The 57,671-nt window shown below is 33.9% G+C and carries 48 protein-coding genes (2 of these 48 cut by a window edge); 13 read left to right on the forward strand and 35 right to left on the reverse strand.

The annotated features are described in order from the left end of the window. The 5 genes from addB to CD041_RS04850 form a co-directional block, all read right to left on the reverse strand. Positions 1-3,206: the 5' portion of a helicase-exonuclease AddAB subunit AddB gene (gene addB, locus CD041_RS04830; RefSeq protein WP_080606609.1), read on the reverse strand. Its footprint begins 262 nt before the window's first position; 3,206 of the gene's 3,468 nt are visible here — the first part of the coding sequence; the start codon lies at positions 3,204-3,206; its stop codon lies beyond the left edge, outside the window. Positions 3,207-3,365: 159 nt separating this feature from the next. After that, positions 3,366-3,935, reverse strand: coding sequence for a signal peptidase I (gene lepB / locus CD041_RS04835; protein ID WP_002478435.1), 570 nt, complete (start codon positions 3,933-3,935; stop codon positions 3,366-3,368). A 13-nt stretch (positions 3,936-3,948) separates the two neighbouring features. Next, a complete protein-coding gene (gene lepB, locus CD041_RS04840) occupies positions 3,949-4,470 on the reverse strand; it encodes a signal peptidase I (protein ID WP_002459537.1) in 522 nt (173 codons plus the stop codon). A gap of 4 nt (positions 4,471-4,474) precedes the next feature. Then, positions 4,475-5,050 (reverse strand): TVP38/TMEM64 family protein, encoded by a 576-nt coding sequence (locus CD041_RS04845; protein WP_070647926.1) that lies wholly within the window; start codon positions 5,048-5,050, stop codon positions 4,475-4,477. A 159-nt stretch (positions 5,051-5,209) separates the two neighbouring features. Beyond that, positions 5,210-6,541, reverse strand: a complete 1,332-nt coding sequence (locus CD041_RS04850) for a glucose-6-phosphate isomerase (RefSeq protein WP_002478438.1) — start codon at positions 6,539-6,541, stop codon at positions 5,210-5,212. A gap of 330 nt (positions 6,542-6,871) precedes the next feature. Between CD041_RS04850 and CD041_RS04855 the strand changes: the two genes are divergently transcribed. Both CD041_RS04855 and argH read left to right on the forward strand, forming a co-directional pair. Then, positions 6,872-8,077 (forward strand): argininosuccinate synthase, encoded by a 1,206-nt coding sequence (locus tag CD041_RS04855; RefSeq protein WP_002459540.1) that lies wholly within the window; start codon positions 6,872-6,874, stop codon positions 8,075-8,077. Continuing rightward, on the forward strand, positions 8,067-9,449 hold the full coding sequence (gene argH / locus CD041_RS04860; RefSeq protein ID WP_002478439.1) for an argininosuccinate lyase: 1,383 nt from the start codon (positions 8,067-8,069) through the stop codon (positions 9,447-9,449). The genes CD041_RS04855 and argH overlap by 11 nt, the downstream gene beginning before the upstream one ends. A 215-nt stretch (positions 9,450-9,664) precedes the next feature. On the opposite strand, the gene CD041_RS04865 is transcribed toward argH, so the two are convergent. The 7 genes from CD041_RS04865 to CD041_RS04895 all read right to left on the reverse strand — a co-directional run bounded on the left by CD041_RS04865 (position 9,665) and on the right by CD041_RS04895 (position 17,001). Continuing rightward, positions 9,665-10,030, reverse strand: a complete 366-nt coding sequence (locus CD041_RS04865) for a hypothetical protein (protein ID WP_002478440.1) — start codon at positions 10,028-10,030, stop codon at positions 9,665-9,667. A gap of 296 nt (positions 10,031-10,326) precedes the next feature. Further along, positions 10,327-10,608: a hypothetical protein gene (locus CD041_RS04870; protein ID WP_037544616.1), complete on the reverse strand. Its 282-nt coding sequence runs from the start codon at positions 10,606-10,608 to the stop codon at positions 10,327-10,329. Between the two features lie 27 nt (positions 10,609-10,635). Further along, positions 10,636-12,258 carry a poly(glycerol-phosphate) alpha-glucosyltransferase gene (locus CD041_RS04875; protein WP_070647925.1) on the reverse strand — a complete coding sequence of 541 codons (1,623 nt, stop codon included), beginning with the start codon at positions 12,256-12,258 and terminating at the stop codon, positions 10,636-10,638. A 370-nt stretch (positions 12,259-12,628) separates the two neighbouring features. Beyond that, positions 12,629-13,873: a Glu/Leu/Phe/Val family dehydrogenase gene (locus CD041_RS04880; RefSeq protein ID WP_070647924.1), complete on the reverse strand. Its 1,245-nt coding sequence runs from the start codon at positions 13,871-13,873 to the stop codon at positions 12,629-12,631. Positions 13,874-14,412: 539 nt separating this feature from the next. Continuing rightward, entirely contained in the window at positions 14,413-15,543 is a 1,131-nt protein-coding gene (locus CD041_RS04885; RefSeq protein WP_070647923.1) for an NADH-dependent flavin oxidoreductase, read from the reverse strand. A 197-nt stretch (positions 15,544-15,740) separates the two neighbouring features. Continuing rightward, positions 15,741-16,121, reverse strand: a complete 381-nt coding sequence (ygs, locus tag CD041_RS04890) for a S1 domain-containing post-transcriptional regulator Ygs (protein ID WP_070647922.1) — start codon at positions 16,119-16,121, stop codon at positions 15,741-15,743. Positions 16,122-16,407: 286 nt separating this feature from the next. Beyond that, positions 16,408-17,001, reverse strand: a complete 594-nt coding sequence (locus tag CD041_RS04895) for a peptidylprolyl isomerase (protein WP_070647921.1) — start codon at positions 16,999-17,001, stop codon at positions 16,408-16,410. Positions 17,002-17,069: 68 nt separating this feature from the next. Between CD041_RS04895 and kapB the strand changes: the two genes are divergently transcribed. The 9 genes from kapB (at position 17,070) to CD041_RS04940 (ending at position 24,636) form a co-directional block, all read left to right on the forward strand. After that, complete coding sequence (gene kapB / locus CD041_RS04900; RefSeq protein ID WP_002478445.1) at positions 17,070-17,450, forward strand: sporulation phosphorelay system protein KapB; 381 nt, start codon at positions 17,070-17,072, stop codon at positions 17,448-17,450. A gap of 129 nt (positions 17,451-17,579) precedes the next feature. Beyond that, on the forward strand, positions 17,580-19,997 hold the full coding sequence (locus CD041_RS04905; RefSeq protein WP_002478446.1) for a Na+/H+ antiporter subunit A: 2,418 nt from the start codon (positions 17,580-17,582) through the stop codon (positions 19,995-19,997). Continuing rightward, positions 19,978-20,406 (forward strand): Na(+)/H(+) antiporter subunit B, encoded by a 429-nt coding sequence (locus CD041_RS04910; RefSeq protein ID WP_002459551.1) that lies wholly within the window; start codon positions 19,978-19,980, stop codon positions 20,404-20,406. Before CD041_RS04905 ends, CD041_RS04910 begins: the two co-directional genes overlap by 20 nt. Then, entirely contained in the window at positions 20,406-20,753 is a 348-nt protein-coding gene (gene mnhC1, locus CD041_RS04915) for a Na+/H+ antiporter Mnh1 subunit C (RefSeq protein WP_002459552.1), read from the forward strand. Before CD041_RS04910 ends, mnhC1 begins: the two co-directional genes overlap by 1 nt. Then, complete coding sequence (locus CD041_RS04920; protein ID WP_037544624.1) at positions 20,740-22,236, forward strand: Na+/H+ antiporter subunit D; 1,497 nt, start codon at positions 20,740-20,742, stop codon at positions 22,234-22,236. The genes mnhC1 and CD041_RS04920 overlap by 14 nt, the downstream gene beginning before the upstream one ends. Before the next feature lie 2 nt (positions 22,237-22,238). After that, the gene (locus CD041_RS04925; RefSeq protein WP_037543131.1) at positions 22,239-22,718 is read left to right on the forward strand and encodes a Na+/H+ antiporter subunit E; all 480 of its coding nucleotides are present in this window, start codon (positions 22,239-22,241) and stop codon (positions 22,716-22,718) included. Further along, positions 22,715-23,005, forward strand: a complete 291-nt coding sequence (locus CD041_RS04930; protein ID WP_002459555.1) for a Na(+)/H(+) antiporter subunit F1 — start codon at positions 22,715-22,717, stop codon at positions 23,003-23,005. The genes CD041_RS04925 and CD041_RS04930 overlap by 4 nt, the downstream gene beginning before the upstream one ends. Then, a complete protein-coding gene (gene mnhG1 / locus CD041_RS04935) occupies positions 22,983-23,339 on the forward strand; it encodes a Na+/H+ antiporter Mnh1 subunit G (RefSeq protein ID WP_070647920.1) in 357 nt (118 codons plus the stop codon). Before CD041_RS04930 ends, mnhG1 begins: the two co-directional genes overlap by 23 nt. 127 nt (positions 23,340-23,466) lie before the next feature. Further along, positions 23,467-24,636 (forward strand): NAD(P)-binding domain-containing protein, encoded by a 1,170-nt coding sequence (locus CD041_RS04940; protein ID WP_070647919.1) that lies wholly within the window; start codon positions 23,467-23,469, stop codon positions 24,634-24,636. A 31-nt stretch (positions 24,637-24,667) separates the two neighbouring features. Here CD041_RS04940 and CD041_RS04945 read toward each other — a convergent pair whose 3' ends face one another. From CD041_RS04945 to CD041_RS05035, 19 genes are all read right to left on the reverse strand, one after another. Further along, positions 24,668-25,042, reverse strand: a complete 375-nt coding sequence (locus CD041_RS04945) for a PaaI family thioesterase (protein ID WP_002459558.1) — start codon at positions 25,040-25,042, stop codon at positions 24,668-24,670. Positions 25,043-25,063: 21 nt separating this feature from the next. Further along, entirely contained in the window at positions 25,064-26,383 is a 1,320-nt protein-coding gene (locus tag CD041_RS04950; RefSeq protein WP_080606610.1) for a Na+/H+ antiporter family protein, read from the reverse strand. Between the two features lie 315 nt (positions 26,384-26,698). Beyond that, the gene (locus CD041_RS04955) at positions 26,699-28,177 is read right to left on the reverse strand and encodes a M17 family metallopeptidase (protein WP_002491935.1); all 1,479 of its coding nucleotides are present in this window, start codon (positions 28,175-28,177) and stop codon (positions 26,699-26,701) included. A 215-nt stretch (positions 28,178-28,392) separates the two neighbouring features. After that, positions 28,393-29,601: an NAD(P)/FAD-dependent oxidoreductase gene (locus tag CD041_RS04960; RefSeq protein ID WP_002459561.1), complete on the reverse strand. Its 1,209-nt coding sequence runs from the start codon at positions 29,599-29,601 to the stop codon at positions 28,393-28,395. Positions 29,602-29,884: 283 nt separating this feature from the next. Further along, positions 29,885-30,922, reverse strand: coding sequence for a saccharopine dehydrogenase NADP-binding domain-containing protein (locus tag CD041_RS04965; RefSeq protein ID WP_037544630.1), 1,038 nt, complete (start codon positions 30,920-30,922; stop codon positions 29,885-29,887). Next, complete coding sequence (locus tag CD041_RS04970) at positions 30,923-32,656, reverse strand: ABC transporter ATP-binding protein (RefSeq protein ID WP_070647917.1); 1,734 nt, start codon at positions 32,654-32,656, stop codon at positions 30,923-30,925. 24 nt (positions 32,657-32,680) lie between these two features. Further along, positions 32,681-34,435 (reverse strand): ABC transporter ATP-binding protein, encoded by a 1,755-nt coding sequence (locus tag CD041_RS04975; RefSeq protein ID WP_080606611.1) that lies wholly within the window; start codon positions 34,433-34,435, stop codon positions 32,681-32,683. Positions 34,436-34,458: 23 nt separating this feature from the next. Then, positions 34,459-35,919, reverse strand: coding sequence for an ABC transporter ATP-binding protein (locus tag CD041_RS04980; protein ID WP_080606612.1), 1,461 nt, complete (start codon positions 35,917-35,919; stop codon positions 34,459-34,461). Continuing rightward, on the reverse strand, positions 35,919-36,644 hold the full coding sequence (locus CD041_RS04985) for an energy-coupling factor transporter transmembrane component T (RefSeq protein ID WP_080606613.1): 726 nt from the start codon (positions 36,642-36,644) through the stop codon (positions 35,919-35,921). Before CD041_RS04985 ends, CD041_RS04980 begins: the two co-directional genes overlap by 1 nt. Continuing rightward, a complete protein-coding gene (locus CD041_RS04990; RefSeq protein WP_002491936.1) occupies positions 36,641-37,219 on the reverse strand; it encodes an MptD family putative ECF transporter S component in 579 nt (192 codons plus the stop codon). Before CD041_RS04990 ends, CD041_RS04985 begins: the two co-directional genes overlap by 4 nt. 16 nt (positions 37,220-37,235) lie before the next feature. Further along, entirely contained in the window at positions 37,236-39,989 is a 2,754-nt protein-coding gene (locus CD041_RS04995; RefSeq protein WP_070647914.1) for a condensation domain-containing protein, read from the reverse strand. 5 nt (positions 39,990-39,994) lie between these two features. Beyond that, positions 39,995-40,687, reverse strand: coding sequence for a VOC family protein (locus tag CD041_RS05000; RefSeq protein WP_002491932.1), 693 nt, complete (start codon positions 40,685-40,687; stop codon positions 39,995-39,997). 2 nt (positions 40,688-40,689) lie between these two features. Beyond that, positions 40,690-42,798 carry a bifunctional Gfo/Idh/MocA family oxidoreductase/class I SAM-dependent methyltransferase gene (locus CD041_RS05005; RefSeq protein WP_070647913.1) on the reverse strand — a complete coding sequence of 703 codons (2,109 nt, stop codon included), beginning with the start codon at positions 42,796-42,798 and terminating at the stop codon, positions 40,690-40,692. Between the two features lie 2 nt (positions 42,799-42,800). Next, positions 42,801-48,824 (reverse strand): non-ribosomal peptide synthetase, encoded by a 6,024-nt coding sequence (locus CD041_RS05010; protein ID WP_080606614.1) that lies wholly within the window; start codon positions 48,822-48,824, stop codon positions 42,801-42,803. 28 nt (positions 48,825-48,852) lie between these two features. Then, positions 48,853-50,436: a (2,3-dihydroxybenzoyl)adenylate synthase gene (locus tag CD041_RS05015; protein ID WP_062078755.1), complete on the reverse strand. Its 1,584-nt coding sequence runs from the start codon at positions 50,434-50,436 to the stop codon at positions 48,853-48,855. Continuing rightward, entirely contained in the window at positions 50,433-51,098 is a 666-nt protein-coding gene (locus CD041_RS05020) for a 4'-phosphopantetheinyl transferase family protein (protein WP_080606679.1), read from the reverse strand. Before CD041_RS05020 ends, CD041_RS05015 begins: the two co-directional genes overlap by 4 nt. A gap of 22 nt (positions 51,099-51,120) precedes the next feature. Beyond that, positions 51,121-51,852, reverse strand: coding sequence for a thioesterase II family protein (locus CD041_RS05025; protein WP_002478465.1), 732 nt, complete (start codon positions 51,850-51,852; stop codon positions 51,121-51,123). 239 nt (positions 51,853-52,091) lie between these two features. Then, entirely contained in the window at positions 52,092-52,451 is a 360-nt protein-coding gene (locus tag CD041_RS05030) for a HesB/IscA family protein (RefSeq protein ID WP_037540859.1), read from the reverse strand. Positions 52,452-52,463: 12 nt separating this feature from the next. After that, positions 52,464-52,700 (reverse strand): YuzB family protein, encoded by a 237-nt coding sequence (locus CD041_RS05035; protein ID WP_002459576.1) that lies wholly within the window; start codon positions 52,698-52,700, stop codon positions 52,464-52,466. A 324-nt stretch (positions 52,701-53,024) separates the two neighbouring features. On the opposite strand from CD041_RS05035, the gene CD041_RS05040 reads away from it, so the two are divergent. Continuing rightward, positions 53,025-54,089 carry an NAD(P)/FAD-dependent oxidoreductase gene (locus CD041_RS05040; protein WP_002492328.1) on the forward strand — a complete coding sequence of 355 codons (1,065 nt, stop codon included), beginning with the start codon at positions 53,025-53,027 and terminating at the stop codon, positions 54,087-54,089. A 171-nt stretch (positions 54,090-54,260) separates the two neighbouring features. Here the strand turns inward: CD041_RS05040 and CD041_RS05045 are convergent, their stop codons facing one another. Next, on the reverse strand, positions 54,261-54,587 hold the full coding sequence (locus CD041_RS05045) for a YuzD family protein (RefSeq protein WP_070647911.1): 327 nt from the start codon (positions 54,585-54,587) through the stop codon (positions 54,261-54,263). A gap of 103 nt (positions 54,588-54,690) precedes the next feature. Between CD041_RS05045 and CD041_RS05050 the strand changes: the two genes are divergently transcribed. Then, on the forward strand, positions 54,691-54,933 hold the full coding sequence (locus CD041_RS05050) for a NifU family protein (RefSeq protein ID WP_002433501.1): 243 nt from the start codon (positions 54,691-54,693) through the stop codon (positions 54,931-54,933). Positions 54,934-55,155: 222 nt separating this feature from the next. On the opposite strand, the gene dltD is transcribed toward CD041_RS05050, so the two are convergent. The 3 genes in view from dltD to dltB are tightly spaced (at most 15 nt apart) and all read right to left on the reverse strand, a layout consistent with a single transcriptional unit that may run on beyond the window. Further along, positions 55,156-56,346: a D-alanyl-lipoteichoic acid biosynthesis protein DltD gene (gene dltD, locus CD041_RS05055; protein WP_002492327.1), complete on the reverse strand. Its 1,191-nt coding sequence runs from the start codon at positions 56,344-56,346 to the stop codon at positions 55,156-55,158. Beyond that, positions 56,343-56,579 (reverse strand): D-alanine--poly(phosphoribitol) ligase subunit 2, encoded by a 237-nt coding sequence (dltC, locus tag CD041_RS05060; RefSeq protein WP_002459580.1) that lies wholly within the window; start codon positions 56,577-56,579, stop codon positions 56,343-56,345. The genes dltD and dltC overlap by 4 nt, the downstream gene beginning before the upstream one ends. Before the next feature lie 15 nt (positions 56,580-56,594). Beyond that, positions 56,595-57,671 carry the 3' portion of a D-alanyl-lipoteichoic acid biosynthesis protein DltB gene (dltB, locus tag CD041_RS05065; RefSeq protein WP_002459581.1) on the reverse strand. The gene runs 138 nt beyond the window's last position, so 1,077 of the gene's 1,215 nt are visible here — the last part of the coding sequence; its start codon lies beyond the right edge, outside the window; it ends in the stop codon at positions 56,595-56,597.

The following is a 57,671-nucleotide window of genomic DNA, read 5'->3' on the forward strand; positions in this document are numbered from 1 at the left end:
ACTTGACTGCCTCGCTGATTTATAGTGTTTTTAGCTGTTTTTCCCACGGGTATGATATCAGACACAAATTTTGGTTCCATTCTTAAATCTAAAGCATTTAACACTTCTTCTGAGCTATTTACTAATCCACTCATTCTAAACGCTTTTTTAAAATCTAATTCTAACTGAACATTATCAATATCAGTCCAATGTTTATAATTGATGCGAGGTTCATGCACATGAAAATACAGCAATCCCCCTGGTTTAATTGTGTCTGATAATCCTAACCGTTCATGGTTCTGCAAAACAATATCCATATATGTCATCATCTGCATTTGTAAACCATAGTAAACCTTCTTTAAATCTAGCTTTGCACTTTCTTTTGACGATTTATAATCAATAATATTCACATAACTTTGATCATCTTCAGTGTAGGTATCTATGCGGTCAATTTGTCCTCTTATATTAATCGGAATGCCTTGAGTTGTTTGAAGTGATTCGGCCATAAGTTCATCTTGATGAGGCTTGCGACGAAATCCGGTTTCAAAGCGTTGTGGCTTAAATTTAGAATAGCTACTTTGGTATTTTAATGCGCCAAGTGTCGTTTCTATAATGGCGCCAATACGCTGCGATAAATAGCGATAATAAGCTGTAGAATTTAATAAATTAAATTGAACTTTCGGTAAAATTGCTTCAAGTGCTTCAGAAGTCAGCTGTTTGATTGTCTTAGCGTTTAAATGTTTAAAATCACCATTAACTCTGTCAGAAATGTACTTTAATACAGAATGAAAAATGTCACCAAGATCAAAGTTTTGCAATTGATATTTCGTACGCTCATTTAAGCGTAACCCATGAGAAGCATAGTGTTTAAATGGACATTGTTGATATCCTTCAAAACGTGACACACTGGCATTAATCGCTTTACCATATAATTGCTGTGCCAATTGATCACTCAATTGTACAGTGTGATTATCATAAGTTAATGACGTTAATAAATAATCAAGTCCATCATTTAATTGTGCATCATCTCGCATGACTTGATACGTATCTATCCATGTATCTGCAACGATTTCATCATCAAGCCATGCACGTAAAGCTTCAAATAAATGAATTTTAGTTTGATGGCCATGTTCAACGAGTAATAATGGTTGTTGCGCATGAACATAATTTAAATTATCTATCTGCATGTTTGTATAAAGCTGCTTAATTTGAGACAAAAATGGACTGATTTCTTTTTCATCGCCAGAATTACCCATTAAGCTGTACGAAAAAGTTACTTGTTGTGTCGCACGTGTCATTGCTATATAACATACAAATGCTTCATCCATCTGCAAAACATCTGATGTTGGACTCAACTCAATATGAGTTTGTGTTTCAAAAAATTTCTTTTCTTCATCAGATATTAAGCTCGTAGAAGCAATCGGTTGAGGTATCACGCCATCATTCATACCAACCATAAATACTTTAGCCTTGTTGTCTACTTTAGCTAAATCCATGCTCCCTATTGATACTTGATCTAGCGTTTGAGGAATCATGGCAAATTCTAACTGTTCTAAACCAATATCTAGTACTTCGTTAAAACGTTGTAATGACATCTCAGTCGTTCCAAATACTGTGACTAAATCATCTAAAATTTGAATGATGCCATTCCAAATTTGATCAATTTCTTCAGCTTCTTCATACCGATGATCAGCCTCTAACGTATCACGTATAGTCATTAATTGATTAGGCAGTTCAAAATATTCCATGCTTTCGTAAAATGCCGTAGCATAATCAATGACAGTATGCGCATCATTCATCGCCTGTTCGAAATAGAGAATTTTATGAACCACATCATCTTTTAGTTGCACAACCTTTTCAAAGGTTTCTTGTTCTTCAGGTGTAAGCTGATGTTCTTTACGCCCCATTTTCTGGAAATGTTCTATTTGAAATCGAGATTCATCAAACCAACGTTTCCCAGTGATACCGCGTTCTAATACAAAATTTTCTAATAAATCAATAAGATAACTGCTGTTTTTTATTTGGTATGTTAAGATATCTGTTTTAAATAAGCGCAGCATAGCATCTGTACTCCAATTTGTACGCATGACTTCTATTAATGAACGCACCATTTCCATGATAGGATGATGTGTCATAGATTTCTTTATATCAATATGAAATGGGATGTCAAATTGTGGCAGGACAGATGCTAGTAGATATGCATAGCTTTCATCTCGATACAGTATTGCTATGTCTTGATACCTTAAGTGTTGCTCACGCGTCGCTTTAATAATTTGTCGTGCAACTTCATTGACTTCTTCTCGTATACTTGCCGCTTCAAGTATTTGAATGTGACCTTGTTGTTGGATTGGATTAATTTGTAAAGCATCAAATTCTTGTTCTAAGTGCACTAAATCATGATTAGTAAATCGATGTTGTTGGTTAAAATGTTTGCGATTTAAAGTTATATTTAATTCTGCTGCAATTTCTTCTAAATGTTGTAATACTTCAGATGGCTTTCTAAATAGACTAAATGGATCAGTATTTCCATCAGTTGTTAGAAGTACAGTTACCTTCTTAGCATACTTCACTAAATGTTTGATAATGTCGTACTCTAATGATGAAAAGTTATGGAAACCATCTATATAAATTTCAGCACGCTTCAACCATTGTGACTGTGGCATAACATTAATGAATTGCTTCAGCTTATCTTCTGATGTGATATAACGTCCAGCAATTTGACGCTCAAAAGCATTATATATTAATGCAATATCTTCTAATTTATGTTGCATGCGTGTAGGTAATGAATGTTGTGTCACAAGCGATTGCAAATCCTCAGGTGTTACAACATATTTCTTAAAATCTTGTATTTGTTCTGCTAATTTCTCACTAAAGCCATAATATTTAGCTTGAGAATGATAAAGCTTTAATTCCTGTTGGTGATTTTGAACAATATCATAAATCATCATTTCCATGGCTGATTTAGATAAGCGTTCTTCTGATAAGCCACCTACTTCTTGAAACACACGATGGCTTAATCGCTCAAAATGTAGTACTTCTGTTCTAAGACTTCCATACAATTCATGGTCGCTTACAAAAGCTTGTTCCAACTGAAAGGTACTTTGAGTAGGGGCTATGAGTACAATCGGGTCTCCAAGAGGTTGGCGTTTCATTTCTGATTTAATGTCACTAATCATTTGATAGGATTTGCCGGTCCCAGCTCTTCCGATATATGTATTAAATTCCATAAATATAGCCACGCTCCTTTATTAAATTCATTTTAACACAGAACATACGTTTCTATATAGTGATTTTATGAGGTTGTTCGCAGATAATCGAAAATACTTTTTATGATAAATAAAAAGAGACGTTGCGCATTGAAATGCAATCATCTCTTGTCTATATCATTAGCTCATATCAGGGTTAAAATTAAATTTAAAATCAGTTAATGGCCAAAATCTTAAAGACACTTTACCGACAATTTGCTTTTCATCGATAAGGCCAAAAGCACGGCTATCTTTACTTACCTCACGATTGTCTCCTAACACGAGGTATTTATGTTGAGGTATGACATTAGAATTATGTTTTGCACCGGCCAAATCTTTTATATCTAAAGATCCAGTAATATACTCTCCTTGCTTACGTTTCATATTGTATTCGAGATAAGGTTCTTTTACTTTTTTTCCGTTTATAATAAGTTGATCATCTCGATAGTAAACTTTGTCACCTGGTGTGCCTATAACGCGTTTAACATAATCATCCTTTTGGTTTGCATGGAAGACAATGACATTCCCCTTTTTCACAGTGCCTACTTTATAGCCGATAATATTGACCAGAACATGATCGCCATCTTTTAATGTTGGATTCATTGAGTCGCCTTTAATGGTATATGATTTCGCTACAAAATTAATGATTAGTATGACTAAAATAATACCTACCGCTATAGCTATTAACCATTCTGTCAATTCCTTTTTCACATAAACACCTCCTTTATCGTTCATAGTTATAACGAAAATGATGGAAAGGATAATAAGTTAAATTAACATCACCAATAATGTCTTTTTTATCTATAAGTTGATATGACTGAGATTGCTTATTTAATCGACTATCATCAGATAGTACAAGGTACTTATCAGGTGGAATGATATCTCCTTCTGAATGAGGTAAATTGCGTAACTGAAAGTCTGTTTTTATATTTTTAGCATATGGTGCTTTAATTTGTCTATCATCTCGATATAATTGCCCCTGCTTGACTTCAACTGATTCACCAGCCATACCGACAATTCGACTAAACTTTAAATCACCATGTTGTCGGAACATAACGACATCGCCATGTTGTAGTATGTTAAACGTCACTTTGACTTTATTAACAATGACACGATCATTTTTTTGTAAAACAGGTGCCATGTTCTGTTGCTTTACTACTGCACCTTGAATAATAAAAACATTTAAAATGAAAACAAAAATTATCGCAGCAATAAAAGCTATTATATATTGACTAACTTTTTGCACCTTGTCACTTCTCCTTTGATTGACCCATAAAATACTTTTCAACTTGTTTGCCAACAATCCATAATACAACTGTAACTAAAATCAATAATATGCCACGAATAGGATGCGTAAATAATGTTGTTATTCCTGTGCCCATCATGCCTAATAATAATATAGAAATCAATTTAGAGATTAGCAAAATAATAAAGTAATATTCAGTCTTAATATGGGATAAACTTGCAACAAAATTCACTAACGTAGTGGGCGTAAACGGGAAGCATAGTAAGATAAATATAGGCACCGGTCCTTGTCTATCTATAAAATGAATAAGCCTTTTCACCGCTGTTCTTTGCTGAATTTTAAGCATAAATTTGGAATGAATAAATCGTTTGCAAATAAGATAGACTGTAAATGTACCTGCTACAATTCCCAACCAAGATATAATAATTCCTACAGTAAATCCATAAGCATGAATAACAACTGTAATATAAAGAAATAACGGTAAGATGGGTACCATAGCTCTTAAATATAGAAGTAGAAAGCCAGCCAAATAGCCCAAATCTCGAAACGCATCAAACCATTGTTCAATTTGTTGTAACATGAGTGACCTATCCCTTCTATAAATAATGTCTGACATTGCTATTTACTTAAAAACATTGTAGCAAATAAACGCCTACAATACCTTATTGAAAGACTAAAAACCGATATGCGGCACTATTACCACATATCGGCTCAACAAACTTTAATAAACCATTACCTATTATAGGCGTGCTTCTAAATCAGCTTTTTTATCTTCATAACCTGGTTTACCTAGTAATGCAAACATGTTTTGTTTGTATGCTTCAACTCCAGGTTGATTGAATGGATTAACGCCTAGTTGATAACCGCTCATTGCGCAGGCTAATTCGAAGAAATATACTAAATAGCCAAATGTTTCTTCATCTAATCTTGGTACATTAATGACAATGTTTGGAACACCGCCATCTGTATGTGCTAATAGCGTACCTTCAAATGCTTTAGTATTGACTTCGTCCATTGTTTTGCCTGCTAAATAGTTTAAACCGTCTAAATCCTCGCTATCTTCTTCAATCGTGATATCTTGTTTAGGATGATTTACTTTAACTACAGTTTCAAATAAGAAACGACGTCCTTCTTGTACATATTGTCCTAAAGAGTGTAAATCAGTTGTATAGTTAGCACTTGATGGATAAATACCTTTGAAATCTTTACCTTCTGATTCACCAAATAATTGTTTCCACCACTCGTTGAAATATTGCATAGACGGCTCATAGTTAATTAACATTTCAGTTGTGTAGCCTTTATTATAAAGAACGTTACGAATCGTTGCGTATTGATATGCAATATTATCGTCTAAATTATCAGATGATAACTCTTTACGTGCTTTATTTGCACCTATCATCATTGCTTCAACATTAATTCCAGCTGCTGCAATAGGCAATAGACCTACGGCAGTTAGTACAGAATATCGTCCGCCAACATCGTCAGGAACAACAAATGTTTCATAGCCCTCATTATCAGCAAGTTGTTTCAACGCACCCTTTGCTTTATCAGTAGTAGCAAAAATACGTGTTTGTGCTTCTTTTTTACCATAACGTTGTTCAACTAATTGCTTAAATAATCTAAATGCAACTGCAGGCTCAGTAGTCGTACCTGATTTAGAAATTACGTTAACAGAAAAATCTTTATCAGCTAAATAATCGAGTAATTCTTGAGTGTATGTGGATGATAAATGATTTCCAACAAAAACGATTTCAGGATATTCTGTATTATTACGGAATGATGAGGTTAGCATTTCAATTGCAGCACGTGCACCTAAATAAGATCCTCCAATTCCAATTACAACAAGCACATCAGAATTAGCTTTAATGCGTTTTGCCGCTTCAACAATTCTAGAGAATTCTTCTTTATCATAATTTTCTGGTAAATCAAGCCAACCTAAGAAATCATGACCCGCACCTGTTCCCTCATGAATTGTACGATGAATTGATTTTACAATTTCTTGTTGTTGTTCTAGTTCATGTTTTTCAAAAAATTCTAACGTTTTACTATAATCTAATTGAATATGCGTCATTTAAAAAGCCTCCTGTGGGGTAGATTACTTTAATTTTACTAACTTTGTATACCTTATTCAAATTTCAAGTCCTTAGAACTAAATTTGAGCTATTTAAAAAATGATAATGATATCAAATTAAAGTAAAATCTACCATTACTTTTTTATGCATTTTTCATATTTTTTAGAAATTACAAAAAAGCTTTAAATGTGAACATATAAGGCTAATAAAGAAAAATGATAAAGTTATAAAATGTATAATTATGTAATAAAACGGTTTTATTTTCATTACCTTTCTGTTATGATAAAGTCATAATGATAATTATGAAAACAATTTGAGGTGACTATATAATGAAAGATAAAATCGTGTTAGCTTATTCTGGTGGATTAGACACTAGCGTAGCAGTTAAATGGCTTATAGATAAAGGATATGATGTTGTAGCTTGTTGTTTAGATGTCGGTGAAGGAAAAGATTTAGATACTGTACACTCTAAAGCTTTAGAAATGGGCGCAATTGAATGCCATATTATCAATGCTACGAAAGAGTTTAGTGATGACTATGTAAGCTATGCTATTAAAGGTAATTTGATGTATGAAAATAGTTATCCTCTCGTATCAGCATTATCACGACCACTCATTGCTAAAAAATTGGTAGAAATTGCTGAACAAACACAGTCAATTGGTATTGCACATGGCTGTACAGGTAAAGGAAACGATCAAGTACGTTTTGAAGTAGCAATCAAAGCTTTGAACCCTAAATTAAAAACATTTGCACCCGTGCGAGAATGGGCTTGGAGCCGTGAAGAAGAAATTGATTATGCATTGAAACACAATATTCCTGTATCTATCAATCATGATTCTCCTTATTCAATTGATCAAAATTTATGGGGCAGAGCAAATGAATGCGGTATTTTAGAAGATCCTTATGCAACGCCTCCAGAAGATGCATTTGATTTAACAACACCTATTGAAGAGACACCAGATACTGCTGATGAAATTATCCTATCATTTAAAAAAGGTATTCCAGTTAAATTGAACGATAAAGCCTATGATTTAGATGAGCTAATCTTAACTTTGAATGACCTAGCTGGGAAACATGGCATCGGTCGTATCGACCATGTAGAAAATAGACTTGTAGGTATTAAATCGAGAGAGATTTATGAAACGCCTGGTGCTGAAGTCATTTTAAAAGCACACAAAGCGCTTGAAACCATTACGCTAACAAAAGATGTGGCACATTTCAAACCGATCATTGAAAAACAATTCGCAGAGCAAACATACAACGGGTTATGGTTCTCACCTTTGACAGACAGCTTAAAAACATTCATTGATTCAACACAGCAACATGTTGAAGGAGATGTCAGAATTAAATTATTTAAAGGTAATGCCATCGTTAATGGCAGACAATCACCTTACACGCTTTATGATGAAAAATTAGCAACCTATACTAAAGAGGACGCATTCAATCAAGAAGCTGCTGTTGGCTTCATTGATATCTTTGGCTTACCAACACAAGTCAACGCCATGTTACATGGAGGCTATAGCAATGAGCAATAAAGCATGGGGTGGACGCTTCCAACAGCAACCCGAGGAATGGGTAGATGATTTTAATGCGTCCATCGATTTTGACCAAACCTTAATTGATCAAGACATTGCAGGAAGTATTGCACATGCCACAATGTTAGCAAATCAAGGTATCATCTCAACACAAGACAAAGCGGATATTATAGACGGGCTAAAAGCAATACAAGCTGATTTTCATCAGCATAAATTAACATTTAAACATTCATTGGAAGATATTCATTTAAATATTGAACATGAATTAATTGAGCGCATAGGTGCTGCAGGTGGTCGACTGCACACTGGTCGTAGTCGCAATGACCAAGTTGCAACGGATATGCATTTATATACAAAACAACAAGTTTTAGATATAACAACGTTAATTAAATCTTTCCAACAGACCATCGTTGAGCTTGCCAATCAACACGTTGATACGATAATGCCTGGATACACGCATTTACAACGTGCTCAACCTATATCTTTCGCACATCATATTATGACATATTTTTGGATGCTTGAACGTGATAAAGGACGCTTTACTGATAGCTTAAAACGTATAGATATCTCACCATTAGGTGCAGCAGCCTTAAGCGGTACAACATATCCAATTGATAGACATGAAACGAAGGACTTACTCGGATTTGCTAGCGTTTATGAAAATAGTTTAGATGCCGTTAGTGACCGTGATTATATTGTAGAAACATTGCACAATATTTCATTAACAATGGTTCATTTATCACGCTTTGCCGAAGAAATTATTTTTTGGTCAACAGATGAAGCAAAGTTCATTACACTTGCGGATGCATTTTCAACTGGTTCCTCTATCATGCCACAGAAAAAGAATCCCGATATGGCTGAACTTATCCGTGGCAAAGTGGGACGTACAACAGGTCACTTGATGAGTATGCTTGTAACACTTAAAGGGTTACCACTAGCATACAATAAAGACATGCAAGAAGATAAAGAAGGATTATTTGATGCTTTGCATACGATCAAAGGTTCATTAAGAATATTTGAAGGTATGATTGCAACTATGACTGTTAATTCAGAACGCTTAGCACAAACAGTTACACAAGATTTTTCAAATGCAACAGAGTTAGCTGACTATTTAGTTACTAAAAACGTCCCATTTAGAACTGCACATGAAATCGTTGGAAAAATAGTATTTGAATGTATACAACAAGGTATTTACCTCCTAGATGTCTCACTAGAACGCTACCAGGCTTATGACGCACGCATTGAAGCAGATATCTATGACTACCTCAAACCAGCAAATTGCTTACAACGTCGCCAAAGCTATGGTTCTACGGGACCTGATGCAGTTAAACATCAACTTAAAGTAGCGCAAGCATTACTCGATGAATCATAAATCATTCATTAAAAATTGATTTCATTTTATAATGATTTCTTTTGGTTCTATAATAAATCGGACTGGTGAGATAAAACACTAGTTCGATTTTTAAATTTTGAATAGAAAAATAGTGCAATTACCTCTATAATAATTAGCCTATTGGTTATTCGACCTACTTGCAGATAATCACTAATTTAAGCTGTAACATAAATATGCATTTACCATAAAACTGCCTAAGACTTATCATCTTTTGGTGTGATTGTATAAGTAATTGCTATCGTTACCAGTATGATGATATGACTGATTATTCCTAAAAAAATGGCATAACCAGATGCATAGAACGGTTTAAAATACCCTGATGTTTCATACAAATTCATAAAAACATGCGTACAAATGAAAGATATTACTATACCTATTGTTCTAATCATAAATGTTGAGACATAGCTCTTAAAGCTTTTAATAAACATTCCGAGAGCAATAGATATTATAACTAGCGGAATATATCCCCACATCACTTTATAATGATAATCTATAATTAAACCAAAATAATCTATTGGAAGAATGGATAGTAAGTAGATGGATAATTTAAATTTATTCACTGGTATGGTTCTCCTTTAACATGTGATGATTTCAAATAAAGTATTATTAATTATCTTTACGTAATATATTATATCTGCTAAGTTTTAAAATTTTATGAAGAATCGACATGCGTTTGTATTTAAACTTTGTTATTTACAGTAATATTTTATTGTGATAACTATGCTATTAATTTCTAATCATTTTTATAAAAAAACTTTCGCTAAGTTCACATTAAATCAATTTAGCGAAAGTGTTAGGTATCCTTCTCACAACAAGTCTTATTACAATAACGCATGAGATATACATTCTTATAATATTAACTAAAATATAGCAGCAGCGCATTAATATCAATATACATAAAATGTTTGCCCATTTTAAATAAGTATAGTAAAACAATAATCAGTAAAACAACAAACATTGCCGATTTGTATTTTTTCTTTTCCTGCTTCTCTTCTTTTTCATTAGTTTTATCCCTATTTAAATATTCCAGTAATTCTGCTTCTATTTCTTTATCTATTTTTGATTTCTCGTCTTCATAATTTTTGCTGTGTTTTTCAGGAACTTTATTGTCATTCTTTTGATTATCCTTTCGAGTCATATCTTATACTCCTTTTACCTACAAAACTTACGACTTAAATACTTTCTGATATTGCACGTACCCTGATACATAATGTTCTATATCATCAATTCTTACACGATAACCATGATGTTTAATAAAGAAACTATTTAAAATGCGACCTGGCTTTTTAAAATACATCGCAATTTCAGGATAAAAGAAACCCGTGCGTTCATAATCTGCCCTTGTATGGATCGTATCAATAAATTTATCTTCGTCTAACCATTCTGCAACCAAATCATCATATCCCGAAGCTTTAGCCTTTTCAACTAAATGATATGTGGCCATCAGCATTTCTAAAAACGTAGGGTATGTTGTTTCCCTCTGTTTAATATAATCCAAGTGAGAACTAACGTTTTGAATTCCAAAACGGTAATACTTTTCTTCCGATGAAATTTGAACTAACTCATTTGTGCAATAGCCTAACCAATGGTCATGATATTTCCAATAATCATTAGCAATAAAATACTCAAATAATATTTTTACCGTTTTTAACCATTGCGGCTGCTGATCGATTTGATATAACCGTAATAGCGCAAGTGCTGCTTCTCCATCATAATATACAATACGATATTTTTCTTTTACAGTTAAATCTGGATAATTTAAAATATGTACCGTTTCGCCTGTCGTCTGATTAATCATTTTTAACATACCTTGAGCAACTTGCTGCGCTACATTTAAATAACGTTTATTAAATTGTCCATATTTTAAATATTCACATACAGCAAAAATAAATGACGCATTTTGACCTAATTTAATTTCATTGATATCATTCGTACCATCAAAAACAAACATTGCTCCTGAGTTATCTTTGCATAAACAATAATCAATAATATAGTCAATTGCTTTCTCTGTTGATGTAATATCTTTCTGTTGATATGCTAAACCTTCAATTAATGCATACGTTGAGGAAGCGTGTCTAAGTACGTTATAAAAATTAATCGTTTTATCAAAATGTGGAAAATAACCATAAATATAGCGTCCATTCGGCATTAGCATATTTTGTAAAAAGTCAGAACTCTTATCTATTAACTTATCAATTTCTGTATGTAAATTATTAACTATACGTAAGTTTTTTTGATATCCTCTTCCATGTAATTGATAAATACCTTCACCATCATATATAAACCCTTGTGTATAAAACTTCGTTACATTTTTATCTTTGTAAAATTCATAGCTAAAACCTTTTTTATGTGTCGTATATTTTTTAAGATAATTATTAATATTTTCTTCGGATAAAAATAAAGTGTTCGTACCTTTTTTAGGTCTAACAAATGCATTGGCATTAATTTCTTCTGGTAAAAAAGTTAAATTCCAATAATTATCCATTGCAATACCAAAATCAATATAATTTCTACGAGTAGTTATTAATTCTTCAGCTACATTATCAAAACGAATGGTTTGTGTATCAGTAACGATATCCAATTTTATCCATTGCGGATAACTACCTGCTTGTTTCTTAAATTTTTGGCATCGCTTCATAACATCACGTTCAAGATTACGCTTATTTTTTAATAATTTGACTTGCGCTTTAATATTGGGTTTGCCCAAACTCACAAATATTTTATCAAATTCAGGATAGAAATTGTTGACTTGATCAACTAAGTCTTGAATTTTACTTTCTATATTCATAGGCTTTCTCCTTTAATAATAGGTTAACTTTACTTTACAAATATTTTATTTTTTCTGCAAATTTTCAATCAATTATAAAAAAGGACGGACAGACGCCCGACCTTTCTGTAAAATATAATTAATTTTCTTTACGATTTTTATGACGTTTGCCGAATAATAATAAGGTAAGCAATGATATCAAACCAAAATTAATTTATAATTCGAACACCATCGTAGGGCTACATCTTATCACCCTAAAATGATAACGAGCTGTATATTATCTAATACATAAGAGAAAAGACAATTTCTATCAAATAATTTTAATAGAAATTGTCTTTTTTACATTGTTTAAGAACTTAATGTCCCAGACCCTAAAAATTATTATTGTATTTTATGCCCAACCACGATAACGAGCAGCTTCAGCAGTACGCTTAATGCCGACAATATATGCTGCTAATCTCATATCAATTCTTCTATTTTGAGATAATTCATATATTGTATCAAAGGCTTCAACTAATTTTTCACGTAATTTTTCATTAACTTCTTCTTCTGACCAATAGTAGCCTTGGTTATTTTGCACCCATTCAAAGTATGATACCGTTACGCCACCAGCGCTTGCAAGCACATCTGGTACTAGTAAAATACCTCTTTCTGTTAGAATACGTGTTGCTTCAGGTGTCGTTGGTCCATTAGCTGCCTCAACAACAATATCAGCTTTAATATCATGTGCGTTATCTTCAGTAATTTGATTTGAGATTGCTGCTGGAACTAAAATATCACAATCTATTTCAAATAGCTCTTTATTCGAAATCGTATCTTCAAATAAATTTGTTACAGTACCGAAACTATCTCGACGATCTAATAAGTAATCAATATCTAGTCCATTAGAATCGTGTAATGCGCCATATGCATCAGATATACCTACAATTTTAGCACCCATATCGTATAGGAATTTTGCTAAAAAGCTACCTGCGTTTCCAAAGCCTTGAATCACTACTTTAGATCCTTCGATTTGACGTCCTCTTCGCTTAGCTGCTTGTTCAATAGCTATAACAACACCCAAGGCAGTAGAACGATCACGACCTTGTGAACCGCCTAAGACAATTGGTTTTCCTGTAATGAAACCAGGTGAATTGAATTTATCTAATGCGCTATATTCGTCCATCATCCATGCCATAATTTGTGAATTTGTAAATACATCAGGTGCTGGAATATCTTTAGTCGGTCCCACAAATTGTGAAATTGCTCTTACATAGCCACGAGATAATCTTTCAACTTCATGAATACTCATCTCACGTGGATCACACACAATACCACCTTTACCACCGCCGTATGGTAAGTTGACAATGCCACATTTTAAGGTCATCCACATAGATAAAGCTTTTACTTCCTCTTCATCTACTTCAGGATGAAATCTTACGCCACCTTTTGTTGGCCCAACTGCATCATTATGTTGTGCACGATAACCAGTAAATGTTTTTACAGTTCCGTCGTCCATTCTTACTGGAATACGCACTTCTAAAAATCTTAATGGTTCTTTAATTAAATCGTACATACCATCATCAAAACCTAATTTATGTAATGCCTCTTTAATAATACTTTGTGTAGAAGTTACTAAATTATTAGTCTCAGTCATGATCCTCTTCGCCTCTTTTTAACTAATGATTTCGCTTTCATAAACATTGTAACAATATGTCTTATGTTTTTAAAGGGGTTTCATACTAAATGTTACAATTTTTTGAACAGCCTTTAGTACTACCATTACAGTATGCCTAGCAATTTGTATAAACATCATATCAAAACTTTATATCCCAATGTTTGATTGCCGAATTAAACATTGTGTCACAATAATTTAATCAATTTTACTTCATACAAATAAATCAAAACAACTCCTTTATATAAATAAAAGAGTTGTTTTGTAAGCCCTTACATTTATAATGCCACAACCCACCAACAAAATACAAGCCCAATTTAAGACGACACTCCAATAAAAAGGAGCAGAACATAATTCATTATGAATTCGTAGTCCGCCCCGGTAAGGTTGACTAGGATTGAATAAAGCTGAGTATAAGCGTATTTTCAATCCAGTCAACTACTGCCAATATTTGGTTCAGAATATAATAGAGACATGTACTGTGTGTTTCTTTTAGTCCCGCTAGCTCGTGTTAATGACCTCTAATTCTCATCTGTTCTTGGTAGTGGATAAAAGCCATTATTAAATTTTTTCCACAAGTTCGGTGGTAATTCATAATGATCTTGTCGTGTTGAATCAAATGTAGAAATAATATCTTGCTCTTTGCCTTTTTCGATTTTTGAAATAAATTGATAATCGAGTGCAAGTTCACGTCCTAAAGCCACTAATTCGATATCTGCTGTTTCAACTGCATCTAATGCTTGGTCAGCCGTGAATATAGAGCCTATTCCAATCAATGGCATGCGACCATCTATCCATCTATGGATCAGTGGTAAGCGTTCTTGACCAGCGTATTTACCTTCTCGTGTTTCACCATGTACATGCATTGTTGATATATGAATGTAATCAATAGGTTGTTCTGCCAAAAGTTCAACCAATTGCTGAGTGATTTCCATTGTAATTCCTGGCGATTCTTGTTCTTCTGGTGATAAACGATATCCAACAATAAAGTCATCACTTGCATATTTTTGCTTTGCTTGAAGTACTTCTTGAACGACATCTAGTGGAAATTTCATTGAATCTGCCCATTCATCATTGCGTCTATTATAGTATGGAGAAACAAATTGATGAATAAGATAATGGTTAGCTCCGTGAATCTCAACGCCATCAAATCCCGCTTCAATCACACGACGTGTTGCTTCACCAAAATCTTTAATCGTTTGTTCAATTTCTTCTGGTGTTATCTCTCGCGCGTGATGTTCTTGCTGCTCTCCAAAACTTTTCATTGAAATTGGACTAGGAGCTACAACATCACCATTAGGAGTCAAGTTTGGCAATGACTGTGCACCACCGTGATGTATTTGAACTAACGCCTTTGCGCCGTGTTTTTTCATCACTTTTGCTAAACGCTTTAAACCATCGATATCGGAATCATGTGCGACTGAAGGTTGACCTGGAAACGCTTTACCAAGATCATTAACATTACTTGCTGCATTAATCGCTAGACCAACATCTTTAGAACGCGTTTCACTAAATGTTATTTCACTTTCAGAAATTGTACCATCATCATTTGAAGTATTGTGTGTCATAGGTGCCAAAACAAATCGATTTTTTAGTTCAACACCGTTCGGTAGTTTAACTTTCTCAAATAACTTCGCATATTTTTTATTCATTGCAAATTTTCCTCCTTAATTTTGCACAAACTATAGCATGTGAACAACTTTAGTTCTAATTATTTGCTTGTTAATACATGTTGACATCCACTTTTTTTCTTCCCGAAAAACTAAATATCAATCATTTGTGAATTTTTATATAAAAAAACTAACGTTCCTTTTAATCAGCAACGTTAGTTCGACGTGTTCACAGTCATTCAATTGTTATGCATCGCACGTTTTGACTGTTTAATCCAGACCGGTAGGCGTTCTGCAAGCGTTTGAAACCCATACTTTTCTGTCTCTTTTATTTCATCCAAAACGGATTGTTTTTCTTTTTTACGTTCATAGTTTTTAAAGTAATCATTATCTTTAAGGGACAAATTAAGCTTTCCTTCATCATCAATCGATAAAATTTTAGCTTTAACTACCTGTCCCTCTGACAGAAATTTCTTTAAATTGTGGACATAGTCATCCATGATCTCTGAAATATGAATAAGTCCTTCAGTATGGTCAGGGGTCTCAACAAATGCGCCATAAGGTTGAATACCAGTCACACGTACCTTAATATGTTGACCTGCTCTATAGTGATTATTCAACGTGATAACCCCTTATATCTATTTTACTTAACATAATAATAATAGCACAAAACGATAATGTGGACTAATAATATTGTTAGGAACAGAGAAATCATGTAGTTTAGATACTAATTAAAAACCATGCAACTGATAACAATCAATCTACATGGTTTTAATCCTTGTTAAATCATATATTCTATTTATAAAAGTAGTGCTTGGGCTACCTATTAAATCCCAAGCAGCCAGCAACTCATACAGCTAAATATTTAAATCCTTGTTGGTCGTGATTATATCGCGTTCTTAGTTCTTATTCTGCTACATCGATACCTTCAATAACAACATCATGTACAGGTTTATCTTGAGGACCTACTTTAGTATTAGCGATATCTTCTAATGTAGTGTCTCCTTCAATGAGTTGTCCGAAAACCGTATGCTTTTGATCCAACCATGGTGTACCGCCATTTTCTTTATAAGCTTTAGCGATTTCTTCAGGCCAGCCACCATCAACAAGTTGACTAATCATTGATTCTGGAATGTCTTTCATTTGTACAACAAAAAATTGTGACCCATTTGTATTTGGACCAGCATTGGCCATTGACAAAGCGCCATATAAGTTAAATGCTTCTAATGAAAATTCATCTTCAAAAGCACTTCCATATATGCTTTCTCCACCCATACCAGTTGCTGTAGGGTCACCACCTTGAATCATAAAGTCATTAATCACACGGTGGAATGTAACACCATCATAATAGCCATTTTTCGCATGTGTCACAAAATTTTCAACTGTTTTTGGAGCAATATCTGGGAATAATTTAAACGTCATGTCACCTTTATTTGTATGCATGATTACTTTAATTTCATTATCTTGTATTTCTTTATTTAACTGTGGATAGTTAGCCATTTCAATTCTCCATTCATGTTATGATGATATACATATATACTAACATATTTGAAAGGAAGTCATATAACATGTTACATCGATTTTCACATAAAACTGGGACTTATGGCGTCTCCATTGTAGAACAGCATGGTGATGAGGTTCTTGTTCAAATTGAGCAAGTGATTAAACATCCAAAACAAGGTGATTTACATCATCCCAAAGCTACAGAAGGCGTGTTCTTTCACGAGCGTAAAGCGCTAAGCCACTTTGAAAAGCGTTATGCTAAGCAGTCACAATTACGGGAATTTAATGTTGAACGTATGTCTTATGAAGCATCATTGCAACAAGCACTCTCCGCATTAGAAGATTCACTTAAAGAGCAAAATGATGATTATGCACAGCGCGCATTAGAAAATTTGTCACGCATAAAAGAGGATTATACCCTTCAATACAAACAAAATTTTTACTAAAAAAACGTGTTTCTTCTTATTTAAAAGTCTCGATAAATGTAAGCATTGTAGTGATTGTCACGTTTTTCAGAACAATATGATTCATGTATAATGAATAACATAAACAAATTTTTAAAGGAGGACAATATAATGAGTTGGTTACATATTGCGGTTATATTACCGTTAATATTTGCACTCATTATTCCAATCCTATATCGATTCGTACCACGTATCCATTTAGGATGGTTTGTATTACCTGTCCCTATCGTCTTATTTATTTATTTTTTAACCTACATACCAATTACGACGTCAGGTAATACGATAATGAGAACTTTAAACTGGATGCCTCATATCGGAATGAACTTTGACCTTTATATAGATGGCTTAGGTTTATTGTTTAGCTTATTAATTACAGGGATTGGTAGTTTAGTCGTACTTTATTCGATTGGATACTTAAGTAAGCAAGAACAACTTGGAAACTTTTACTGTTATTTATTATTATTTATGGGTGCGATGTTAGGTGTTGTCATCTCAGATAATATGATTATGTTGTACTTATTCTGGGAGCTAACGTCTTTTTCCAGTTTCTTACTGATTTCCTTTTGGAGAACACGTCAAGCTTCCATTTATGGTGCACAAAAGTCACTAATCATTACAGTATTAGGCGGCTTATCTTTACTCGGTGGTTTTATTCTATTAGGTATTGCTGGAAATAGTTTTAGTATTAAGCAATTATTTGAAAATACCATTGAAATTCAAAATAGCCCAATATTTAATCTTGCGATGGTTTTAGTTTTAATTGGAGCTTTCACCAAATCTGCACAGGTACCTTTTTATATTTGGTTACCAGATGCTATGGAGGCGCCAACACCAGTAAGTGCTTACTTACATTCTGCAACCATGGTTAAAGCAGGATTATATCTAGTGGCGCGTATGACACCATTGTTTGCTGTATCTCAAGGTTGGATTTGGACCGTGACACTCGTCGGTCTAATCACTCTATTTTGGGCTTCTTTAAATGCAACTAAACAAACTGATTTAAAGGGTATTCTTGCATTTTCAACCGTCTCTCAGTTAGGCATGATTATGTCAATGCTGGGTATTGGCGCAGTAAGCTATCATTTCGAAGGCGCTGATAGCCAGCTCTATATTGCAGCTTATACTGCAGCAATGTTCCATTTAATTAATCATGCGACATTTAAAGGTGCCTTATTTATGGTGACAGGAGCGATTGATCACGAAACTGGTACGCGTGATATCAATAAGCTAGGTGGTTTATTGACTATCATGCCGATGACCTTTACGCTTACGATTATTTCAGCATTAAGTATGGCAGGCATTCCACCGTTTAATGGTTTCTTGTCAAAAGAATCATTTATAGATGCTATGCTTTCGGTAACACATGCAAATATTTTTAGCTTAAACACATTAGGTATGATTTTCCCAATCATGGCTATTGCTGGAAGTATCTTTACCTTTGTCTACGCTATTAAATTTGTCATGCACATCTTTTTTGGCAAACATCGTCCAGATCGTTTGCCAAAACAAGCACATGAAGCACCAATTCTCATGCTTGTGTCACCTACTATTTTAGCGATTCTAGTGATTGCCCTTGGTTTATTCCCTGGATGGACATCACAAGCACTTGTTGCACCTGCAGCACAAGCAATCAGTCAGTCATCAAATGTAGTAGCAGAATTTGAACTATTTCACGGTCTGACCCTAGCGTTCATCTCTACGTTAGTGATTTATGCTTTAGGAATTGTCTTTATTTTAACGTTTACTTACTGGGTTAAACTATTGCAAGCTCACCCTCAACGGCTAACGTTCAATTATTGGTATAATCGTTCGGGCATGCTTTTACCTAACTATTCTAAGGCAATGACAAGTAGTTATGTAGATGGTTTCTCACGTAATCATTTAGTTATTATCTTCAGTGCTTTATTAGTCATCACTATCGCTACACTGTCAAGTGTGCCTTTCCACTTTGACTTTAAAGACGTAAATCGTATTAGAATCTTTGAAGCAGCTATTATTGTATTGCTTGTTGTTGCTGCGTTTATGGTCGTCTTAGCTAAGTCTAGACTCTTTAGTATTATCATGTTGAGTGTCATTGGCTATGCCGTATCGGTACTATTTGTCTTCTTTAAAGCACCTGATTTAGCTTTAACTCAATTTGTTGTTGAGTCAATCTCAACTGCATTATTTTTACTATGTTTCTATTATTTGCCTAACTTAAACCGTTATAACGAGACGCGATCATTTAAAGTAACGAATGCTTTGATATCTGCTGGCGTAGGACTTGTTGTTATCATTTTAGGTTTGATTGCCTATGGTAATCGCCATTTCACTTCAATAGCTGAGTACTATAAAGCACATGTGTATGATCTGGCTCATGGTAAAAATATGGTCAACGTCATCCTCGTCGATTTCCGTGGTATGGATACTTTATTTGAATCGTCTGTACTTGGTATTGCAGGTTTAGGCGTATATACAATGATTAAATTAAAAAACAAGCATAAAGCCAATTCAAGTGAGGTGAAGCGTTATGAACAGACAGAAAAATAATTTAATGTTACAGTATGCTGCTGTCATTATCGCTTTGTTAATTTCACTTTTTGCTGTCACATTATTTTTAGCAGGTCATTATACACCTGGTGGTGGCTTTGTCGGTGGTTTATTAATCTCAAGCGCTTTAGTAATTATCACCATTGCTTTTGATATCAAAACAATGCGTCGTATCTTCCCTTGGGATTTTAAAATTTTGATTGGTATAGGTCTTGTCTTTTGTGTAACAACACCTATTGCAAGTTGGTTATATGGCGAAAATTTCTTTACACATACTGAATTTAATGTTCCCTTACCATTGCTTGCACCTATGCATATGAATACACCTATGTTCTTTGACTTTGGTGTGTTATGTGCCGTAGTTGGTACCGTAATGACGATTATTATAACGATTGGAGAGAATGACTAATGGAAATTATCATGATTATTGTCTGTGGCATATTAACTGCCATCAGTGTCTATCTCATCTTATCTAAAAGTCTTATTCGCATTATTATGGGAACAACAATTATCACACATGCCTCAAATCTCTTTTTAATCACAATGGGTGGTTTAAAAAATGGTGAAATGCCTATTTATGAAAAAGGTATCTCTCATTATGTTGACCCTATACCACATGCCTTAATTTTAACGGCGATTGTCATCGCCTTTGCAACAACAGCCTTTTTCTTAGTGCTTGCATTTCGCAGTTATAAAGAATTAGGCACTGATAATGTCGAACGTATGAAAGGAGCTCCTGAAGATGCTAGAAAGTAATTTATTAGTGGTAGCCATTATCGTGCCGATGATTACAGCGATTATACTAGTATTCTTAGGTAAGCGTCCTGTTATCAAACGTTATGTGGCTCTTATTGGATGTGTGTTAACGTTAGTAGCTGCGCTCGTTAACTTTAATCATGTGGCACAACATGGTCCAATTAAAGTTGAACTCGGCTCATGGTCGGCACCATATGGCATTGTTTTTACTTTAGATTTATTTAGTGCCATGTTAATCATTACCAGCATTGTAATTACAATGCTAATTATTTCATTTTCAATTCCTACATCTGGCATACATAGAGAAACGTATTATTATTACTTCTCTATTATGTTTATGTTGACTGGTATTATAGGCGCATTTACTACCGGAGATATTTTTAACTTATTTGTCTTTTTCGAAGTATTTTTAATGTCTTCTTATTGCTTACTCGTGCTCGGTAGTACGCAAGTTCAATTGAGAGAAACGGTTAAATATTTACTCATTAACGTTGTATCTTCTACATTTTTTGTTATCGCAGTAGCAATTCTTTATTCTATTGTGGGAACGTTAAATATGGCAGATATCAGTCAAAAACTAGCACAACTATCAAACACTGAAAGCGGACTAGTTAGCATTGTCTTTATTTTATTCTTCTTTGTTTTTGCAACAAAGGCTGGTGCCTTTCCAATGTATGTATGGTTACCTGGTTCATATTATGCACCTCCATTTGCTATTATTGCTTTTTTTGGTGCATTGTTAACTAAAGTCGGCGTATACGCGATTGCTAGAACTTTGAGTTTATTTTTCCAAGATACCGTTGGCTTCTCACACTATCTTGTCTTATTCTTTGCATTACTAACAATTATATTTGGCTGTGTAGGTGCGATTGCATTTAATGATACGAAAAAGATCATTATTTACAATATTATGATTGCTATAGGCGTGATTCTGGTGGGTGTTGCCTTAATGACACAAACTGGTATGATGGGCGCAATATATTACACTTTACATGATATGTTGGTCAAAACTGCCCTGTTTTTATTAATTGGAGTAATGTATCAAATCACTAAAACTACAGATTTAAATCAATTTGGTGGTTTAATAAAGTCTTATCCTGTTTTAGGATGGACATTCTTTATAGCCGCACTTAGTCTAGCGGGTATACCACCATTAAGTGGTTTTTATGGTAAGTTATTAATTGTAAAGTCTACATTTGAAGAAGGTTTCTATATCAGTGGTATCGTTGTATTACTATCAAGTTTAGTCGTATTATATTCCGTTATGCGTATTTTCTTAAAAGGATTCTTCGGTGAGGCATATGGCTATAACATAGCATCAAATCAACAAATTACCACGATTACAATCATTTCAATTGTTGCTGTTACCATTACAGTTGTTTTTGGATTATCGGCAGAGGTACTTTATCCTTATGTTAAGGAAGCTGCAATGACTTATACAGATCCTAGTATTTATATTAAAAGTGTATTGGGGGGTAAATGATGATTGCATTTCAATTTATTGTTAATTTGATTCTTTCTGTTATCTGGCTTTTATTAACTGGTAGCTATACCCTCAATAATTTCGTCCTTGGATTAATTCTTGGTGCCCTATTCGTATTTTTATTTTCAAAAGTATTACCGCAACATTTTTATTTATATCGCGTATATAAAATTATAAAATTAGCCGTAGTCTTTTTGATTGAATTAATTAAAGCAAATATTGATGTATTAAAGATCATTTTACGGCCTAAAATCAATAATCATCCTGGATTCTTTGTATATAACACAGACTTAAAAACAGATTGGCAAATCGTCTTATTATCTAACCTTATTACGTTGACACCAGGAACTGTCGTCCTTGGTATTAGTGACGACCGCACTAAAATCTATATTCATGCCATTGACTTTAGTACTAAAGAAGAAGAAGTCGCTAGTATTAAATCATCATTGGAAAAAGTAGTTAGAGAGGTGGGGAACGAATGATTCATATCATTATGATGATTGCTTTAATCATTGTTGCGTTATCAATGATTGCAATGTTTATTAGGGTCATTTTAGGCCCCTCTCTCGCTGATAGAATTGTTGCACTAGATGCGATTGGTCTGCAATTAATGGCCTGCATCGCACTTTACAGTATTTTTATGGGGGCAGAGTATTTATTAGTAGCAATTTTACTCGTTGCCATACTTGCATTTTTAGGTACAGCTGTATTTAGTAAATTTATTGATAAAGGTAAGGTGATTGACCGTGATAACGACGATCATCAATAGTATCGCTGTAATATTTGTTATTTTAGGTGCATTGATAAGTGCATTTGCAGTCATTGGCATTATTCGTCTCGAAGATGTCTACTCACGCGCACATGCTGCGGGTAAAGCAGCAACACTTGGTGCCATGTTCTTACTATTTGGTACGTTTTTATATTTTTACGCCACGAAAGGTTATCCAAATATGCAACTACTCTTAGGTATTATCTTTGTCTTTATAACTGGTCCCCTTTCAAGTCATATGATTATGAAAGCAGCTTATAATATTAAAACGCCATACACTAAGAACACTAAAATAGATGAAATTAATGATGATTTAAAAGATAAAAAATTATAACGTTAGGGAGCGGAACTACGAATTCATAATGAATTCTGTTCCGTTCCCTTTTTTGTTGCATTTATTGTGTTAAACATGCTATTATAAATCGTAACTATTACGTTTTACAATAGAAAGTAGTGATTATATGCATTGGACAATTATTGGTGGCGGTCTTCAAGGAACCACAATTGCTATTAAGTTAAGACATCATGGCTTACCACTTGAAAATTTAACGATTATTGACCCATATACTTCATTATGTGAACAGTTTAATCAATTTAGCCAGCGTATTCGCATGCCTTTTTTAAGGTCCCCGTTTGTACACCATTGTCATCCAAATCCATTTCATTTAAAACAATTTGCGAAATACCATCAGTATACGGGCGCGACTTATGGTAAATATAAACGTCCTCAACGTGACATGTTTATGGATCATACACATCAACAAATTCATGATTACAATCTTAATATGTGCCATCGCCAAGGCAAGGTTAGTCACATACGTAAACAGCAATCACAATGGCAGCTTGAACTACAAGATGGCACACTTTTTAATACAGATTGTGTGGTATTAGCCAATGGTTGCAATCATCAGCCGTACATTCCTGACATCTTTCAACAGCAACCAGATATCACACATATTTTTCAAACTAATATCGACGAAACAATTTATCAACATACCTCTCATGTTGTCGGTAGTGGTATTTCTGCTGCACATTTAACATTAAAATTAATTGATTTACAGCCAGATAATACGATTCATTTATGGATGAATAAGCAATTTGAAATACATGATTTTGACGCTGATCCTGGATGGCTCGGTCCTAAAAATATGAACCGGTTCTTACAAATTGAATCATCACATAAACGTATGGCTATCATAAACCAAGAACGACATAAGGGTTCATTACCACATGAATTATTTTTACGCCTTAAAAAATATGTATCTGAAGGTCGACTTATCATCCATCAGTCACCTATTGAACACATATCGGATCATCATTGTTATACGGAACAGGAGCAGCATCCATATAACCATATTTTATTAGCTACTGGTTTTAAGCCTACTTTGCTTCAACAGCCTATGGTTAAAAACTTGATTCAACAAGAACAAGCACCTATAACCATGAGTGGATTCCCTCAAATAACTTCAGAATTAGAGTGGTTACCACAATTATTTGTTGCTGGTGGATTAGCAGATTTAGAATTAGGCCCATTCGCTAGAAACATTATGGGTGGGCGTGATGCCGCAGAACGCATATATCAGGCATATCAACGTCTAACTCAAAAACCCTATAAAAGAGGAAGCGCATAATAACGCTTCCTCTTTTATAGGGGGAATTTTGTTACTTTATTGACTTGATTGCGATTGTACCACGCATAACACTAATAAGTTGTGCTTTGTCATCTGTAATTTTAATATCCCAAACTTGTGTTGTACTACCTTGGTGCAATATTGTAGCCGTGGCATAGACATAACCATCACGTGTAGATTTAATATGATTGGCATTCATCTCTAAACCAAGTGGAATGAATTTTTGGTTATCAATTAAATTAGCCGCACCAAGTGAACAGGCTGTTTCACCAAGTGCTAGACTTGCGCCTCCATGTAAATATCCAAAAGGTTGTTTCACTTTATCACTCACTGGCATAGACAATACAACCTTGCCCTCTTGTTCGGACTCAATCTTCATATCCAATGTTTCTAATAAATTAGTCATATGAGACACTCCGTTTTTATTTTATAATACCATAGCTGCAATTGTTCCAAAAATAATGAGCGGCACATTATAAAAGATAAAGTTTGGAATACATGTATCTCGTATATGATTGTGCTGTCCATCAATATCTAATCCTGCTGTAGGCCCCAGTGTTGAATCACTCGCAGGTGAACCCGAATCACCTAATGCAGCAGCGGTACCTACTAAAGCAATTAATGCCATCGTATCCAATCCAAGAGAAGCACCTAATGGAATAAATAACGTAGCAATGATTGGAATTGTTGCAAACGATGAACCAATACCTAATGTGACAATTAAGCCAATGACATACATGATGATGATGCTTAATAACTTATGTCCACTTGTCACTTGTGTTAAGTTACTTACCAAGTGTTGGATATCTCCAGTTTCATTCATCACACCCGCAAAGCCATTCGCTGACAAGATAACTACACCTATAAATGACATAATTTTAATACCTTCAACAAATTGACTATCTAACTCTGTCCATTTATAAACACGAGAAATGAAGAATACAAGCACCCCTGCAAGCGCACCAAAAATCATTGAATCTGTAAATGTTTGAACTAAAAATGTTGCTAAAATAGCTACAACAGTTACACCTAAGACATATGGTTTAATTTCAGTATTGCCTGCTTCGTTATCTGTATATGATTCACGCTTATAATCTCTGGGTTTACGATAGTAAATCATACCTAGTATCAAGCCAGCAATATAGCCCATTGAAGGTATTAACATCGCTTTCCAAATCATATTAAATTCAATAGGATGATGTGCTTTTGAAAATCCGCTTTGAATAATTTGGTGGAAGATTTGACCAAAACCATAAGGTAATAATACGTATGGCCAACATAATCCAAAGCCAATGACTAAACCAATCAAACGTCGATCTATGCGCAAGTCATTAAATAAACTTAATAATGGTGGTATCACAATTGGAATAAAAGCGATATGAACTGGAATTAAGTTCTGGCTCATAATACTCATCGCTAAAAGTGCCACTATAATAATGACTTTAACCTTAATTCTTGACAATCGACTATTCTCTGAGTGGATTGCACGTATAATCTTATTAACTAAATAATCGGTAATACCACTATAAGAAATTAAAGCAGCAAAACCACCTAATAAAGCATAACTCAAAGCGACCTCTGCACCATCTACAATATTTTTAGCGAAGACCGCCACCACTTTATTTAAAGTCATACCTGAAATCAATCCACCAACAAGTGCACTAATAAAAAGACTAATGACTACATTAAGTCGACATAAACATAAAACAATCATTAGCACTACTGCAATAACAACTGCATTAATCATAAAAAACACATCCTTTATCACTCTACCGAACTAAAGCGTTTTTGTATGACGTTTATAATAGCAGTTCAAATTACAGCTGTCAATATAAAGTTGCAAAAAAATGGTTAAAAAAAGAGCAGGACAGTATTCATTATGAATTCGTAGTCCTGCCCCGGCAAGGTTGACTAGGATTGAAAAAAGCTTGGCATCAGCGTATTTTCAATCCAGTCAACTACTGCCAATATATGGAGTTCATAGCCTAAAACATAATGATGTCCCCAAATCATTTATAACTTGAAATAGTTGATTTCAGGAACTGTGTTCCACTATGAATCTTTATGTTAATTGTTGTAACCACTTTACAATTGTTGGTATTAAATACCCTGTTGCACCTTTTGGACCATTATAGTTCTTATGAGCGATGGTAGCTGGACCCGCAATATCAAAATGTAAATGCGGCACACTTCCGCTAAAATGACTGATGAAAGCAGCTGCAAATAAAGCTTTACCTTGGCCATTCGTGTGATTGACTAAATCGGCAACATCTGACTGACGAATTAAACGTTGCTCTGTCGCAGTCATAGGTAGTTCAAATACATATTCTTCGTACTGTTGTGCAACGGTTAAAATTTCTTTTAGTTGATCATCTGCTTGTGAATTAAATACAGCAGCCTTATCTTCTCCTAAAGCAGCAATTGCTGCACCTGTTAACGTTGCAAAATCAAGAATGGCACTTGGCTGAAATTGACTCGCGTAAAAGACCGCATCTCCTAATACTAATCGACCTTCTGCATCACTATTGAGTACTTCAACTGTTTCACCACTAAGTGCCGTATAGATATCATCCGGCTTCATAGAGCTGTCGCTAATCATATTTTCAGCTGCCGCAATAATACCGACGACATTTATTGGCAGTTGTAAGCGTTCAATGGCATGCAACATGCCTACTACATTCGCTGCACCACACATATCAAATTTCATTGTTTGCATGCCTGCCTTTGACTTAATGCTATATCCTCCTGAATCATAGGTAATACCCTTACCTACAAGCATAATAGGTGCTTGCTCCTCATTTGTACCTTGATATGTCAATGTAATCAGTTGCGGTTCATGTGCAGAACCCTTGCCTACTGCGTGTAACAAACCAAAGCCTTCTGACAACAATTGTGTGCCATTTTTTATATCAATCTGAACAGCACGATCTTCAAAATGTTGTGTAATTTCATCGGCAAAAACTTTAGGCGTTAACAAATTAGGTGGCATATAACTGAAGTCACGTGCAACATTCACGCCTTCACCGACAATAACACCTTGCTCTAGGGTATGCTGTATCTCATCATCTATCTTATTCAAATAAATGGTTAAATGATATGGTACACGTTTATTTGATTTGTAATGATCAAATTGATAAATCGCTCGTGCACTTTGTAGTCCGAGCAATGTCGCGCAGTGTTGCTTGGACATTGTTTTAGATTGAAATGTCTCAAATAGTAGTTCGGCTTCTGCAATCATTTCTTTACGTAAATATTGAAATAATTGACCAAATCCACATAAATAATCAGCTGAAGTTAACGTTTTTAAATTACCTAAGCCAACTGTGATTAATCTTACTAGACGTTGATTAATATATAATGCTGTTGAAGAAATGTGTCCTACATTAGCACTAATAATATGCTGATGCTTATAGCTCTCCAATAAATCTGTCAAATCGAGACCATCATAATCAATTGGCTCTAATTGATTCAGATGTGATGGTAATCCTATGATTAAAGTGTCCTTGGTACCTTGTTGTTGATTGAAAATTAATTGAACCATAGTATCATTCCTTTTATATAATTATTTAATTTTAAAATTTTCCTTATAAATTTAACTATATCATTTATAAATCATAACATAGTACCAATTAGGTATATCAATCATGTTAATATGTTGATTTAGGCACTAAAAAACCCCTTGCTCAATGCAAGAGGCTAAACGGTAGGTCAAAGTGTCCTACTAACTTTTTTTATGTTAATCGTCAGTCCATTATCTTAGAATTTACCTTTTTTGAATGCTAAACCTACGCCACCGATTTTGAATATTGCACGTGTATCGATCACTTTTTTCATGAAAGCAGCTTTTTTACCTGCAATGTCTCTACCGTATACAATACCAACACCATCATGTGAACCTAAAGAACATACTGTTCCGCGGTCAACATATTCAAAGTCAACTGTAGCTTCACCATTTAAGATATGTTTAATGTTTTTAGCCACGTGCTCTCCTTGTTGCATAGCAATTTGAGCAGTTGTTGGTAATGGGCGTTCTTCACCAGCTGGAATAAACGCAGATACATCACCAATCACAAAGATATCATCATGACCTTCGATAGTTAAATCTTGTTTGTTCACGATACGGCCACGTTTAACACCTTCAAATGATGCTTCCATTAATTGACTACCGCGTACACCTGCAGCCCAAACTGAAGTACCCGCTTCTAATTGTTGTTCTTGATCATTGATTTTAACTACAAAACCTTTTTCGTTACAAGCAACGATTGGTGTAGCGATTTTAAATTCAACGCCACGATCTTCTAAATACTTAACTGCGTAGTTAACTAACTCGTCTGAGAACATTGGTAACATTTTTGGTGCAGCTTCAACGCAAGTAATTCTAACCTTTTCTTGGTTTACACCATACTTATTACATAATTCAGGAATGCGGTCAGTTAATTCACCTAAAAATTCAATACCGGTGAATCCAGCGCCACCTACTAAAATAGCTAAGTCATTATCATTTTTCTCTTTTGAAGCTGCATAGTTGGCAAATTTATCTTCAATGTGACGAGATAAATGACGGGCAGTATCAACATTTTCAATTTGGAAAGCATAGTCTTTCATACCGTTGATACCAAATGTTTCAGTTTCAAAGCCTAATGCAACAACTAAAATATCGTAGTTAAAAATACCGCTATCTGTTTCTACTTTTTTCGCATTGCGGTCAATTTTAGTCACTTCAGCATTGACGAAGTTTACTTTGTCTTTTTTAAGTACGCTTTCAACTGGATATATTAAATCTTCGTAGCTAATAGTCCCAGCTGACGCTTCATGTAACCACGTTGATTCATAGTGATATTTATTTTTATTCACCAATGTAATTTCTGCTTCTTCAGCTGAAACATGCTTTTGTAATTTTGTTACAGTTTGTAATCCAGCATAACCTGCACCTAATACAAGTATTTTTTTCCGTTCTTGAGCCATTACTATTCACCTAAGCTTTCATTTGATTTAATTTCTACGTAGTCTAAAGTATGTGACAATAATACAATTCATAAGTTAATTCAATATGAATGTGTTGCAAAAAACAATTTATAGACTTTATACATACGTATCAATGTCTTTTTATAATCTTGATCAAGTCATTTGAGTTCACAAAAAAGACAAAATCTTCAATCCATGTTTAATTCTATAGTTTTTAGCTTACATTTTCAAGCGAATATAGGTTTAAAGTAAAAGTTGTTAATAGTTTGTTATTTTTTAACCATTAGTTATGAAAGTAGCAATGGCTTTCTTGTTGAAGCATATTTAGTAACGTCTCGGCGTCTATAGCTTCATATAAGTTTGTTAAACCATGTTGTTTAACATTCCCTTGTAATATCAATATCGCCGTCCAATATAATGTCAAAGCAGTTACATCATTCCAATCTTGTGACCACCGTATTGAAATTGTCTTGTTATCATTTAACAGCAAACTAATGCATGTAAATGGCTCATGGCGATTGGCATCTGCTTCAAATTCATTGCGTAATATAGTGATGGCACTAGTGATATCATGTTGATCAAAGTGATATTTCGCTCGTGCCATTTTATAGATAATACTGTCGTCTTTAAAAGCATTAAAGAAATGTGCTTCGTTAATCGTTGTTTGCTTAATATAATTTATAAAGTGTTGATTAATAATAGGAATGCAATGATATGGTGGTGCGTCTGACTCAAGCTGACGTGTTGTCATCATATAATTTGTAGGCGTTAACTCTCCTTGTACTAAATACATTTGATTGTATGCATAAGGTGGATTAGATGTTGTCATCATTTCAAGGACCGCGGATTTAGATAGATGTCCTGTGCCTGAAAAATACATTTCTAAGGATTTTACTTCATTACGGCGATATGTATAATCAAGTAGGACTTCCGTTAATCCTGGGTTAACACCTGCAAATTGAATGGCATTGAGCTTTGCTCTACTTAGCTGGCTATGCAATTCCGCTTCATTGTTTGCCCACTGAATGTCTCCAGAAGCATCAATATAGTGCGTGTGATATGTGAGACAATATCGTAATAATTGTCTGATTGCCTTTCCAGTGCAATTTATAATCAAATCACATCGACGTATCAATGATATGATTTCATCCTCACGCTCTAAATGAACGGTTGTAAATGTAACATGTGGTGGTAACTCATGTTGAGGTTGTAGTTGTCTAGAAGTAATAATAACGTTGATATTCTGGTGGTTTGCTAATAATGTCGCAAGCTTATACCCTATTACACCATTGCCTCCGATAATACCAATACATTGTACCATTTATAATTTCCAACCTTCCGATTCACTTTTAATAGCTAAAAAGTCTTGATACATACCTGCTTCATTTGCAAGTGTATCATGCTGACCAAGTTGACAGATTTCTCCTTGTTGTAACACCACGATTTGGTCTGCATTTTTAATTGTTCCTAATTTGTGTGCAATCGTAATAACCGTTTTCCCTTTGCTCAGTTCATCAATCGCTTGTTGAATCAGATGTTCATTTTCAGGATCAATGCTCGCTGTTGCTTCATCAAGAATAATGATAGGTGCATCTTTTAGAATGGCTCTGGCAATAGAGATGCGTTGTTTTTCTCCACCTGAAAGATTATTTCCTTTTTCGTTGACAACGGTTTGATAGCCTTGAGGTAAAGACATGATAAAATCATGACAACAGGCCTGTTTCGCTGCTTCAACCACTTCTTCTTGTGTCGCATGAGGTTTCCCAAATAAAATATTGTTTTCGATAGTATCATTAAACAAGTAAACTTTTTGAAAAACTGCACTAATATGTGACATCAATGTGCTTAGTGTCATATCTCTAATATCTACGTCACCAATACGTATACTACCTTCATCGACATCGTAAAATCTTAACAGCAAATGACACAGTGTTGACTTACCACTTCCAGACGGTCCAATAATCGCTGTTGACGTTTGTGCATCAATGTTAAATGTCACATCTTTAATAACGGATTGTTGCTCATAGGCAAAGCTTACATGATCAAAGGCTATATTATAGTTGGTAATATTTTGGTTCGTTGCAGTTTCATTGAGCTCTGGAGCCGTTTTTATCTCGGCGATATCATCCAGTGTCACATCAATAATTTCTAACACATGTGCTGCATTATTAATATGCTCTACACTATCAAAGATGACAAATGAAAATATAGCCATCATAATGAGCATCGGTAGTTCAATTGTATGGTTAAAATATAATAAAGTTGCGACAAGCACAATAAGTACTGAAACAATTTTTAAACTTAATAAGTGAAGTAAATTAAACGGTGTATATTGCAGTTCTATTTTAGAATTTGTACGCTTACTATCGTCAACAGCACGATTGAAGCTATTTAAACTCGTATCTTCTTTAGAAAAAGCTTTAATAACTTGAATACCTCTTACAACTTCTAACACCTTCTCAACAAGCTGATTTTGTGCATAGTGATATTTCGGTGCATTACGATGACTTATTTTTTCTAAGACATAAATACTCAGTAATGATAGCAAGACACCGCAAAGTGCAACCAACGCAACCTGCCATGAAACAACGGCTAATGATAGAATAAGTACCGTGATTAGGATATATCCATTCACCACTATATCAACCATTTTCATGGCATAGTTTTCTAAAAATGTTAAATCTGAAGTTACGGTTGTTGAGAGCTCATTCGAATGATTACGCTCAAAATATCCTAAACGCACATTTTTTAATTTTTCACCAATGGTTAATCTCTCTGTAGCACTCATTTCGTAGGCAATACTCTCTTGTAACCTATTTTTCGCATACGCAGTGATGAAACGTGCCAACACTAATACAATCATGACACCAAGCACCAAAAATATTTCATTACTTTCAATATCTTGATGTGTTAACATGCGATTAAACACATTGGCAGCTAAGAAGATAGGCATTGCAATAAAAATTGCATTCAGAAATGACATGACAAATCCTAAAATCATTCGAGCTTTGAAGGGTGCAGTCCATTTTAAAATTTTATTGGTTATTTGAAACATCGGAATCCTCCTTATCGTCTATCACTACGACGTGACGCCCCAGTCTTTAACACCTCTATGAATCGTCCACATTTTGTGATATGTACCTTGATTTTTAAGCAACGCTTCATGTGTACCTTGCTCAGCAATACGATGTTGATCTAACACTATGATTTGATCTGCTTGTTTAATCGTCGATAAACGATGTGCAATCACAATTAACGTTTTATTGTGTGTTAATGCATTTAAAGCACTTTGAATCTTTTGTTCATTGTCTGGATCTACATAAGCTGTTGCTTCATCTAGAACGATGATAGGTGCATCTTTCAAAATCATACGTGCAATCGTCACACGTTGTTTTTCTCCACCTGATAATTTATCACCAACAGCACCCACATATGTATCATAGCCTTGAGGTAACTGTTGAATAAAATCATGACATTGTGCTTGTTTAGCAGCAGCAATAACATCTTGATCTGATGCTTCAGGACGTCCTAATTTAATATTTTCTTTAAAGGTTAAGTTTAATAAAAAGTTATCTTGACCAACAAAACCGACTAAATCATTCAATTGTTTAGGGCTGATATTTTTAATGTTGGCATCTCCTATTAAAATGTCACCACGGGTTACATCCCAAAATCTCAATAATAATTTAGCAATCGTGGATTTCCCGGTTCCAGAAGGACCAACTATAGCGGTAAAGGTCTGGCTAGGAATTGTAAAGTTTAAGTGATTAAAAACAAGGTCTTCACTTTCACCTGTATAAGAAAAACCGACATCATTAAACGTAATATTGGTATTTTTAGGCTGTTGAAATTGTTCGGGTTGACTTAATTCTTCTAAATCTAAAATTGTTTGTACTTCAGAAATTGCATATTGAATCGACTTTAATTGATTCACATAATTAGTGAAGTTCTTAATTGGTGCAACGACACCTAAAGATAACACTAAACATAAGAAAAATGATGCTTGATCTAATTGATGTATGGCCACCAGATACATCCCCATAGGTAAGACCCCTAAAAAGGTTGATGGTAAGATGCTGGCACCTAAATTCATATAACCCCATGTTTGTTTAAACCAATTTAATGTATGTGTCTTATAATCATTGACGGCATCTTTATATTTTTGATAAGACTTTTGCGATTGATTAAATGTCTTAATTACCTCAATACCTTCGATATATTCTACAATTGAACTATTCATATAATTATTTGATGCCATTTGTGCAGCATACGTATCATTAAAGCCAGACATTAACTTTTTAAATGCAAAAAATGATATCGGAATTGTAATGAGCATTGCACATGCCATCCGCCAATCAATGACAATCATACAAACAAAAATCGCGAGTGATAATAATAAGTTGCCAATGACTTCAGGAATAATATGTGCTAGAGGTAATTCGATTGTTTCAACTTTGTCTACCATAATGCTCTTAAGTTCACCGATTTTTTTCGCTTCCACAACACCGAGTGGTAATCGCATAAGTTTCTGTGCCAATCGTTTTCTAATTGTTGACAATATGTCATAAGCTGTTACATGGGACAGCATGGTAGAACAACCGAAAAAGATAACTTGTAATACATAGGCTAAAAGCGCTATGCCAATGTAAAATAATACGTTGTGTGTTTCTTTATGCCCAGCTATCACATACAGAATAATTCGATAGACTGCCCAATATGGAACTAAACCTGAAAACACACTCAAGATGGATAACAAGACCGATAACACAATTTTTCCTTTACTATCTTTACCGAAATTCAATAAAGATGTGAACCAATGTGAGCGATTTGTCATGTTTGTTACTCCTTTCTTTTACCTCATGATACTTGGAAATATGATGCCAATTTATCATGACCTGCATGATCTAATGGATAATGATCTATGACTTGTCCAGCTGCAAAATGCATGACATAACTGCATAATTCTAAAATTAAAGCATAATCATGCGTGATAATAAAAACGCGCTTACCTTGTGCATGGACCGTCTGAATATTCTGTGCGACTTGCTTCATGTGATATAAATCTAAACCTGACGTTGGCTCATCAAAAATAATAAAATCTTTATTGCTGATAAGCGCGGTCGCTATTGCAACACGTTGCTTTTCACCACCAGACAATGAGCGTGGATGCGCCTCTTTTTTAGCCAACAAATTCATGTGTTTCAAAATAGCATTAACATGTGTTTCTTCTATATCTTGATTGAGTAGTTTCATTTCTTGGTCAACACTTTCTGTAAACAATTGTGTGTTGACATCTTGAAATACCATATAGCTATGCTTTAATAATTGTTTCCTTTTTGCATGACATTGTTGCCATGAGACACTTCCTTTGAATCCCTTTGCTAAACCACAAAAACAACGTGCAAAGGTGGACTTTCCACTACCATTATCACCAATTATGGCAATCATTTCATGTTCAGGTATGCTGAAATCTGCAATATTTAGTTGTTTAGTTTGTCTCCATTTGTTGTAACCATAGCTGAAATCTTTAATGTGTATTGACGGTTGATTATCGTTATGAGGCATATCGTTTTTTATTGGGCAGGCTTGATATCTTAATCCCATTGTTTCATACTGTTGTTGTTCGAGCGCACGAAAATCATTCACCGTAAAACACTGTTGCAATTGTCCGCTATCGATATAATAGATATTGTCAGCCAAATCAAGCGCATAATCGAGACGATGATCTATAATGATTACCGTCGTCCCTTGTTGCTTCAAATAACGTATCATCTGCTGAAGCTTTTTAATACTATACATATCTAAATTGGAAGAAGGCTCATCCAAGACGACGATTTCTGGCTTACTAATTAGCACGGAAGCACATGCAATCATCTGCTTTTCGCCTCCAGACAACTCAAAGATATTCTGCTGTAATAAATGTGTTAACTCAAAATAATTCATGGTTTGTTCAATTTTCTGCATGATTGTAGCTGGTGGAACACCTTGATTTTCCAGGTTAAAAGCCAGTTCACTGGTTGTATCCACGTTATAGAATTGTGTTTTAGGATTTTGAAATACGCTGCCTACCATGGTCGAAATTTCATACATGGATAATTCAGCCATCGATTGTTGATTAAGATAAATGTCTCCTTCAATGTCACCCGTTTGAACCTTTGGTATTAAGCCATTAATCAATTTTGCTATGGTTGATTTACCGCTGCCTGACTTCCCACAAAATATAGCAACTTCACCTTGTTTGATTTCTAAAGATAACTGCTTTAGTGCTGGATGTGTTGCTTCAGCATAAGTAAAAGATACGTTGTCAAATTTAATCATCAACTTAATTTCTCCTTATAATAATTCACCCACAATGCCAACATAACAATAAAGAACACCATATCTAACCACTTAAATTTGACTGTACATATATTTGTCCTTGCGTGTGGTGCATCAATGCCACGTGTCATTGCAGCAAAGGATAAATCATTGCCAATTTGTACGACTGATATAATCAGTGGAATGAGACGATACTCTAAATTTTTAAAAATATGTCGTTTTAACGTAATACCGCGCATTTTCATGGCATGATTAATATTCCTATACTCTTCTGAAATCGTTGGAAAAAAGCGAAAAATAACAGTGATTGGAATAATAACGTTGCGTGGCATTTTTATTTTTTCCATAGCGGCTATAAATTCGCTCACTTTAGTTGAATATAATGTAAAATAACCTACAATGAAACCAGGCAACATATTCATAAATATGCCTACGCAAGCCAACAAGATAAACTGCAGCATACCATGTGTATACGGCACAACATAAGCTTGTAAAAGCATCAGTATCACGAACAACATTGTAAACTTTAAAAAAGCTAAGTATTTATATATAGAAAGTAACAAGCTCAATGAACATAACGTAATCGTAATACGTAAGATACTTTGTGAACTACCACTTGAAATAAGAATAGTGCTCACAGTAATTGTCAGTAAAATCTTAGTTCGAGGGTCTAATTGTGCTAACCGTGTTCTATCATCTTTAAATAAAGAACTTATTTTACTCACATAAGCCCCGCCTTTTTAAAATGTTTACTAAACATTTTCTTACCTAACCAAGCACCTAAGAGCCCACCAACGATTGTTAAAACAAACATAATTGGTAACGTCCATAATGGCGTTATAGATGCTAATGTTTGCACATATTCATGCCCATAAGATTGTTCTAACTCTTTAAAATACGCCTCTCTAGCTAAAAACATACGCAACACAAAGCCCATCATCCACAATGAAAAGACCGCATAACCCCATGCAATATTATTCCAAGCTTTGTAATCACCTTGTTTCATAATCAAATCACCAAGCAATCCACAAATCAATCCAGCTGGAATCATAATTAGTCCACTTCCCATGATGGTAAAAGCTAGCCCTAATATAAATCCAGTTAGTGTTAACATCCCAAACTTTTCAATTTTCATCACATATAAAATAAACGGTATACCACAAACGATTGGACAAATTAATCCTAAAAATGGAATTAAAAACGGTATATAACCTAGCATAAAAGTAACAAAAAAGACGACCAAATAAATGGCTGTAAAAATACCTACTGTAATTAAATCTTTAACGTTTAACTGTTTCATAAAAATGACTCCTTTACTAATGAGCTATTAAATTTGCTATTGCTGTGGCATTATCTTTATCTTCTACGCAATCGTAATGATTACCTGGAATATTTTTTTGTTCAAAATTACCTATGCAATATTGTTCCCATTGATCATTATCTTGTGCTGGCAATAAAGAACTATTTTCTTTTTGTTGCGCATTTAAATACGTAACATCCCCAATGTAAGTCGTGGGCACCATATGTGCGGATTCCCAACTTGCCATTTGAACTTGATAAGAAGACATTAAAAATGCTTCATTAATAGTTTCTCCATTTGTTTCCTCTATTACATTCGCATAAATCTTAAATCGTTCATCAAATGTTTTGCGTTCAAAAAAATGTTTCAATTGTGTAACTAATTGATCTGATTCCCCGTATTTATTTTCCAGGAAATCTAATAAATGATATTGTTTGTCTTGTTCTATGTTGCTATACATTTCTTTAATACTCTGAGTTAATTTATTGTATTCAATATCAGGAATGACATCAGAGATTGTTATAAAATGATTTTGTATATATGCCATTTCTGACACGATGTCATCTATTTGAGATATAGGTGATATCGATGTATCAATTAACGTCACATGTTCTACATCAATGCCTTGTAGTGTTAAAATATTAGCAGTTTCTAACGCTACCAATCCGCCCGAACAATATCCTACAAGATGAATCGATTCATAATCCGTTTCACTAATCATTTCAGCATAGGATTCACTAATTTTTTTAACAAGATTTTGACGATTGATATGACAATATTGCTCTTGATTGTTAATGGTAATTCCTGCCAATGCATCGCGATCAATAGCTTTTAAATCATCGATTAAATAACGCAAACAATTCATCGTTCCTAAACCAGCATGAAATAGTATTTTTAGTGTCGTACCTTCCTTTTTAAAGAATGTCAACTTCCCGATTGATTGATTACTTTCCGACTCCTTCACATTTTCTACTTCAGCAATTTTGGTATTAATTGCATTGAATAGCATATTAATCGTGGGTTCGGCTAATAATTTTCGTAATAAACCATCAAAATTGATGATTTCATAATCATGTGATTTACACGATTCAACCACTTGAGTAGAAAGTCGTGCTAATACTAGTGAATCCGCACCAAAGTTATAAAAATTGTCATCATAAGATAGTGAATTGACTTGTAATATCGACTGACAATGGTCGATGATTTCTTGCTTTAAAGATTCGGGTACTAAATCTGCTTGAACATCAGATGTTTTATTATCTATTTGTTTGACGTCTTGCTGTTGTGACATGATTTGCTGATACGCACTTGTTTTTCTTTCAGTGTCATACCAAAAGCTAAGTGCCTTAGTTAAACTTTCACTAGTTGTATAATTCATGAGCATGTGTTCTAAATCCATAATAAACCTATTGATAAATGCTTCTTTAAAAATACCTTGTCTCGTATCAATATTAACGTTTAACTTACCGTTAATTTCCATGATTTGACAATCCATAAACACTTGTGGCGATTGACTTAAGCCTTCATCCCCGATTTTCAAATGCTCAAAGTGCATATCTCCAGTCCCTAATGAACTTGTAAAAACAATAGGATACAGACGATTTGAATTTGTTTTTCTAATCTCTCTAATTAAATCAACACCGGTAAAAGTGTTATGCTGTAAGTCCTCTAATAGTGTAGCTTGAATCTTTGAAGCGTTTTCCAAAAACGAACTATTTTCATCAACATTGATTGATAATAAGTTCGTAGAGGTGAAATCACCGACAATATGATCAATATCTTTATATGTTTCATTACGGTTCATCGTCGTTAAATTGACTACAAATGTCTGTTGATCGATCCACTTATTGACAACACAAGCAAATGCGGTTAGTACAAGTGTATTTGGCGTTAATCCATGCTGTTGTGCAAATGTTTTTAAATTTAACCATGACTGACGATTGACTACAAATGAATTTCTTACAAATAAATCTTTGGCATTATCAATAGTAATTGGTAATTGTGGATATTGTCCTAAATGTGGCAACTTATTTAACCAATATTGCTGATCAACCAAATATTTGGAGCTTGCCTTAGTTAATTCGCTTTGCATATATATATCTTTTAGCTCGTAGTCTTGAGATGTATCAATAACGTCATTTTCATTAAAATAGGCACTTTCAAACGCTTTAAGTAATATCCAAATACTTGTCCAATCTAAAATTAAAAAATCAAACGATAGGTGCAGTATGGATTGCTCATGTCGTTGCGTAATACCTATATCAAATAATGGCCATGTTGCTGGATCATATTGTTTATCTTGAAGTTGTTCGCGTATTAAATGACTGTCACCATTTTCATTATTTACTAATAATTTATAATCTAAGTCACCTGACAATATCGTTTGTGTCTCCCATGAGTCAATAATCGTCCTCAAAGCTTGATGTTTCTTTATGAGTTTATTCCATAATTGATTAGCTCGCTCTATGTCTAATTTAGGAAATTTGACTTCAAAATAGACATGACTTGATACATCTCCAAATTTGCTTTGTTGCCCTATTAGATAGGCACTTTGAATGTCTTTTAAGGGAAAGCGTGTTGCACTTTGATAATAATTAACGTCACTATGTTTTAATAAAAGCTTTAAAATATCCTGTTTGTTTTGCTTCAAAAATGCTAATATTTTTTCATTTATTTTTGCATTTTTACTTTTATAATGTAATTGACCGTCTTTCGTCCACAGCGTTATACCTTGCTTATATAACTCAATGAGTTGCTGCTCTAAATTCACCTTTATCACATCCTTTCTAAGGTAATTTTATTAGATAATTGATACGTTTCATTTTGATTATTTTTCAAAATAACTTTATCAATTTCTGTAATATTTCCTTGTTTTAATTGAAGTTTGTCATCATGACAAACCAATTGGCACATCAATTGATAATCTTGTGGTTGACACACGAAGATAACCTTATCAATTTCTGTGAATTGATTCGAATGAATTGTACTTGAAGGCCTCTGTGGCGTACTATAATCTGAAACCACAAACGGTAATGTTACAGGTAGAATTGGATAATAACTAAATGCTATCTTTTCGTTTTTTAAATTTTTTCTATACCACGTAATCACCTTTCTCCCTTTGATTTCAAATTGATTTAATATTGTTTTGTTTTTTGAAAAGTGCGCAATAGACCTTAAGCTAGCTTTTTGAGCTTCAATGGCAAAATCTATAAATCCTTGCTGACTACAACACCATTTTTTCCATCGCGCTTTCATTGCACGGCCATAAATCCATCTAAAAATATAAGCAAATGGCATTAATGTGCGATTCATTTCTATAAGTTCAATATAGGGACCCTCATTGAACCAAATAAATGCATTTTTAGATTTTTCACCGCCTCTTTCAATTTCAAACCCTAGCTGTTTGAACGCTTCCATCGCTTGTGCAAGATTTTTCACTTTATATTGTAAGTGGCCAATTTTATACATAATTACCTCTTTTCTAAAATAAATAATGCTTGCTTAAATGATGCTAATTCATCGCTTTGTTGTGGTTTTTTATCTAATAGTTTAAATCCCGTCTGATTAAATAGTTCATACCATTCATCTAGCGTGAGAAAGGTTGTATTTTTACTTTTTCTAATATCAGTTGGCTCGGTCATCATAAATGCTTGAGAAATTAACATAGGTGCCGATTCACCATAAGCTTCACCGATGATAAGTTTGCCTCCTTTAGTTAAAATCTGATGCACAGACTTAAGTAATCTGTTCAAGTTCTTCGCGTTATTAATAACACCCACTGCGATCACAATGTCTATAGGCTGATAAGCATTTAATTTGCTATGATGAAGGTTATCTATATTTAGAAGTTGATATCGCATAAAGGTTTTATCAACAAATTGTTTTTTTGCCAACGAGATAAAATACTGCGAAATATCCGTAAAGAGATACGACCCCGTAAATATCTGCCCGATTTGTTTCAAAATGCATGTCGTAGTTGCACCTGTACCAGCGCCTAATTCTAATATATTGAGCCTTCTATGTTCTGCGCATGTTTGAACGTATAAAGCAATTTGTGTGTTAATATAGCGTGCAATCGCTGTATGGCGATACAACGCATTGGCAATGTCAATATCTCCATGTTCAAATAAAATTAAATTAACTGGTTTATCTCCTCTAACGATAGCTTCAATATGCTCAAAGTGTGCTTTAAAATATTGGAAGATTTTCTTTGGCATAATAGATGTTATCCATTGCTGCTCAAGATGATTCCATTCATGTTGCACGTTATCTTTAGTAAGCGTTTGATAATCAAAAATATATGCATTATCCATAGTTTTAATTACATAAAAATGATCTACTAAATAATTCAACCATCTGCTCATAATGTCTTTATTGTTAGGATGTACTTCTAATCTTTCAAATATGTCATCTAACATATAAGACTGTTTCTTATCTAAATACTTACCTAATACATAAAGCATGGTGAGCGCACATACACGTTCTAATCTAAGCAGTTGACCACTTATATCATCATCAGACGCAATGTCATATTTGAACTGACTGACATCAAAGTACGCATAAAAATCATTTTCTGTCTTTTGTGGATAACCAAATGCTTGCATAAGTTTTTTCCAAGCCATGGCATGATTGATGTGGCTCTGTGCCTTGGAATTAAAGCATTTTTTACTGTAATATTCTTGGTTTAAATATAAATTTATTTCTTCAAAAATCATCCGAGTCCAAAGTTCTGTAAATATTAATTGCTGTGTTTGTTCATAGCTTGAATATATCGTTTCTATGTTATTTTTTTGCATGCCAAGTGGTGGATGATTTTTTAATTTATAAGGCAACAAGTGTTCTTTTGGAAAATGAATATATTCTCTCCACTGCACATTACCGTGCGGATCGGTTAATGCTAGTTCGCCACCTTGAAATCCTATTTTTATATTGAATAACTGTCGCATAAATTGGTCAATATCATCACGAACTTCATTGTACGCACTTAAATTTAATTGAATACCATTTAAATTAGTCGAAAGTAAATGATACGGTCCATCATTATTTAATTTTTCAGGGAGGGGTTCATTTACAAACGCTGGTAATAATTTACATAGTATTTCTGCCACTGGATAAGATAACTGTGTTGCAAATTCGAAATTGATATATTTAACATCTTGTTCCTTTTTTATGATTTGATAATTTTCGATAAAATTTTGTACTGATGGCAATCTACTATATAAATTGCAAATTGCAAAATAACGTTGATTTTTTCGAGCGACCCCATATAACTCCGCATATTCCCTCTCAGAAATAGGTTGTTCAAATATGACATCTATCCCTTTTTGTAATAGCTTTTTGGAAATAATATTGCCTTGACCACCTTGAACTTCTGATTTAATTGCTACACATGCAAAATCAATATGACTCGGAATCTCATCGATATGCGTATATAAATTTAACTGATAAAATTCAGCACAGTCGACAGAGCGTTGACTACCATTTGCTAACAACCCACAAATATTTATATCATCATGTTTACGTATCGCCTCTATATAAAATTGACCAAATCTACTGCCACATATAATACAATTTTTCATATTTACAACACCCCTTCATCACGATTAATATGTTGTGAGCCTTCTATTTTAGCTGCAATATCAGCGACAGTAGGATTTGTAAATATAAAGGATAGTTCGAGTTCAACGTTAAATTGGTTTCTAATTTTATTGGTAAGTTCTATCGCTTTAAGAGAATCACCACCAATTTCAAAAAATCTGCTATTACTGTTAGAAACCTCTTGTTTAACAATATCCGTTAAAATATCTTTAACATCGTCTATGAAACTACTTACTTCGAGTTGATTATCATTTTCTAAAACGGAATCTATTTTTGTAAAATAAGTATCTTCATATCTATCACTTACGTTTAATTCATGATTTAGAACATTTTTATTATGCGCAATCTCAAGTATCATCTTAATAAAATAATCAAACATTTTATCAAGGTTGTCTGTACCTATGCGGTGATCTACACTATCCCAATAAATGTCTAAACCACCATCTCGTTCAATCACTTGATTGTCTAACCAAACCTGAGGCGTTTGACTAATATTGTAAACAATTTCTCCTAGTAAGTTTTGGCTATTAAGTGCATGTATACCTAGACCACTTGTAAATACAAACGGCATGAGTATATAGTCATTAATTTCACAATATTTTCTTAAATCTCGTTGAAATTCAACACCGGAATACAGATGATGTTCTAAATCTTTGACGAGCTGTTTCTGAACATATTTAAAGCGATCTAACAATGTTGTGCTGCCATAATGTTTAATTTCTAATAAAGTTAATGTAGTGAAATCACCTATGACATGTTCAATATTAGGATGTACTGGCAACCTATTAAATTGCGTAATATTAAGTGAAAAATTATCGTTATGACTGACTTTCCTAATCGCTTCAGCATATATACCGATCAAGAGTGAGGTTGGCGTCAACTCTATGCCTTTAGCTATTTCTTTTAACTTTTGCCAACTTTGTTTATCAACATGATATGTTCTTCTTGTAAACTGATTTGCATCATCATTTGATACAGCCATTGTTGGTATTTCTGGTGCTGTTAAAAAGTGTCCGACTCGTTTTAACCAATAGTCTCTATCTTTGGTGTATTGCTCTGTTTGTTTAAGTTGATTTAGGTAGCATACATAATCTCTAAAGTTTAACGCTGTAAGTTGTTGGCTTATATCTTTGTTAAGATACAGCTGATTCCATTGACTTAGCAATGTAAACATACTCCAACCATCAAAGATCAAATTGTCGAAACTAATATGCAGTCTAACTTCTCTGTCAGATAAAATAGATACTTCAATATTAAAAATGGGCCATTGATTGATATCTAATACTTGATGAGACAATCTATTTCTAATTTCCAACAACGAACTTTGTTGCTGTTGTGAATTTTTATTTTCAAGATGGTTCGTTTTAAATTTATAATATGGCACTTCGCTTAATATTTGCTGTAAGCCATCATCAGTAATTATTGCTCGCATCATGCCGTGGCTATGGATTAGCTTGTTCCATGCTCTTTCTAGTCGTTCTAATTCAATATTCGTAGCATTAATTTCGAAATAGCAATGCGTCGATACATTATGGTGGCTTAATTCTTTTTTCCTGCCTATGAAGTAAGAATATTGAACATCAGTTAAGGAAAACGGTTCATTTTCTTTTGCTGGATTAGTTTGAAATTCGATGGTTTCATCTGTATGCGCTTGGTTCTTATTCTTCTCAACTTGTGCAGCCTGCGCTTTGATTGTTGTGTTTTCCATGGCATCTTTAATAGTAAAATTTATATGAAATGCGGTTTCTATTTCTTTAGATATATGTGTAGCAATTAGTGAATCGCCACCAATGTTATAAAAATTTGAATCGCTGTTAATAGTGTTATCGTTAAACTCTGCACGCCATATATTTAGTATCTTTTGTTCCATATGAGTTAAGTTGTCAGCTTTAACGCTGGAATCACTGTTTCTTTGTTTACGAGCTAACTGACTTAATTTTTTCTGATTAATTTTACCATTTTTATTTAATGGAAATACATTTAAGAAATAAATATGCGCTGGAATCATATAATTCGGTATAACATGCGTCAGTTGAGATGTAATATATTCAGATGTTATATCAGTTGGAGAAATGCAATAAATATTAGCATAAACCCTATCATTACCAACTTGTTGTATACGCTGACAATCAAAGTTATTTTCAGTAAACATGTTTTGCCAATCTCGTCTAGTTAATTTTCCCTTATAATCACCAATATAAGCATTTAATATATCAACCGTAATTTGTTCAATAAATAAACTTAGATTAGGTTCAACAATAATTATATGTCCATCTGGTTTCAACTTAGATTTAAGTTTCATCAACTGCTGTTGTATATTAAAACTTCTATGAAGCGCGTTAACAGCAATAATCACATCATAATGGTGATCTTTTAGCTGCTCAAAGTCGTTTTTTACTTCGATTCCAATGTCATGATCAATATACTCCCGATTTAATAATTTTGATTCATCTAAATAATGGTAATCTTTGCCTTTATGATTGATTTGATGCACAAGGTCACTGCTTAATGCGCTGTTTCTTGTCTCAAACTCTAAGACATTTATCGATTGATTGTTTAATTCTTGGATAGTTTTGAACAAATAGTCTTGTATCGCCATATTCCAAGGCATTAGTTCTGCAAGTTTAGATGGTGCTAACTCTGGTTCTTGCTGATAGAACAGCTCAATAGGATTCAGTTCTCCAGTAATCAGTTTAGGTAAATATTTTTCTAATTTATTTAAAAATTTGATGATGGATTTGTTTTCATCAGGGTATTGATAAGCATTATCTACTTTAGATGTACGCTTGTATTTGCCATCTTGTTCATTAATATAGCCTTTAGCTATAAGTCTATTTAGCCATTTGTTCACTATAGACTCGTACTTTTTATGAACATTTAATGTTGTTAAAATAGTCTCAAACGAACGATAATTTAAGCTATCTAATGCATTTAAATTCTCAAACATTTTCATTAATACGTGATAGATCATGTTATTCATTCTAGATAATGTTTGAGGTATATCTTTAATACCATTTTCATCATTTAAGATGGTTGTGTGACTTTTAGGAATAATAAATGCTGAAAGTGCATTATTAGTTTTAATAACCTTCACTTTACTAATGTCTATAGCGTTTGAGATTGCTTTTTCAATTTCACCGATTTCAATTCTATGCCCTTTGATTTTTACTTGATTATCAATTCTACCTAAAAATTCAATCGTGCCATCATTCCAAATACGACCTTGGTCACCTGTTCGATACCACTTAACATGATTGTTATCATAGTAGAATTTTTCTTCAGTTAGCTGTTGGTCACCAATATAACCTTTAGCCACGCCAAGTCCACCAATATGTAATTCTCCAACTACATTATTAGGGCATACTCTATCAAATTTATCTACTACTTTATACATTTGCCCTTTGAGTGCTGTTCCATATGGTATCGAAATCCAGTCAATAGGAAGTTGATGTGGAACATCGATATGGTTAGACCAAATGGATGCTTCCGTTGCACCACCCATCGCAACGACTAAACTATCTGACATTGAACGTTCGTAAAACCGCTGTGGCAAGTTTAAATCTATCCAATCTCCTGACAGTAATACTTTACTTAAAGGAAGATGTTCATTTTTACCTTCTGCCATGGTAACAAGCATATCAAACAGAATAGGCACAGAATCCCAAACTGTCACATTATATTTATGAATGATTTCTAGCCATTTATTAGCATCTTTAAAATTCTCTTCGGTTGTGAGGATTAGCGTGCCACCTGCATCTAATATCCCAAATATGTCGTAAACAGATAAATCAAAGTCTATTGATGACACCATCAATAATGTATCTTCATTGGTGATATAATACTTACAATTAATATCAAGTATTGTATTCATTGCATTATTATGGGTAATTTCAACACCCTTAGGTACACCTGTTGAACCCGACGTCATAATGACATATGCAGAGCTATTCGCACTAACAGACTTAATCTTGCAATCTTTTGGCTTTGTAGTTAAATTAACATCAATCATTTTTTTATGACTACTTCTTAATGAACATGACTCAATATATTTGGTATTGCTAATAATGACATCTATCCCTACCTGCTTATAAATCTTGTCTCTCCGATCACTAGGTTGCTGAATACCAATCGGTACATAAGCAGCGCCGGCAAATAACACACCAAGAATTGACACCACTTGGTCGATTCCTCTAGGTAATGTAATCCCCACATAATCATGGGGCTTAACGCCAATATCTTCTAACATCTGTTTAACGGACATGGCTTTGTCAAATAATTCACCGTAAGTCATACGTTTACCATCATCTGAATCTATTAATGCAATATTGTCTGGTGTCTGCTGATAATTTCGCACGAAACCTTCATATAGCATTGCATTAGGTTGTTTCAAGTCTGATAGCTGTATGTCTTCCACATATTCGCTTAATATGTCGTTCGTCTTATTCCAATTATCAACATCTGTTAATGATGCGAGCAAACGACGATAGTCATCTAACATCGCATCAACCGTTGTATCTGTTATCAAATCATCCACCTTGTCCCAGCATAAATGCAAGTCGCCTTTAACAAGATAAGATTGAAAATCTAACCACACGCCTGGTGTTTGAGAAACCATATACGATATTTCTCCAAATGTTTGTCTTGTCTCATCGTTTTCAAGTTCATAATCAATATTACATGCGAATACGACTGGGGCGATATTTATACTTTCTCCATATTTTTTTGAAACATCACGTTGTACTTGTACACCGCTATAATCAGAATGGGATACATTCTCAATAAACGTTTGCTTTACTCTTTGTAACGTATTCGCAAAGCGTTCATTTTTATGAGGTATATGTTCAACTAATAACAGATTTGTAAAATCTGCTACTATATGCGTTACATCTTTTGTATCACTTTCTCTATTAAACAACGGAATATTGACATAAAAGCCTTCTTGATTGCTCCATTTCTCTAGTGTCAACATATAGCATGTAAGTAAAACAATAGATGGCGTTGTGTCAAATCGCTTTGCGTTCTCTTTAATTTTTTCCCATACCTTATTTTCAATTATTCTTTTATGTCTTGATACTTTTACCTGTTCTACCAATTCTGGCTTTTTTAAAATGGGTAATTGAATAGGATTCAACTGCAATTCATCTATTTTGTGTGACCAAAATGTTTTATCTTGTTCTACTTGTTCATCATCTATCTGCTTTTGTTCCAAATATGTCTTAAACGTGATTTGTTCTTCACTTACAGTATGACCATGATATAAATGCGCTAATTGTTTTATGATCATACTGATACTTAAAACATCTGCTACCAATAAATCGATATTTAAACTTATTTGCACCTTTTGCTGTGGCAATATAAAAGCAGTTAAGCTTGCCACTTCTCCACGATAAACATCTAATTTTTTGTGGGATAGTTCTGTTCTATATTTTGCTAATTCCACTGATAGTTGCGTTTCATCTAAGTTATCTAATTCGATTATATCGATGCGTTTTTTGATTGGTTCTTTCAGAAATTGTTGTTGATGGTTATCAATAAATCGGCAGCGTAACATAGGGTGAATACGTTGTAGCTCATTCCATGCTTGATTTAATTTTTCTATATCCACTTGATGCCCTATAATTTCAAAATATGCATGACAGCCAACGCCACCCAACACTTGATCCTGTTCTCTACCAATTAAATACGCACTTTGTACATCTGTTAAAGGAAATGGCTGATAGTTATCAACCGCTTCTATTGAATGATGAACAGTACTTTTTTTCTTTTTAAATTTACTGTTGTCAACAAGTAACATCCACTGGCTAAATGTAGGTTTTTCTATTAATTGAGAAAATTTTATCCTTAAACCTTCTCGTCGCAATTTACTGACTAATGCCATGATATCTATTGAATGAACGCCTAAATTAATAAGATTTTCGTGCGCATCAATGTGTGTAAGATTTGTTTTTTCAGTTAACCAAGACTTAATAAGCTGTTTTATTTTATCTTTCGAAAAAAGCACTTCCATTACTACAAACCTCCATGTCTTATTTAACTCATTCTTTTAATCTATTAACATCAATTTTCCCAAATGTAGTTAAAGGCCATACGGGTACTTTTTTTATTAAATCGGGCAATTTAAAATTTGCTATACCTTGTTGTTGTAGATAATTTCTCAGTTCATTAAGATTGATATTTGTATTCTCTTTAATGCAGACACAAATTTTCTCACCTACAACCTCATCTGGTACTCCTATTACTTTGACTTCGTCAACATTAGGATGGCCTAAAATGACATCTTCTAATTCATTAGGTAAAATTTTCTCACCTGATTTATTAATCATCTCTTTGATACGCCCAACAACTCTAAAGTTTCCATCAGGTTGTTGCTTCACTTTATCTCCTGTCATAAAATACATGTCATCATCTACACATTTTATGTGTGGCGCATGTTCATAGTTATATATTGTATAGGGGCCTCTGACGTAAAGCTCGCCATATTCACCTTGCTGCACTTCTTTTCCACTATCATCTAATATTTTAATTTCGTCATATTCAGAAATAGGTGTCCCTTGTGTGTGATAAGTGACTTCATTGCCATCTTGCTTATCAGTCATACAAATTAATCCTTCTGCAATACCGTATACTTGTTGTAATTTACACTCAAATTGTTCTTCAATTTTTTGCGCAGTAAATGAATCTAATAATGCACCTCCCACCTGAATTAATTTGAGAGAACTGATATCATCTTCATCGTTGTCTTTTTGATAATCTAGACACATTTTCGCCAATGATGGTACAAGCGCTAAATGAGTAATATCTTGTTCATCTATCAACGGGAAAATTTCATCAGGGCTCGTAACACTACAAATCACTATTGTGCCACCGACCGCTAATGTTCCAATGATTCCTGGACAACCTAAAGGAAAATTATGTGCGATAGGCAAAGCAACTAAGTAAGTCGAATGTTCATCTAAGCCACATCTTTGTGCACATTGTTTGGCAACATAAATATAGTCACAATGTCTACGAGGTATAAGTTTAGGTATACCTGTCGTACCGCCTGAAAGTAACAATAATGCAGTATTATTATAAGATGGCTTGATTAATTCCTCTGAATAGCGATAGTCATAATCATTACGATTTGCGGAATAAAAATTTTTATATTGCTTGGAATTTCCAAGAATATATTGATTAATCTGACAACCTAGTTCACCTTCTATTTCATTAATCAGCTGTGAATATGAAAAGCCTAAATACTTATCTTTAGCTATATATGCTACCGCACCAGACGCTTCCAAAACACCTTTGATCTCAACTTTTCGATGTGTCGCTAAAGCTAATACAGGTATCGCTCCTATTTTAAATAATGCGAATAAGACGAAAATAAATTCGAAGCAGTTTGGTAACTGGATTAACACTTTATCGTCCGGTTTAATGCCATCCTGATAAAATTTATACGCAAAATGATTTATCTCGTCATACATTTCTTGATATGTAAATTCAAACTCACGATCTATAAGTGCAATCTTTTCTGGGTACTGTCTTACTTTTTCTTGGATAAATTCATCTAGTGTTTGATGATCCCAAACTTGTTCATCATAAAATATTTCTAGTTGTTCTCTCTTTGTCCTTTTCATTTTGGAACCTCCATCATTGAAATACCTAAAATAAATTTTGAATCTATATCTTCCATTCTCACAATGGATTTTGTTGTATCTTTATTGTTGTATATTATAAAATGATTGCCTGAACGTTTTTGAACTTCTACATAATCCAATCCTTCCATCAAACCTGTACCAATACATTTTAAATATGCTTCCTTGGCAACCCAACACTGAAAGAAATGATACGGATTATCGCTAATATATAACGCTTCGTGCACATTAAAATAACAGTCAATAATATCTTTGAAGTCAATTTGTCTTGTTATATTTTCAACATCTACACCAATATCAACCATTGAAAACGCAGCCACACAGCAACCTTCAGTATGCGAAATATTAAAGCGAATATTATAAGCATTTTCTATATAAGGCTTTTTGTAGCTTGTGTATTGATAGACCAAGTCAGTTAACTCACACGTCAATAGATATTGATAAAACAAATTCACAAGTGCATGACTATAAATATAATTCACTTTGTCGCTTTTTCTTTTTAAATTTTTTAGTTTAGCAAGCTGTGATTTTGTTAAAAAACTGGATTGATTACCGCACTTGTTAACTCTGTCAGTCCTACCAATAACAATCACCGAATAACCATTTAACAAATGTTGCATGATGCGTTGTGATAAATTGTGCATGTTATCATTTAGCTCATATATTTTATATTTCATTTAAATATGCCTTTATCTTATTGATGGCTTCTTCGGAATTACCGTTAATAAACATATGTCCACCCTCTACATATTCCCATCTAAATGATTTGGTTGTGTATTGCTCCCATTCTAGTAACTCTTCTAGCGTCATTTGTTCATCTGAGGTACCCATCAACGCCAAAATAGGACTATCTAAGGGTTCTTTATTCATATCTTGGTATTCTTCATCAATGACAAAGTCGGCTCTTAGCATCGGTAAAAACATTTTGATTAAATTATCATTTTCTAATACTTCTTTTGGTGTGCCACCATAGTCTTGCAAGCCCTGTTTAAAACCTGCATCATCAAGATGATATATAGGATCAGGTTCTTTAAAACACGGTGCTCTACCCGCCGAAATAATCACTGCCTTAGGATTATTTAAACCGCTATGTTTAATTTTTAATGCAAGTTCATAAACAATTTTAGTTCCCATACTATGGCCAAATAAATAATAGTCTTGTTCAAAATTAAATGTTTGGACTAATTCATCATAAATTTCTTGAACTAACTCACTAATTTCGGAAATGGGCGTTTCGCTAAACCGACTTTCTCTGCCTGGATAAAGCACTCGCATCACATTGGTTGCCGGAAAATAATCACTCCAATGTCGATAAATATTCGCCCCCCCACCTGCGAAGGGAAATAATATCAACGCTTCATCTCTATCTTTTTCATGATTTATTAGATAATTTGCCAAATACCTTTTTCCTCCTATAGTTATTTTATGATTTAAAATGATATTTACACTTTTATCTTACATTAATTGATAATGATTATCAATGTTGATTGATATTTAACGCAAAATTTATTGTTTCCCAAAAAATTCTATATAATTTTTATTTTTTATACTCTTTTTTGGGAAAACAAAAAAACCCTATGAGAGACTCATAAGGTTTTCTAACATATTTAATTCAATTTATATTTAACTACACGTGATTAACATTCTTCTGGTGTACCTGAAACTTTGGCTGTTTTAAATGAACTGCCACAGCCACAAGATGCAATCGCATTAGGATTATCGATTTGGAAACCACCACCCATGAGTGACTGTTTAAAATCGATTGTTGTCCCTTTTAACACCGGCGCATCATCTTTATCTACGAGTACTTTTAAACCATAGAACTCTAACACTTCGTCGTTATCCCCTGCTGTTTCTTCTGCAGACATACCATACGTTAAACCAGTACATCCACCACCATTAACTTTAATTTTTAAATAACCGTCTTCCATATCATTACTTTTCAACATATCTTTGACTTCATAAGCAGCAGCTTCTGTTAAAGTTACAGTACTCATCATCATGACCTCCTAAAAAATCCATGTTTCTTCTATATGTTTATATATATTATTTAATAACTCAGTTGGCGTTTCACCTTCAACAATATCACCATTAACCAATGCATACAACCCGGATGAACAGATACCACAATTTTGTAGACAACCATATTCTAACACATCGACATCAGGGTCCTCTTCAAGTTGATCGTATACATATTGTCCACCACGTGCCATATTGGAAATACAAAATTCCACGATTGGATTCATAGTACACCCTCTCAATCATTTTAGTCATATTATTATAGCAAATATACTTTCTATATGCATACGGCCAGCTCATTATCTTGATTTTTATATGCACTCCAATAAAACGTTTACAATATGATTGTGCCCAGTCGTAAATTTGTTTGTAGTCATCAAAAAAACAAGATATAATAAGCACATAAATAAAAATACTTCAATTTTTTGGGGAAATTGATGTTTTGTTATCGTAAATGCAGTTTACACAGTTTTTCACTCAATTAATATAACATCAGTTTAAGAAAATATGAGTGATGTGTGACAATGATTTCATATCAAAGGGGTATATTTATGAAAAATTTAGTATTACTAGGTGGCGGCTACGGTAATATGCGTATTATGTCGCACATTTTACCAAATGCATTACCGGCTGACTACACATTAACGTTAGTCGACCGCATGCCTTATCATGGCCTTAAGCCAGAATTTTATGCATTGGCAGCCGGCACAAAGTCTGATACAGATGTTCGCATGAATTTTCCAGAATCAGAGCGGATTAATACCATTTATGGGGAAATTACAGATATTAACTTAGATGACCAAATCATTTCGGTCGGTCAAACAAAAGTCGATTACGATGAATTAGTGATTGGACTTGGCTGTGAAGATAAATATCATAATGTTCCTGGCGCTGACGACTATACGTATAGTATCCAAACATTATCTAAAGCTCGTGAAACATTTCATAAAATCAGCGAACTGCCTGCTGGTTCCAAAGTTGGTATCGTTGGTGCAGGCTTAAGTGGGATTGAGTTAGCAAGCGAATTGAGAGAAAGTCGAAAAGACATTCAGATTATCTTATATGACCGTGGAGAACGTATTTTAAGAAATTTCCCGGAAAAACTAAGCAATTATATTGCAACTTGGTTCAAAAAGCACGATGTAACGGTGGTACCAAATTCGACAATTGATGGTGTTGAACCCGGTAAAATATATAACAATGGACAGCCTGAAGACGTCGACTTAGTAGTATGGACGGCTGGTATCCAACCTGTTGAGATTGTCAGAAATTTACCGATAGATATTAATCGCAGTGGTCGCGTGATTGTAAATCAATATCATCAAATTCCTACATATACGAATGTATTTGTAGTTGGTGACTGTGCAGATTTACCTCACGCACCAAGTGCACAACTTGCAGAACTTCAAGGCGATCAAATAGCCGATGTCTTAAAAAAACAATGGGCAAACGAAGCGCTTCCAGATAAAATGCCAGAATTAAAAGTACAAGGTTTCCTTGGTTCTTTAGGTGAAAAGCAAGGTTTCGCCTATATCATGGATCGTACCGTGACCGGACGTCTTGCTGCTATTTTAAAATCAGGTGTCTTATGGCTCTACAAATACCATAATGGTTAATAAACGGTTCAATATAAAGTCTTGGACATCATTATATTTTAGGTTACGAACTCTATATTGACAGTAACTGACAGGATTGAAAATGCTTGATATCAACGTATTTTCAATCCTGTCAACCATACGGGAGCGAGACTAAGGATTCATAATGAATGCTGTCCCGCTCCCTACATATTATTTTGTATCCATAATATGATTATCTACAAAATTTGTGACTTGTTTTGTTTGTATATAGCCATCAGCTACATACGCATCATTCATCGTCACAAGAGGATAAAATAATTCATCCTCTTGCAATTGTTCAATAAATTGCACATCATGATTCGTTAAATTTTCTGTTTGGTGTTCAAAATCGATATATGTGAATTGAAAGTCAATTTGCGGATATTTTCTTTTTAATAATGGTTGTAACCATTCATACGTATTTTTAGATGTTGGCGCATTGACACAACTTGCGCATACCACATCTGCCCCATAAACGACAACACTCACCTTTGTCATATAAAAAATCCCCCGTTGAGTTGATAGATTTTTCTTTCACTATCCATTATAATAGAATAACAATCTAAATATGAAGTAATATACTTGAAAGGAGTCATCTCTCATGCCAACTGAGAATGCAACAATGTTTGATCAAGTAGCTGAAGTTATTGAACGTTTACGCCCGTTTCTCTTACGTGATGGCGGCGACTGTACATTAGTCGATGTAGAAGACGGTATTGTTAAATTACAACTACATGGTGCTTGCGGCACGTGCCCAAGTTCAACAATTACATTAAAAGCAGGTATTGAACGAGCATTACATGAAGAAGTTCCAGGTGTAATTGAAGTGGAACAAGTATTCTAGATATCTATAATATATACATCACTAGAGCCCCTACGCGCTCTAGTTTTTTCATTTGTAGTCACAGAGATAAAATGTATAACATTCAAGAACCAAAATACTGAGATATAAATCTCTAAAAAATGACAATATGGAACATAAATCCCAAAATAAATAGCACAAAGACGATTTGAAATTAAAAACCGTCTTTGTGCTATTGTTATATTCAATACATCTTACTTATATTTATTGATGATCTTGATCATCGTGATGCGGTTTATGTGGTGCTTTGTAAGGTGCTCTCATATGCTTATCGATTTGTCTATCCATGTCGACCCAGCCTTTCCAGCCTATATGAACGGCATCAGTAATGTAATGTTTCGCATATTCTTTGTCCGTCATATCATACAATTGGCCACCATTATTAATTACTGTTTCACGAATTTTGTTGTAAACAGGTTGACGACGTTCATGTGGAATACCGATATGATCGTACCATTTACCATTGGCAGGGATGCTGACGTATTGAACATCTGCACCTGCTTCACGCATTGTATCTACAAGTAATTTTAAGTCGTTAAATTCTGGAGAATTAATATTAAACTCCCAATCACGTCTTACTTTACGTCTATTTTCCTTAATTAGTTTCCAATATTCATCTTTAATGCCATATTTATTGGATTTCGAATGATCGATTGCAATTTTTGTCGCTTTGCGATTCATCTCGTTCCAAGAAGCATTCGGTGATGTCACTGGTTCAACATGTGACAACGGTGATTTGTCGAAACCAAAGTATAATTTGATTGCTTCAATCTTTTTGATTTGCTCACCTTTGAATTGAGAAATATAATTGCCATGATCTTGATTTGGGTGTTTTGCTAGTTGTTTTAAAAATGCTTTATTTTTAGCATGCTTAAATTGTAATAACCGTTTCGCGTAGCGTTGTTTCAACTCAGCTGGCATTTTAGTTTGCTTGAACAATTGATCGATTTGGTTCGCAGACATACGTCCATCATAGTTCTTATTTGTTAAACCATGATCAGTGAACCATTGCGGTGAAATAATTAAACTAATTTTTTTACCTTTTAGTTGATCGTATTGCGCTGCTAACTCAACAGCGTTAATCAAGTCTGTTGAACCACCAGTTCCAAGTAAATATGCAGGTTTAGTCCCTTTACGACCATTAAGTGCAATACCTGGATTAAATGGATCTTCTTTGTTGAGTTCACTTGAACCATAAATTGGGTAATAATCGTTTGATTTAAATAATTTGTTTTGAATGAGCGTACCTTTAAGCACTTGATCCGTTGAAGCAAGTCTATTATTTGCCAGTGTTTTATTTGTCACCAATCCCGTAAACCAGCTTGACGGCATTAAGACAAAGATGATAAATATCACACCGCTAATTAAAATCGGTAAAAACGGCTTTAATTTCATCGTAATTCTTCTAATGCTTCCACAATTTTATTTGGTGTCGCCCACTCATCACGATCAAAATCCATAATTGAAACTTCAATACCTAATTTGTTTTGAATTTCTAATAACAGTCCTACAGTTTGGAATGAATCAATAATCCCCTCTTCGAAAATTTCTACATCAGGGTTTTCTTTGACGATATCATTTTCAGCAACTTCAGCTAATACATCTAATACTTGTTCTTTAAATTCCATAATTAATTACTCCTTTTATATCAGTTTTCCTGAGAAAATTAAAAATCCAAATGCTACAAAATGGAAAGTGATAACAATGCTTAAGGCAGTTGTAAATCCATTTTGCCAACGTGCAGGATGTTTCTTGCGCCAGCGTTCATAATAGCCGTAACCAATAAACATTAAACCATGATAGATACCATAGACGATATAGAATAATTCTAAACCGTGCCAGACACCCATGATAAAGAAGTTTAGGAAAAAGGCTACATTAGACATGGCAAATTGACTTTTTAATAATTTTTTCTTTGACATGTAGAACAGTGCACGCATGTAAATGCAATCTCTAAACCAGAATGATAGCGACATATGCCATCTATTCCAGAAGTCTTTTATATTTTTAGCTTTAAATGGTTGTTTAAAGTTTGGCGGTGTCATAATGCCATAGATATAGCTGACTGCTACCGCAAATAAACTGTAACCAGCAAAGTCAAAGAACAGATAGAAACTATACGCATACATATACAGCCATTTATGCGTAAATCCATGTAAATCCATCATCAATGGATTAATCGCATAGAATTGAATTAAATGCGCAATAATGTATTTATATAGGAACCCTAACATTATCATATGAATCGCTTTTAAAATCAACTCACGATATTGCTCACCTGTTGGAATCTTCTTATCATCTTTCACGTAGCGTTTGTAACGGTCGATTGGACCAGATGATACCGTTGGGAAGAATGAAATAAATTGCATTAACTTGCCAACTTTTATTTCTTTAATCGAGCCATCTCGAATTTCCATAATTAATTGAACACTTTTAAAAGTTACATAAGAAATACCTAAGAACCCTACAAATTCAATTAATTTATGTTCATGGAAATGAATTTGATGACCACCTAGCCAAGAGCTTTGCAATATTTTAACCACTGCTAATGGCAAGATAGACAGAACCATAATTACAGTAAATTTCGCAAATGTATTATTTTTCTGTCTCGATTTAAAGTAAAACATAATCAGCGCTGTTTGATAAATTAAATACACAATAAAACATATTAACTGGACGCTAATATATTTCGTACCAAAGAAATGATACTTATCTGAAGC

It is taken from the genome of Staphylococcus lugdunensis, from assembly GCF_002901705.1.
Taxonomy (GTDB): Bacteria; Bacillota; Bacilli; order Staphylococcales; family Staphylococcaceae; genus Staphylococcus; species Staphylococcus lugdunensis.

Excerpts from the sequence above, each read along its gene's own strand:
- CD041_RS04885 (WP_070647923.1), bottom strand. The coding sequence starts at position 15,543 with ATGAATAAAAAATATGCGAAGTTATTTGAGAAAGTTAAACTACCGAAC.
- CD041_RS04960 (WP_002459561.1), bottom strand. The coding sequence starts at position 29,601 with ATGGCTCAAGAACGGAAAAAAATACTTGTATTAGGTGCAGGTTATGCT.
- CD041_RS04955 (WP_002491935.1), bottom strand. The coding sequence starts at position 28,177 with ATGGTTCAATTAATTTTCAATCAACAACAAGGTACCAAGGACACTTTA.
- argH (WP_002478439.1), top strand. The coding sequence starts at position 8,067 with ATGAGCAATAAAGCATGGGGTGGACGCTTCCAACAGCAACCCGAGGAA.
- CD041_RS04855 (WP_002459540.1), top strand. The coding sequence starts at position 6,872 with ATGAAAGATAAAATCGTGTTAGCTTATTCTGGTGGATTAGACACTAGC.
- CD041_RS05015 (WP_062078755.1), bottom strand. The coding sequence starts at position 50,436 with ATGAAAAGGACAAAGAGAGAACAACTAGAAATATTTTATGATGAACAA.
- CD041_RS04980 (WP_080606612.1), bottom strand. The coding sequence starts at position 35,919 with ATGATTAAATTTGACAACGTATCTTTTACTTATGCTGAAGCAACACAT.
- dltC (WP_002459580.1), bottom strand. The coding sequence starts at position 56,579 with ATGGAATTTAAAGAACAAGTATTAGATGTATTAGCTGAAGTTGCTGAA.
- CD041_RS05035 (WP_002459576.1), bottom strand. The coding sequence starts at position 52,700 with ATGAATCCAATCGTGGAATTTTGTATTTCCAATATGGCACGTGGTGGA.
- CD041_RS04850 (WP_002478438.1), bottom strand. The coding sequence starts at position 6,541 with ATGACGCATATTCAATTAGATTATAGTAAAACGTTAGAATTTTTTGAA.
- dltD (WP_002492327.1), bottom strand. The coding sequence starts at position 56,346 with ATGAAATTAAAGCCGTTTTTACCGATTTTAATTAGCGGTGTGATATTT.
- CD041_RS04910 (WP_002459551.1), top strand. The coding sequence starts at position 19,978 with ATGAACAGACAGAAAAATAATTTAATGTTACAGTATGCTGCTGTCATT.
- CD041_RS05040 (WP_002492328.1), top strand. The coding sequence starts at position 53,025 with ATGAAAAATTTAGTATTACTAGGTGGCGGCTACGGTAATATGCGTATT.
- CD041_RS05030 (WP_037540859.1), bottom strand. The coding sequence starts at position 52,451 with ATGAGTACTGTAACTTTAACAGAAGCTGCTGCTTATGAAGTCAAAGAT.
- CD041_RS05020 (WP_080606679.1), bottom strand. The coding sequence starts at position 51,098 with ATGCACAATTTATCACAACGCATCATGCAACATTTGTTAAATGGTTAT.
- CD041_RS04905 (WP_002478446.1), top strand. The coding sequence starts at position 17,580 with ATGAGTTGGTTACATATTGCGGTTATATTACCGTTAATATTTGCACTC.
- CD041_RS04880 (WP_070647924.1), bottom strand. The coding sequence starts at position 13,873 with ATGACTGAGACTAATAATTTAGTAACTTCTACACAAAGTATTATTAAA.
- CD041_RS04930 (WP_002459555.1), top strand. The coding sequence starts at position 22,715 with ATGATTCATATCATTATGATGATTGCTTTAATCATTGTTGCGTTATCA.
- CD041_RS04940 (WP_070647919.1), top strand. The coding sequence starts at position 23,467 with ATGCATTGGACAATTATTGGTGGCGGTCTTCAAGGAACCACAATTGCT.
- CD041_RS04920 (WP_037544624.1), top strand. The coding sequence starts at position 20,740 with ATGCTAGAAAGTAATTTATTAGTGGTAGCCATTATCGTGCCGATGATT.
- CD041_RS04845 (WP_070647926.1), bottom strand. The coding sequence starts at position 5,050 with ATGTTACAACAAATTGAACAATGGTTTGATGCGTTTCGAGATTTGGGC.
- CD041_RS05045 (WP_070647911.1), bottom strand. The coding sequence starts at position 54,587 with ATGACAAAGGTGAGTGTTGTCGTTTATGGGGCAGATGTGGTATGCGCA.
- CD041_RS05005 (WP_070647913.1), bottom strand. The coding sequence starts at position 42,798 with ATGAAAAATTGTATTATATGTGGCAGTAGATTTGGTCAATTTTATATA.
- CD041_RS04975 (WP_080606611.1), bottom strand. The coding sequence starts at position 34,435 with ATGACAAATCGCTCACATTGGTTCACATCTTTATTGAATTTCGGTAAA.
- CD041_RS05000 (WP_002491932.1), bottom strand. The coding sequence starts at position 40,687 with ATGTATAAAATTGGCCACTTACAATATAAAGTGAAAAATCTTGCACAA.
- CD041_RS04950 (WP_080606610.1), bottom strand. The coding sequence starts at position 26,383 with ATGATTAATGCAGTTGTTATTGCAGTAGTGCTAATGATTGTTTTATGT.
- CD041_RS04875 (WP_070647925.1), bottom strand. The coding sequence starts at position 12,258 with ATGAATATAGAAAGTAAAATTCAAGACTTAGTTGATCAAGTCAACAAT.
- CD041_RS04870 (WP_037544616.1), bottom strand. The coding sequence starts at position 10,608 with ATGACTCGAAAGGATAATCAAAAGAATGACAATAAAGTTCCTGAAAAA.
- CD041_RS04965 (WP_037544630.1), bottom strand. The coding sequence starts at position 30,922 with ATGGTACAATGTATTGGTATTATCGGAGGCAATGGTGTAATAGGGTAT.
- kapB (WP_002478445.1), top strand. The coding sequence starts at position 17,070 with ATGTTACATCGATTTTCACATAAAACTGGGACTTATGGCGTCTCCATT.
- CD041_RS04895 (WP_070647921.1), bottom strand. The coding sequence starts at position 17,001 with ATGGCTAACTATCCACAGTTAAATAAAGAAATACAAGATAATGAAATT.
- CD041_RS05050 (WP_002433501.1), top strand. The coding sequence starts at position 54,691 with ATGCCAACTGAGAATGCAACAATGTTTGATCAAGTAGCTGAAGTTATT.
- CD041_RS05010 (WP_080606614.1), bottom strand. The coding sequence starts at position 48,824 with ATGGAAGTGCTTTTTTCGAAAGATAAAATAAAACAGCTTATTAAGTCT.
- CD041_RS04990 (WP_002491936.1), bottom strand. The coding sequence starts at position 37,219 with ATGAAACAGTTAAACGTTAAAGATTTAATTACAGTAGGTATTTTTACA.
- mnhC1 (WP_002459552.1), top strand. The coding sequence starts at position 20,406 with ATGGAAATTATCATGATTATTGTCTGTGGCATATTAACTGCCATCAGT.
- CD041_RS04970 (WP_070647917.1), bottom strand. The coding sequence starts at position 32,656 with ATGTTTCAAATAACCAATAAAATTTTAAAATGGACTGCACCCTTCAAA.
- CD041_RS04945 (WP_002459558.1), bottom strand. The coding sequence starts at position 25,042 with ATGACTAATTTATTAGAAACATTGGATATGAAGATTGAGTCCGAACAA.